We start from the raw sequence: 57,671 nt of genomic DNA on the forward strand, positions 1-57,671 counted from the left end.
GAGGTTGCTGCCCGCGAAGGTCTTGATCGTGACGGCGTCGCGATCGACCGTGCCGTCCGCCTGCACCGCCGCCCGGATGGCGTCGACGACCAGCGTCGTCAGATGGTCCTTCTCGGATTCGGCCCCCTTGCCGGTCATCGCTGTCGAGGCGATCGCTTCGAGCGTCTCCGTGTCCTCGGCGTCGAGATCAATCGCCAGGTCGTCGAGGACACTCGCGACGTGGTCGCCCGCTTGCTCGAACCCGGCGGTGATCGTCGTCGGGTGCACGTCGTTTTCAAGCAAGTCCTCGGCCGCGTCGAGCAACGCGCTCGTGAGAATCACCGCCGAGGTGGTGCCGTCGCCGACCTCCTGCTCCTGGCTCTGTGCCACCTCGACGACCATGTTGGCCGCTGGGTGCTCGACCTCCATCTCGTCGAGGATGGTGACGCCGTCGTTCGTGACGACAGTGTCGCCCGTCGAGTCGACGAGCATCTTGTCCATGCCTCGCGGACCGAGCGTCGTCCTGACGGCCTCGCCCATCGCCCGGGCGGCCGTGAGATTCATCGAACGCGCGTCCTTGCCGTCGATGCGCTGGGACTCCTCTGAGAGTACCGAAAGCGTCGGGTCGCCAGCCTGTTGTGCCATGTTATAGAGAGGCCACTCGACGGCTATAAATCTGTTTTTACATCCACAAACGGCGAGACAAAAAATACCGCCCGTCGACGTCAGTCGTCCGCCGGCTCTTCCTCGTCCAGGCTTGAGGTGAAGCCGAGTTCCTCGCGATCCGTGAGTTCCTCACTGTGCCAGTACTCGTGGTTGTCCAGCGCCCGGAAGCACTTCGCATCGGTGCCATCGGCGTCGTAGAGGTCCGGGTCCTCTTGTTTACACACCTCGCGAGCGTGCTCACACCGGGTGTGGAACTTACAGCCTTCCGGCGGATCTGCGGGGTCGGGGATGTCGATCCGGCGGACCGGCGGCTGCATGTGCATGGTCTCGCTGGCCACGTCCGGGTCGGCCGGCGGCGTCGACCACCGCAGCACCTTCGTGTAGGGGTGGGTCGGGTTCTCGATGAGCTCGTCGGGATCACCGATTTCGACGATGTCGCCGAGGTACATCACGGCGATGCGGCCGTCGGACTTCTTCGTGAGATAGCGGGCGTTCGCCAGGTCGTGGGAGACGAACACGAACGAGGTCCCGAACATGTCCTGGAGTTCGAGCAGCAGGTCCATCATCTCGACGCGCAGGGAGACGTCCAGCGCCGACACCGCCTCGTCCGCGAGCACGAGGTCGGGATTCGTCAACAGCGCCCGCCCGAGGACGACCCGCTGTTGTTCGCCGCCCGAGAGCTGGTGGGGGAACCGCTCGGCGTAGTCCTCGACCGGCGTCATCCCGACGTACTCGAGGAAGTGATAGATCGTCTCGAGGCGCTCGTCGGGGCCGAGTTCCTTGCGCCACCGCTTGAGTGGGTCAGCCAGGGTCGCCCGAACGCGCCGGGAAGAGTTGAGCGCACTCCCCGGGTCCTGGTGGATGATCTGCAACGCCTGCTGGATCTCGTCCTTCGAGATCTTGGCGTCGCTCGAGCGGTCCTTCGCCTTCCAGATGTTCTGGCCACGGTACTTGATCGAACCGCCGGTCGGTCGCTGGAGGCCGATCGCGGCCTTCCCGAGCGTGGTTTTGCCACACCCGCTCTCGCCGACCAGTGCGACGATGTCCTCCTCCTCGACTTCGAGGGAGATTCCGTCGACGGCCCGAACGATCTCCTCGGAGAGCGCTTTCTCGATAACGCCGCCGGGTTTGAAGTGTACCTCGACGTCCTCCATCGAGAGCAGTGGTTCGTCTGATTCAGTTTCGCTCATGTTACATGTCCTCCTCTACGACGCCTGAGTGAAGCGAATACGTGATCGTCTCTCGCGACTCTTCCGGATAGAAGCATGCGGCTACCTGTTCGTCCTCGACGTCCATCAGATCGGGGTCCTCGACGGTACATTGCTCGTCGGCGATCGGACACCGCGGATGATACCGACACCCCGATGGAATACTCACGGGGTCGGGAGCCGCCCCCTCGATCGGTTGCATCTCTTCGACGACCGAGTCGATGCTCGGCAGTGAACGCAGCAGTGCCCTGGTGTAGGGATGGGACGCGTTCTTGAGGACTTTGTAGGCAGAGCCGACCTCCACGAACTCGAAGGCGTACAGCACGGCGAGCCGGTCTGCCAGCCCGGCCACCAGCGGCAGGTCGTGGGTGATGAACAGGATCGTCAATTCGAACTCGTCCTGGAGCTCCCGCAACATTGCGATGATCGAGCGCTGCATCAGCATGTCCAGGGCCGCGGTCGGCTCGTCCATCACCAGCATCTCCGGCTCGAGGACGAGGCTGAGCGCGATCAGCGCGCGCTGTTTCATCCCGCCGGAGAGTTCGTGGGGGTAGGACCCGAACACCCGGTCCGCGTCGAGGTGCAACGCGTCGAAGAGGTCCCGTGCGTGGGTCATTCGCTCGTCTAAATCCGCGTTGTGCGCGCGGATGGTCTCCTTGAAGTGGGCCCCGATCTTCATGGTGGGGTTGAACGAACTCATCGCGCCCTGGAAGACCATCGCGGCCTCCTCCCATCGGTAGCGCCGCTTCTGTTCTTTGTTCAGGTCGAGGATCTTGACCGCGCCGTCGGCGTCGGTCGTGATCCCTTGCGGGAGGGTCTTCGGGTTCTCCGGGTAGTAGGTAATCTCGCCAGTCAGCAAGCCGGGATCCTCGACCACGTCGAGCAGCGACGCGGCGAACATCGACTTCCCGGACCCGGACTCGCCGACGATTCCGATGATCTCGTTGCGGCGGATGTCGAGGCTGGCGTGATCCAGTACCGTCGACTGTCCGCGATCCAAGTCGAAGCGCACGGTCGCGTCCTCGACCTCGAGGATGTGGTCCTCAGTCGATACCTGTCGGCCGTACTGCGTCGGTTCTTCGGTTGCCATACTTAGCACCTCCAACTCACGTTACTCGGCTCCGGTACGCCCCGATCGGATCCGTCCGTTGTCGTCTCCAACACTTACATCACCTCACCGCTCGACTGGGGCTCGCTTTCCTCGTCAGGTGTCGTCTGTGCGTGCCGGGCACGCAGCCGCGGGTTGAACACCTTGTCGAGCCCCTGGGCGAACAACACGAGCACGAACGTCATCCCCGAGAGGAACGCTGCGGGGAAGAACAGCCAGTGCCCGGCGTGGCCGATCTGTGAGACCGCGTTGCCAGTCTCGTATGCGTTGTTCATCATCACGCCCCAGTTGAGCGTCGAATACGGCAGGACGCCCAGGAAGTAAAGCGCAACAGAGGCTTTCAGCACCTGTGTGGCCGCGCCGGCCATGTTGACGAGGATGTACGGCGCGAGCTTCGGGATCAGATCCTGTCTGATCAGTGTCGCCGAAGACAGCCCCAGTGCTCGCCCTGCCTCGATGTAGTCCTCCTCCCGGAGCGTCAATACCTGTGACCGTAGTGCCCGTGCCAGCCCCGGCCACGTGTCGATCGCGAGGACGACACCCACGATGAACGGTTCCCTGGGCGAGAAGATCCCCGCGAGCACGATGATCAGCGGGAGGCCCGGCAGGACCGCCTGAATGTCCGTGATCGTCATCATGACCCGATCGACGAGACCGCCCTTGTATCCGCCGACGAAGCCGACGAGGACGCCCGCGCCGACCGTCATAAGTGCGCCCCCTGCGGCCATCTTGAGCATCGCCGGGGTGGCATGGACGATCAGTTCGAAGATCGACTCTCCGAGATTGTTGGTCCCGAAGGGCACACTCCAGTCGACGAACGCACCCTGGTATCGCGGCCCCTCGTTGAGTTCCGGCTGGTCGACCAGCACGACGCCCGCCGTCGCCAGGAAGATGTAAAACAGCAATCCGAGGCCACCGACCCGGGTCCGCCAGTCGCTCCATCCGATCCGGAGCGGCGCGAGGATGTACCGGTCGGCGAACCGCGTGAGCCGCTCACGCGTCGACATCCTTGCCGCCTCCATATCCTCGCCGGTTCCGAAGATCATCTCCTCGGCCGTGCCACCGTCCGTCCGCAGTTCAGAGTCGTTATCAGTCATGTTAGAAGCTCTCCCGTGTTGAACCGGTTCCGGCACGCGGGTCGATCAGCCCGTACGTCAGGTCGGCGAACAGGATCCCGAGGATGGTGATGAACGTGAAAAACAGGAACGATCCCATCAACAGCGGGTAGTCCCGTTGGATCAGGGCCTCGAACGTGTAGTACCCGAGCCCGATGTACTGGAAGATCTGTTCGGTGATGACGCTCGAACTGAACAGCCGTGCGATCCCGATCATCATGCCGGTGTAGATCGGCAGGATCGCGTTCCGCGTGAGATACCGCGTCAGTATTCGGTTGACGCCGATCCCCCGGATCTCCGCCGACCGGATGAAGTCTGACCCCATGATCCGGACCGCGTTCCCCCGCATGTTGAGCGATCCGGACGCGAACCCGACGACGAAGCTAGAGAGGATTGGCATCGCCCCGTGTCGCACCATTCCAATCATGAATTCGAGGTTGAAGCCCGGCGTCGCGTTCGATGGGTACCGGCCACCGGTCGGAAGCAGTTCCCACTCGTAGCCCAGGAACACGAGCATCACGACCGCGATGACATAGTACGGAATGGAGTTCATCGTCAGGACGTACGCGACCAGCCCCGAGTCGATCCTGGTCCCCTCGTACCACGCCATGATGGCGCCGATGACGATCGTCGCCGTGTACCCGAGCAGGAGACCGTAGACGCTGATGAAAATCGACCACGGCATCGCCCGGAAGAGGATGTCGAAGACCCCCCTGTTATAGAAGATGGACTGCCCGAAGTTCTGATAGAGGACGATGTCAGTGCTATACCCGATGAACCCCTCGATGATCCCCTCATCAGGATTGATCCCGGTCAACTGTTCTGCCTGCCGGGCGATCTCCTGTGGGTTGACTCCCCCCGATCCACCGCCCAACTCTTGTTGGATCAGGTCCGCGATGATGGCGTCCAGCGGACTTCCGGGCATGAACCGGTACAACGCGTACGTAACGAACATCCCGGCGATCATTGTAATAACCGCCTGTGCGATACGGTTGATGTAGTAACCCATACTCTGAACGTATATGGTGAATTCGTCCTATTATATTTTCCGTCATCGAATCCCTTTTACTGTGTCCAATTCCAATCTGAAGTATTATGTCATTCAGGGATAGGAATGGAATTCTCACCGCGAACCCTCGACACAGCGATTCGAGCGACACCGTTTTTCGGGTGGGCACCGCAACGTGGTACTGATGACTGACGACCCACGCGAGCGCGCGACCACGCTCCTTCGACAAAACCGATCGGATCCGGATCCCGAGGACGCTTCAGAGTTCGGTGCCATGCTCTCGGCCGACGATCCGACGCTCCGTCGGTACGGCCTCGACGGGCTTCAGATCCTTGCCGGTCGGGACCCGTCAGTGCTTGATGACCGTGTGGCGTCGATCGCCGACCTCCTTACGGACACTGACCGCGAGGTTCGGGCCGGCGCGAGTGCCATCTTCGCGGGATCACTCCCCGGCGACACTGTTCTCGACGAGAGCGACACTCTTGCCGACCTGCTGACGGACGAGTACCCCATCGTCCGATGGAACGCCCTCGAGGCACTGCTCGAGGCGGCCCGGACCGATCCTGCAGCCTGTGCAGACTACGTCGAAGACGTGCGTTCGTTCCTCGACGCCGACGCCGGCCACGCCCGTACCCACGCCGTGCGGTTTCTCGGCCTGGTCTCGATGGAGCGACCCGACGCCGTCGCACCCGTGACCGACCGGCTCCTCGCGGTGCTGGACTCGAGTGCGGACGTCGAGGTTCCGGTCGACGCGTCGGCCCGTCGACGTGCCCCGGACATGGGCTCGCGGGTCGACGACATGGCCGACGAAGGCCGCAAGCGTCTCCGTGACGCCCGACAGGCCGCCGGCCACGCGATCTACGAAGTCGCGGCCGCCGATCCCGATGCTGTCCGGCCGGCCGTCGGTACCCTCTGTGAGCTACTCGCGGACCCGGATCCCCAAATCCGGGCGGTCGTCCTCGACGCCCTGGTCGCACTCGCGAAGGCCGACCCCGAACCCGTGGCCGAGCACGTCGATCGGGTCGCCGAACGCCTCGACGACGACGCAACGATGGTCCGGGCCAGCGCCAGTCAGGCTCTCACGGGAATCAGTCCCGCGGCCCCGGACGCCGTCGCGTCGGCCGCCCTCGACGCCACCGATGCCCTCGGCGACCTCCTCGATCACGAGTCACCGGCCGTCCGGGCGAGCGCCGCGTCGCTGCTGGCGTTGGCTGCGGAGCGTAATCCCGACGCCGTCGCCGGCGTGAGCGACCGACTGGCCGAGCTTCGCGAGGACGACATCGGCTTCGTCCGTGAGGCTGCGGTCGACGCGCTCGCCAACCGGTGATCGAGGCCCCAGCTGTCCGGGCTGTGGTCGAGGACGTTGTGTCCTTGACGGAAGACTCTACAACACGGGTTCGGTAAGGGGCAGTCCTTGTCGCTTTTTGTCTCCGTTACGTCGGTCCACTGAGCGCCGAGACCGGGGTTCGAACGTGGGAAAAACGAACGCTTGCGATCGAAAATCAGTCGGTCGGTACCGAACCTGACCGGGTGTCAGGCGGGACTTAGCTTCGGTGATCCGCGGGCGGGTCGGGGTAGTCCGAGTCGTACTTCAGCTGTGGCATCCCGGTGAGGACGCTGTAGTTGCGCGATCCGTACTCCTTGGTCGAGCCCCAGACGTCGTGGTCCGCCGGCGGGAAGTTGTGATCCCGGACGTTGCCGAAGACGCCGTTGTAGTAGGAGTGGAACACGAAGTTCGGCAGGTAGTAGTTGTAGTACCTGGCCGGAACTTGCGCGCGCTCGCGAACCTGCTCGATGGTGATCCCGGGCTCACGCAGACCTTCGACGACTTCCTTCATGTCGTAGGTCTCCGAGCCGCCCGGAATACTGTCCGGGATCTTGTAAGCGCCATCCGGCGCTTCGATCGAGCCGGGCTCCGAGGGGATCGGGGCTTCCTGGACCGGCCGACCCAGCCCGTCGACTTCGTCGTCATCCGTGATGTCGTAGTACGGGGCGTCGTCAGGACTACCCTTGAGCAGCGGGTTCGACCACCATGCGCCCTGGTAGTCGTAGGCGCCGGTGATGGTCTGGAAGTTCGCCCACTGCAGCGCGATGTCGTAGTCGTAGCTCGGCGAGTCGAGCCGCGAGGTGTAGGTCGACCAGGCGTTGCCGTCGAGCGTAACGCCCAGGCCGAAGTCCTCCAGGTTGGCCATCACGGTCTGGACGCCGCCGATCCAGGAGGCTTCGCCGGAGTTGAACGACAGGTTCCAGTCGACTCGGTCGCCGTCCGGGCCGACCCACGAGCCGCCCTGTTTCTCGTAGCCCGCCCGGCGCATCCACTGGCCGGCCAGTTCCTGGTCGGCCTCGATCGGGTAGGAGTACATCTGATCGAGGAACTCGTCGGAGAAGTTCCCTTCGGCGACGGACTCGAGTGTGCCGACGTGGTGGGGGTTGGCTTCCGAGACTTCGGGACCCCATCCGTTGGCCCCGACCTGGTTCCAGTCGATCGCGGCGACAGCCGCACGCCGGACCCACAGGCGACCGAGGTGTTTGTTGTTGAAGTTGAAGATGAGCTGGTCCCCACCGATCTGGAGCCAGCGGGCGATCTCCTGGGTGTAGTCAGGCACGGAGTTCCGGTTGATGTTCCCCGTCGACATCGGCAGGACGCCGTTCTCGAGATCGATCTGACCACGCGCCCGCATGACCTGTGCACGGTCTTCGGTCGCAAAGCGGATGCGGAGTGTTGGGATGTTGATGTGCTCGTTGGGATGGTTGTCCCGCAGGGTCAGGGTTGCGTCGGTCCCGGAGATGGCGTCGGCGGACGGGATCTTGTAGACGCTGCCACCCCAGCCCTCGTCGGCGTAGCGCTGCATGGAGACGCGGTCGCCTTCGAGCTCGTCGGTGATCGTCGTCACGGCGTCCGAGTCCGCGGCGTCCGCGTACCGCTCGGCGTACGGCGTGGTGAACGCCGGGTGCATCGGCTGGGCCTCGGTCTGGGCGACCCCTTCGACCGTGTCGGTCTCCATGACGTACGCGTTGGTCCCGTCGTCGGGCAGGTCGGACTCGCCCGTCGGCGCGTTGGAGTTGCGCGGCTCAAGTCGACGCGTGCCGTCCTCGTACCAGAAGTGACGCCGGAACTGATCGACAGCCTCGCTGGCGAACGAGACGTCCGAGGCGAAGATGTTCCCATCGTACCCGTAGTACACGTAGTCGTGTGTCACCCGGGCCTCGGCGTCGATGTTCGTTTCCTCGTCCCAGTAGTACATGTCCTGGTTGTAGGTGTTGTACATGTCATACGGGGGCTCGACCGTATAGTCCGTGAGTAGCGTCGGGATCTCGACCTCCTCGACGCCATCGACGTGGGGCATCTCGTAGGTGTGCCCGTCGATGATGATGTTGAGCCCCTGGGTCCGCGCCGACGTGATCTCCGTCATCCAGTTGATGCCGGTGGAGCGGTCCCCCGTCTGCCAGGTGGACATGTTGGCCTGCTCGGGAATGTTGTTGTCGACGACGGTGAACACCTCGTCGACAGGCTGTTGGCCATCCCCGTTGCCATTGCCGTTGCCATTGCCGTTGCCGTTGCCATTACCATTGCCGTTGCCATTGCCATTGCCGTTTCCGTTGCCTCCGGGTCCGTCGGTATTTTCCCCCGAGTCGTCGGAACAACCAGCGGCACCGGCGACGCTGGCTGCGACAATTGCCTGAACGTATTTACGTCTGGACAGTTCATCCAGCGGATTATTGGGTCTCCGCATGGTACGATATTCTCAATCAGACATTAATAAAACTTTCCATTATAATTTCAGCCCGATTCTACGATAACGAAACCACGGGGCACCGTGATGCATCCCGTTCTCTCCCGGGAGTCGCTTCCGTTCGGCCAACCCCTAACTCGGAACCCATTCTCAGTAGTGCTGTTCGTTCAATATGTGTCGGCCCGTTCATAGAAATGGCGTACTATTTCTTCACAATACTATCACGAACGTATGCGCGCGCGTAAGAGCCAATCAATCCAGGAATCCAGTTTGGGAACTGACGAGGGCATGCAGCGTCGACTCGGCGATCGAAGATCCGTCTCAGCACACCGCAGATCGGGAGGGAAACGTTTTTTCAGCGGCGTCCAAGAGTGCTTAGTATGTCCGCTCGCCTGAACGCTGTTGGGAGGCCACACCAATGACGGACGAGCCATCGATGTTCATGGTGGAAATCTGTGATCGCCGGATGCAGTTTTTCTACATTTTCGCCTTTTCGCTGTTTTTCCTGTTATTGATGATTCCGTACCTGTTCGTGCTGGATCCGAACTCGGCGGTCTACGTCGTTTCGGCGATGAATGCGTTCGGCCTCGGGGTGTTTGCGCTCCTCAGTGGCGGTGCGATCTGGTATTGTAAGCGTTACTACTGAGTGTCCGTTTGTCGATCTTTGGGGGACGCGTTACTCTCCGCGGATACCTTCCTTCGACGGGTGTCGTCCGTTCGTCAAAAGAGCGAATCGAAGTCTGGTTTTGGCGAGTTGCAACCGGGCAGTTCCTACATCATGCCGCCCATGCCGCCCATGCCACCCATGCCGCCGCCCATACCGCCCATGCCGCCACCCTGGCCGTCGTCCTCGTCCTCGTAGTCTTCGCCCAGCGCGGTCGCCGAGATGATGTCGTCGATCTTGAGCACGAGGTTTGCGGCCTCGACCGCACTGCTCACTGCCTGGGATTTCGCGTGTGCGGGTTCGACGACGCCAGCCTCGAACGTATCGACGACATCGCCGTCGAAGACGTCAAGCCCCGCGTGACCGTCGCCGCTCTCGTGGGCCGAACGCAGTTCCACCAGCGTGTCGATGGAGTCGAGTCCGGCGTTCTCCGCGAGGACGCGCGGGATGAGATCGAAGGCGTCCGCGAACGCCTCGACGGCGAGTTGCTCGCGACCGCTGACGCCGTCAGCGTACTCCCGGAGTCGGTCGGCGAGTTCGACCTCGGTCGCGCCACCACCGGCCAGCACGCGGCCGTCGGTGATCGTCGCCGCGACGACGTCGAGTGCGTCGGTGATACCGCGTTCGAGCTCGTCGCTGACGTGCTCGGTCGAGCCCCGGATGACCAGTGTCACGCCGTGGTTGCCGTCGCTTTCGACAACGTACCACCCGTCTTCGGGGTCCCGCGAGATATCGCCCGTGGCGAGGTCCTCCGCCGACAGTGACTCGAAGTCCAGGTTCGAGTGGAGCTGGGTTCCGAGGACTTCGCTGAGGAACTCGAGGTCACTTCGCTTGATCTGGCTGATCGAGAGGATTCCTTCGCGCGCGAGCAGGTGCTGGGCCATCTCGTCGATGGACTTCTTCGAGAGCACGACGTCGACGCCGGCGTCGGCGACCGCCTGGACCTTCTCCCGGATCGCCTGTTCCTCCTGCTCGATGAACTCCTGGAGCTGGTCGGGGTCGTCGACGCTCAACTGCGCGTCGTTTTCCATCTCGTTGACGGTGAAGGGCGCATCCAGCAGCAGGATGTCGGCGTCCTCGGCCTCTTTCGGCATGTCCTCGTGGTCGGGATCCGTGTCGATGGTGCCACCACGGACGATCTGGGAGGCGTCGACGGGCCGTCCGGGCGCGGACTTGATGTCGACGAACTCCAGATCGACGACCGTCGAGCCGTCGTCGGCCTCGACGGCGACCGCCTGCGCCGTGTCGACGACCAGATCGGAGAGGAGGTCCAGATTGAGTTCCGCACCCTTGCCGGTCATGCTCGTCGCCGCGACGCTCTTGAGCATCTCCTCGTCGTCGGGCTCGACCGGGACCGCGATGTCGTCGATCTCTTCGCGGGCCCGCTTGGCTGCCATGTCGTACCCGCGGATGATCGAGGTCGGGTGAATATCCTGTTCGAGGAGGTCTTCGGCGTTTTTCAGGAGTTCGCCAGCAAGCGAGACGGCCGTGGTCGTGCCGTCGCCCGCCTCGTCCTCCTGGGTCTGGGCGACCTCGACGATCATCTTCGCCGTCGGGTTCTCGATGTCCATCTCGTCGAGGATCGTCACACCGTCGTTCGTGACGGTCACGTCCCCGATCGAGGAGACGAGCATCTTGTCCATCCCTTTCGGTCCGAGCGTCGAGCGGACCGACTCGGCGACCGCGCGGGCTGCCGAAATGTTGTGGCTCTGGGCGTCTTTGTCCTTGAGACGATCCGCATCGTCGCCGAGGACGATCATCGGCTGTCCCTGCATTCGCTGGCTCATAAGTCGATAGCATGTTTGTCTGTGGTTCTATATAAGCGTGCGGGTTTCGATCGACTCTCGGTTACCCGAGCACGAAATCTCTATCGTGGCGAAATCGGTGTCTCGCGCGGTAGAACCCATCTCTGCAGGAGTTAGCGCAATTGGTGGTCACCGTTCCCAGGATCCGATGGGGAGATACTTATATGCGATACGGGCGCAACGAGTGCCAGTTCGGCTACGACTCACGGTTCAGCCGCCGGACCGACACGCTTTACGCCTGCGCCAGTCGATCCAGGGACATGTTCCCTGACTTCGAGGTGATCCCGGCGGTTGACATGCAGGACGGGCAGGTCGTCCAGCTCGTCGGCGGCGAGCGTGGCACCGGAAAGACCTACGGCGACCCCGTCAATGCGGCCGAACGATGGGTCGAGGCGGGCGCGGAAACCCTGCACCTGATCGATCTCGACGGTGCCTTCGAGGGCGAACGTGCGAACGCCGACGCCATCGAGGCGATCCAAGCAACCGTCGATGTCGACCTCCAACTCGGCGGCGGGATTCGCACGGCCGAGGACGCCCGGGCCCTCCTCGATGCGGGCGTCGATCGCGTCATCCTCGGGACCGCCGCCGTCGAGGATCCCGAGATCGTCGCCGAGATCAGCGAGACCCATCCGGACAGCGTGCTCGTCAGCCTGGATGCCAGCGGCGGCGAGGTCGTCGTCTCGGGGTGGACCGAATCGACCGGTCTCGATCCGGCGAAAGCCGCCGGCAGGTACGCCGAGCTGGGCGCGGCGGGCATCCTCTTCACCGACGTCGACGTCGAGGGGCAACTGGGGGGCGTTCGGACAGCCCCCGTCGAACGCGTCGTCGAGGCCGTCGACATCCCCGTGATCGCCAGCGGCGGCGTGGCGACTGTCGATGACATCCGGGCCCTGGAAGCCACCGGCGCGGCGGCGGTCGTCGTCGGCAGCGCGCTCTACGAGGGGAAGTTCACACTCGAAGACGCGATCGCGGCCGTCGAATGAGTCGATAGCGGGCGTCGACTGGGCGACCGGTGGACTGAACACGGCCGCGAACCGACCTCTGAGGCGTGACAGACGACCCGCCAACCGCCCTCCGCCGTCAGTGGACCATCGTCATTCTGGGTGCGATTGTCCTCTCCGGGCTCGGCCTCCAGATGCGCGGGGCTGTCATCCCGGAACTCCACATCGATTTTGGGGTTAGCATGGGGCTGCTTGGACTGCTCAGTCCGGCCGGCACGCTTGGCTATGTCATCGCGATCTCGGCCGTCGGGGTGGTCGCGGGGCGACTCGACATCAAGCGATGGTACGTCCTCGGACTGGGGGTCATCGCGCTCACGATTGTCGGCCTTGGCTTCGCCTCGACGTTTTTGATCTTCCTGGGTGTGCTCGTGGTCCGCGGACTGGGTGACGGCGTCGTCCGCGGCCTCGATCGGCCGATCCTCAGCCACCTTTACCCCGACGGTCGGGGCCGGGCGTTCGGTATCTACGACCTGGCGTGGGCGGTCGGGTCGGCCGCGGGGCCGCTGGTGATGACCGCCGCGATCGCTATCGGCGACTGGCGGCTGGCCTATCTCGGACTCGGCATCGCGTTGCTCCCGCTGGTTGCGTTCGCCTGGCGACTCGACCTGCCCTTCGAACAGGGCCGTGAGGCCGTTCTGGATCGGGCGGCGCTGGCGAAACTCCTTCGGACACGGGAAATCTCGGCGATGGCACTGGCGATGTTTTTCCACACCGGGATCGAGGGCGCGCTGTTCATCTGGTTGCCGACCTTCGGGATCGAGGCCGCCGGGCTGAGCCAGCCGACATCGAACCTCCTGCTGTCGGCGTTCACCGTGGCGTACATCCCCGGTCGGTTGCTGTCTTCGGCCGTCGCGGATCGATTTGCGTACAGTCGGCTGTTGATCGCGATCCAGCTCGGCGTGTTGCCGCTGTTCTACGTCACCTTTTTCGTCGTTTCCGGGCTGGCAACGTTCCCGGCGGTGTTCGCCCTCGGCGTGTTCGTCTCGGGGGTGTATCCGCTTCTGGTCGCGTTCGGAACGGACGCCGCACCCGAGTACAGCGCGCCGGTCAACGCCATCGCGGCGACGGCCTCCTCGATCAGTTTCGCCCTCGTGCCGATGGTGATGGGCTTCGTCGCCGAGGCCGAAACCATCCGGCTCGCGATGTGGCTCCCGCTCGCGCTCGGGGTCGGCGTCCTGCCGACGATCTTGGCCGCCCAGCGATCGATCTCGATCCGGGACGGACTCACCGAATAGCACGACCGTCTCGATATCGCGGGAGTGAGGTAGACACTTAACCCATGCCGACGTGCAATCGGATATGACCGACCGGACCGCCGCAGTCACCCGCGAGACGGGCGAAACCGACATCGAGGTGACGCTCGATCTCGACGGCGACGGGGAGTCGACCATCGAGACGGGGATCGGCTTCTTCGACCACATGCTCGATGCGTTCGCCACGCACGGCCTGTTCGATCTGACCGTTCGATGTGACGGCGACCTCGCTGTCGACGACCACCACACCGTCGAGGACGTCGCGATCACGCTCGGCGAGGCCGTCACCGAGGCTTTGGGTGAGAAACGCGGGATCGACCGCTTCGCCGACCGGCGCGTCCCGCTGGACGAGGCCGTCGCGACCGTCGTCGTGGACGTGAGTGGCCGCCCTTACTTCGAGTTCGGGGGGGAATTCTCCCAGGCCACTGTCGGGGAGTTCACCAGTGTCATGGCGAAGCACTTCCTGCGCTCGCTCGCGATGAACGCCGGCCTCACCCTGCACGCGAGCGTCGAGGGCGAAAACGCCCACCACGAGGTCGAGGCGCTGTTCAAAGGGCTGGCCCGGGCACTCGACGACGCGACCCGGATCGACGACCGGCGCGCCGACGCTCCCTCGACGAAAGGGGAGTTATGACAGCCGACCAGTCCGCCTCCTTCGAAGCGATCATGGAAAAGTTCGAGGACAGCCCGAGCCAGCAGCGGGTCATCCGTCTGTTGCTCGAACGCGGCTTTTCCGTCAACGACGACGGTCGGGTCGTCTCCGGCGGGATCGAGATCCCGAACACGGGCATCGCCCGCGAGGTGGATGTCGACCGCCGGGTCGTCGACGCGACGACTGATGCCATCCTGGAGGACCCACAGTTGCGGCGGATCTTCCAGAACATCTCGGCGATCCCGAGCCTGATGGATCTCGCGCCGGTGCTGGATCTGGCGGTGATGACCGTCGCCGTCCGCGAGGCCGAGGAGTCCGGCATCGTCGCGACCGTGACCGAACTCCTCGCCGACCGGGACATCTCGATCCGGCAGGTCATCACCGAGGACCCGGAGTTCACCGACCAGCCACGGCTGTACGTCATCACTGACGACGCCGTGCCGGGCGACCTGCTCAACGAGATCCGCGAACTGGCGTTCGTCCACAAGATCGAATTGCAGTAGTCGAGCCGCTCCGCCAGCGCTGATCGACAAAGGTAGGTGGGAGCCACTGGATGGCCTTCATATGCAGGTAGACATCGGAAACGCACTCGCCGAGGTCGCCACGCCGGGGATTCCCCGTGAAGCGCTCGAACGACTCGACGATCGCGTCGCCGCGGCCCACGCCCGCATCGAGGAAGGCCGAGCGAACGACGAACACGGCTACGCGACGCTGAACCAGCCCGACAACGTCGACGTCGACGCGATCGAAGCGGCCGTCGAACCCTTCGCGGACTGTGAGACCCTCATCAACGTCGGGATCGGCGGCAGCGCGCTGGGCGCGGCGACGATCTCGGCCGCTCTCGACAGCGACGTTGAGGCCTACTATCTCGACAACGTCGACCCGAAGTGGGTCGCCGATCATCTCGACGACATTGACCTCTCGAAGACAGCACTCAACGTCGTCTCCAAATCCGGAATGACCGCCGAGACGCTGTCGAACTTCCTCGTCGTGCGCGAGGCGATGGAAGACGCAGGGGTCGACTGGACCGAACGAACCTGGGTCACGACCGGGCCGGAGGGCAACCTCCGGGATCTCGCCGAGAAACACGACCTGCCGTCGCTTCCCGTTCCTGACGGCGTTCCCGGTCGCTTTTCGGTACTCTCGACGGTCGGCCTCGCGGCAGCCGCACTGCAGGGTCACGACATCGAGGCGATCCTCGACGGTGCCCGTGACGCCGACGACGCGCTCGGCCCCTCGCTGTTCGACTCGCCCGCCTACGCTTACGGCGCGGTCAACTACGCGCTCGACCAGCGCGGTGCCGGCATCAACGTCCTGTTGCCCTACGCCGAATCCCTGGAAACCTACGCCGAATGGTACTCACAGCTGTGGGCCGAGAGCGTCGGCAAGGACGGCGTCGGCCAGACGCCCGTCCGGGCGCTTGGGGCGACCGACCAGCACTCCCAGCTCCAGCTCTACCGGGCCGGCCCCCACGACAAGATGGTCACGTTCATTCGACCCAAAGAGCGGGCGGACACGACGATTCCCGAGACAGACCTGGCGGGGCTCTCGTATCTCGGCGGGTCGACGCTGGGCGAGTTGATCGACGCCGAGTTCGAAGCGACGGAGGCCAGCCTCGCGAATGCGGGACTGCCGAACGTCCGCATCGAGATCGACCGCGTCGACGAGGCGGCGATCGGCGAGTTGCTGTACAGCATGGAGGCGGCGACGATCCTCGCGGGCGAACTCTACACCGTCGACGCGTTCGTCCAGCCGGCCGTCGAATGGAGCAAGAAAGCCACCCGCGGCCTGCTCGGCGGCGGCGACTTCGAGGAAGCCGACGAAGTGGCGGAAAAGACTGAACTCACGATCGAGTGAACGCGTTCAGGCCGCTGCAGACTCGATTATTCCGCTCGAAACGACTCGATCAGGTCGGATTTCGACTCGAACGCCCGATCGACCATCCGATCGAGGAGTTCATTTTTCGACACGCTGTGGCCCGTCTCGCGCTCGATTTCGGCCTGCAACTGTTCGAGCTTCTCGTTCGTCTCCGCGATGATTGGAACAGTCGGTGCCATACGAGTTGTCAGCGGACACGACAAAATATAGCTTTCTACAAACTCACGGCACCAACTGCTCGCCCTCGTCGTCGTAGACCGTGATCGCGTCGACCGGGCACGTCCGGGCGGCGAACTTCGCGTCGAGTTCCTCGTCCGCCGCCACGTCGAGTGTCACCATGCCGTCGTCCGTCTCCTCACCATCGACGAGCACGGCTTTCCCGGCGTCCTCGTCCCGTTCGAAGGCATCGTACTCGACGACACACTGGAACATCCCGATGCAAGTCTCCCGATCGAATTCAATGCGCATGGGCCTCTCTCGGGGCTGGCCATACATAAGACTCTCCGCCGACGAACGAACCCTTAAACCGGGGGCCGACCCAAAACATGCCCAATGGACGTTGCGGACATTCCGGGGGTACCCGCGTGGTTGCCCGAGCACCTGCAGGCGGAGGGCATCGAGGAGTTGTATCCACCACAGGCCGAGGCCGTCGAAGGTGGCGTCACCGACGGGGCGAACCTCGTCGCGAGCGTGCCCACGGCCAGCGGCAAGACACTCATCGCCGAACTCGCGATGTTCTCGGCGATCACCGACGGGGAAGGCGATGAGGCCGGCGACGACGAAGGTGTAGACCACGCGGCGGAAACTGACGGCACCGCGCTCTACATCGTGCCGCTCCGGGCGCTCGCCAGCGAGAAACGCACCGAGTTCGAACAGTTTGAGGCCTACGGCCTGGAGGTCGGCGTCTCGACAGGTAACTACGAGAGCGACGGCGGATGGCTCGGTGACAAGGATGTCGTGGTCGCCACCAGCGAGAAGGTCGATTCCCTCGTGCGAAACGATGCGCCATGGATCGACGACCTCGATTGCGTCGTGGCCGACGAGGTCCACCTCGTCGACGACGGCGAGCGCGGCCCGACCCTGGAGGTCACGCTCGCCAAACTTCGAAAGCGCAATCCGGATCTCCAGACGGTCGCGCTGTCGGCGACGATCGGCAACGCCGACGCGCTCGCCGAGTGGCTGGACGCCGAACTCGTCGACTCGACCTGGCGGCCCATCGACCTCAAAAAGGGCGTCCACTACGGGCAGGCGTTGCAATTTGAAGACGGCAGCCAGCAAGAACTCCGAGTCCACGATAATGAGAAGGCAACTGCTGCCATCCTCAGGGACACTTTATCTAGTGAAATTCAGGATCTAGCACAGGTACCCAAAAATAAGAGAAATCTGATAAAAGAAACTCTTGATGGAACTTTTGACCCCCAAGTGGAATATCAACAGTCAATAAAGGAAGAGATACAAAATCTGTGTATCGATCCTCTTCAATATGATATTGGTGAAGAGTTTGGAATATTTGGCATCGCGATAACGCACGATATTGGCTCTGCAGAAGATATTGCTGTTCGACTTTCGGAAGATACGACGGCTTTCGTCTCATCCTCTGAGAGAGACACACTCAACGAGGTTGCAAAAGAAGTCCAGGCCGCAGGCAATTCACGCTCTGTACAAAAGTTATCTGAACTAATTCCGACTGGGGTTGGATTCTATCACGGAAAATTACCGGAAAAGTGTCGTCGTCGAGTCAAAGAATTAGCTAACGACGGGTTGTTAAAATCTATAGTCTCGACCACTTCGCTTGATCTTGATAACGTTGATAACACCAACACATTCCATGAGGGTGGCTCTTTGCTTGTATTTGTCAACTCTCGGAAAAACGCCGAAGCCGCGGCTCGACGGCTCGCATCAACGACCGATCCCCTCCTTTCCGGCGACGAACGCGACCGTCTCGCCGAGATCGCGGCGGAGATCCGCGATGTCAGCGACACCGAGACCAGCGACGATCTGGCCGACGCTGTCGAGGGTGGCGCGGCCTTCCATCACGCCGGGCTCTCCCGGGAACACCGCTCGCTCGTCGAGGAGGCGTTCCAGGAGCGTCTCGTCAAAGTGATTTCGGCGACCCCGACCCTGGCGGCGGGCGTCAACACCCCCTCCCGGCGGGTCGTCGTCCGGGACTGGCGGCGCTACGACGGGACGGCGGGCGGGATGCAGCCCCTCTCGGTGCTGGAGGTCCATCAGATGATGGGGCGGGCGGGCCGACCCGGGCTGGACCCCTACGGCGAGGCGCTGCTGCTGGCGAGCAGCCACGACGAACTCGACGAACTGTTCGAGCGCTACGTCTGGGCCGACCCCGAACCGGTCCAGTCGAAACTCGCCGCCGAACCCGCGCTCCGGACGCACATCCTCTCGACGGTCGCCTCCGGGTTCGCCAACTCCCGGGCGGGCTTGCTCGACTTTTTGGAGGCCACGCTCTATGCCAGCCAGACGACCGAGGGCGGCCGCCTGGAGACGGTCGTCGACGAGGTGATCGCCTACCTCGAGGCCAACGACTTCCTCACGCGCGAAGACGATCCGGACGGCACCCTTCGGGCCACATCCATCGGCCAGACTGTCTCGCGACTCTACCTCGACCCGATGAGCGCGGCGGAGATGCTCGACGGCTTGCGCGAGTTCGAGCGGACGGCCGGGGAGCGATCGACTCGATCACCCCACGACGGGGAGCGGGACGACGAGCCGCCGGGCTTCGAGCCGGCCAGCGAACTGGTGTCGGACGCGGGCGACGACATCGGTGAGTCCGACGACACTGACGACACCCCCCAGCCGACCGCGATGGGGCTGTACCACCTCGTCTCCCGGACGCCGGACATGTACGAACTCTACCTCCGGTCGGGTGACGAGGAGGAGTACTCCATGGAAGCCTACGAGCGCGAAGCGGAGTTCCTCGGCGCGATGCCCAGCGAGTTCGAGGAGGGTCGCTTCGAGGACTGGCTGTCGGCGCTGAAGACCGCCCGACTCCTCGAAGACTGGGCCGACGAGGTCGAGGAGGGGACGATCACCGAGCGCTACGGCGTCGGGCCGGGCGACATCCGCGGGAAGGTCGAGACGGCGTCCTGGCTGCTCAACGCCGCCGAGCGACTCGCCGGTGAAGTTGGCCTGGACGTGACGCCGGCGATCAGGGAGGCTCGCGTGCGCGTCGAACACGGCGTCCGGGCGGAACTGGTCGACCTCGCGGGCGTCCGCGGCGTCGGTCGGAAACGTGCCCGCCGACTGTTCGCCGCCGGCATCGAGTCTCGCGAGGACCTCCGAGAGGCCGACAAGGCGGTCGTGTTAGGGGCGCTTCGTGGCCGGGAGAAGACCGCTGAAAACATCCTGACGAACGCCGGCCATCGCGACCCCTCGATGGATGGGGTAACGCCGGCGGCGGGGAGTGACGAACTCACAGCCGCGAACGGCGCTGGATCCGGAGACCGGGACGGTGCCGAAGACGAGCAACCGGCCGATCAGTCCAGCCTGGGTGATTTCTGATGGAGGTCCTCGAGGGCGAACTCCGGATCGACGACCTGGACGGCGTGCTGGAGCGACTCGACGCCATCGGGGACGAACACGGTGTGGCGGTTCAGGCGTTCGACGCGCGGTACGTCGCCGGTCGCGAACATCTCCGGCGGGCCTGTGCACTGGCTGATCGCGCACACGTGCGAGATGAGATGATCGCCCGTGATCCCGGCGTCGAGATCCTGCTGTATGCGGCGGGTCGCCGCCAGATTCAGGACGCCCTGGAGATGGGCGTTTCACCGGGCCAAACCCCCGCAGTCATCGTCTGTCATGCGGTGGGCGACCGACCGGGTGAGGCCGGGGCCGAGAGGGCGACCGAACGCGAACGCGCGGCCTGTGAGGTCATCGAGACGATGGCGTGTCTCGATCTGACGGCGACGCGCGAGGCCGCCGATCCCCAACTGATCGCCGAGTTCTTCGACATCACGGACGCTGAGCGGGCCGCGACCGACGCGACGCTTTCCGAGCTCGTGTGTGAACGCGTCGCGATGCTTGTCGTCGAGAAGTAGGGCAAGAGAGTCCGTTCGCCAGGGCTCGTCGTCGATCAGGGCGACCGCTTCGCCGACATCGACTGGACCGCTCCTCTCGACTATTGGCTCTCGTTCTTCCCCGAGCACGCCGTTCGTATCGGGCAGGTCAACGACGACAAGTCGGTGATTTTCACTGATCGTTCCGGGACTGTACTGCCTGGGCCGAAAGTTCCGTGTCGTTCAACGCACGCTCATAGAGCCGGATCTCGTCGATCGTCCCGTCGAACGTATGCGTCGGGTCACCACCTCCGCCGAACGTCAGTTGCCCACCCCAGGAGGGAGGCCCGACATCGACGGTGTCGGTCGCAACGGCCGCCCCGTCGACATACAGCGTTCGCTGGCTGCCGTCGTAGGTCGCGGCCACGTGCGTCCAGTTGCCGACCGGGACGGACCCACCACCCAGTGCCTTCGCGTCAGTTCCCGGCAGCCGGAAGGTAAGGCGTCCACTCTCCTCGACGTTGAGCACCAGTCCGCGTCCACTCCGCGCCAGGATGCGATAATCGTTCGCCTCGGTCGTGTCCAGCGCCTGGGGCTTGAGCCACATGCTTACCGTGAACTCCGGGGGCGACTCGACGGCCGCCCGGACCTGGCTGTCGTTCTCGCGGGTGAATTCGAGGGCAGTGCCGTTGACGCCGTTTTCGGCTACCGTCGCGTTCGATATGTCCCCCTGAATGCCGCCGACCCGGTCGTAGGCGACGGTTCCGTCGGTCGCATCGAAGGGCCAGTGGGCAAGCCCGTCTCTGGCGTGGCGTACCACTCTGGTCCCGTTCTCGACGGCGGAGGCAGCAACGTCGACCTGGTCGCCGGCGATCGAATACGATCCAGGGTACGGGACGGTCACCGCATACGTTCCGTAGGGGTTGGGTGCTGCGTTCCGCTCGTAGGTATGGGATTTCCCCGAAACGGTCGGACTCGTCTCGGCCGTGACGGTGTCACTGGTCCGGTCGATCCCGACGATCGTCGCTCCTTCGACCAGCTGAAACACCCGTTTCGGACCGCTCGTATGGACCAGACGATACTGGGCGAAACCCGGCGTGGAGTCCCCGGTTTCCAGCTGTCTTTCGACGGTCGGGCCGCTCGACCCATTCATCGGCCTGCTGTAGACGACGAACCCGTACCGGTCCCGCAGTCGCTCGTACCACGCGTCCGGAGTAGTCGACCCGAGGAACGACTCGAAATACTGTTGTTCGAACCAGTAGGAGTCCGCGTGGCCGTTCACGAAGTAATTGTAGATGCGCGTCGAACTCCACCCGGTGAAGACGCCGTTTTCGGGATACTCCAGGTTCCGTTCGTCGCTGTAGCCGTCGATCCACTGTGCCGTCTCGTAGGTATCCTCGGAAACGACGAGTTGACTTTGCTTGATGGGGAGCTGGACCATCCCGAGACTACCCACCAGCAGAAACAGCAGGAACAGCGACACCAGCTGCCCGCCCTCGGGTCGTTCGAAACGGGCGATCGGCGTTTTCTCGGTGAAGCTGGTGACTGGCCTGGCAAGGTCGACCCATGCGGCAGCTTTGACGAACCCGATGCCGCCAAAGATTGCCGTGAATATGGTCAGCGGCCCCCCGAACCGAACTTTCACGCCAGCCCAGAACAGGAAGTACACCGCATAGACCACGGGTGCCGTCCAGCGTGGGTCGTTGTTCTCGAAGACGTGCCACGCGCCGAGGACGATGAACGGCAACGCGAGAAACAGCACGAATCCGAAGAACAGGATCGGCTGGACGACCAGTCCGGATTCGGCACTGAACAGACCGGCTGACTCCGCGATCTGTTTCCCCCTGAACAACCCAACTGCTCGTTCGACGACGGCGTCCATTCCGGGTCCAACGAGGGCGAACCCGACCGTCCCAACTACCGAGAAGACGACACTACTTGCCACCGTCACTGTCGCTGACAACGATAGTGACCGACAGGCCTCGAAGTACCCGACTGCTCCCGCCCCGAGGACGAACACGGCTAGCGGCACGATCACCCGCGAGACCGGCAACCACCCGAACGCGAGATGCATTGTGCCGACGATCGTGCTGGCGACGCCGATTCCGCCGAGGTACGGCAGTGCCGCAACTGCCGGAGAACGCGACTGCCGGAACGCAACTGCCCCCCGAACGAACATCAGCAGACCGAAGGGGACCAACACCATCGGGGAACCGACCCAGCTCATCGTCTGGACCGCAAGCGTGCCCCCGAGTGCTGCTATGGCTACCCACAAGCGTCGCGACCGGAGTCGGTTCCGGATCGGGCCAGTGGCCATCCCGTCGGCCGAGCGTTCCCACCAGACGACGAGCAGCACTGTCAGCGCGATCCAGACGTAATCGAAGGCGTGATGATCGCCGAACCCGAGTGCCATCCGGTATCCGTTGATGGGCGTCACCGCGAGCATGAGCACACTCGCAAGCGCGATCCGAATGTCGTCCGTCAGGAGCTTCGTCGTCGCGTAGACGAACAGCCCAGTCACGACGGCAGCGACGACCGGATAGATCGCGAGCGTAACGCGAGCCGCCGCCGGGGTCCCACCGAACAGCTCTGACACCCACCAGAGCGTCACGAGCATCATCGTATCACCCGTGAGGCGGACGCCCTCCGGAATCGAGCCGAGCGCACCTGGATCGAATGCCGGGAACGCCTGGAGCTGTTCGACCCAGTACAGTCGCTTGTACGGGTCGTTCCCCAGCAGCGTGATCACCTCCCGGAAAACTCCCTGGTAGACGAAGACCACACGGAATGCGACGAGTAGCGAGAGGGCGCCGAGCAAGGCCAGCACCGTTTCCCGCGGGACATCGAGTGTAACATTGACGTCCGGGATCCTGGACGACTGTTCGGACTCGGCCGCGGAATCGACGTCGTGGTCGAGTGCGGCCCGCACCGCGTCAGGGTTGGCGAGGCGATAGCCCCCGTCGTCGTGTTCGACCGCGATCCCCCGGGACACGCATTCACCGAACGCGCCTGAATCGAGCGGGATGTCGTCGAACTCCCACGGGCCGCGGGCGTCGATTGTGAGGAGTGCCTCGAGTTCGGCTTCCAGCTCTGGATTGGCTTCGAGGAACGACTCGACCTCGTCGCGGCCCGTTTCCATGTGGGCTCCCAGCATTGGGACTCTCATTAACGTTCTGTCCCACCGCCGAGAGTGTCCAGTTACTGTTCGTTGACAGTCCACCGCTAGACATGTAGTTTAATCACCGCCATCGCCAAGAAACGCGTTACTGCGACCACACAGTTTTGCTCAAACGAATTTTCGTTATCGTTATGTGAACCGAATATATTTAGTAGGTGCCGTGATGTCTGGTTACCAGATAGCTTACCCATGGGTGGGAAATTATCAAACGGTGACGTTTCGGACGCACAGCAACCAGCCGACTCGGGCGCGTACGTTGTCGAAGACGAAGACGGAAATCGGCGCGTCGTTCAGGATCCAACGGCCGAATCGACCGGGAGTGACCGCGAGGCGACAACTGCCGACTTCCAGACTGCGGCCACCGGGAGCGTTGCGGTGCTCGTCTCTGGACCGAGACAGCACAGCGCTGGACCACTTCCCTCGAGTGTGAACGCGACGATATGGGCCGGCGCGTACGACGATAGTAGCGAAGTTCCGGTCGGAATTGCCGACGAGCAACTGGACATTACCGTCACGCGTCCCGACGGGACGACGGAGTCTTTCATCGCGCAGACCGACAAACACGGGAGTGCATCGGTCGACTACGATCTTTCGGCGTCTAATCGCGGAGACGGAAGCTACGACGTGACAGTTACCGACAGCAACGAGACAAGTACGTCGATAACGGTCGAGGTAGGAACGATTGAGGTTATGGCCACGACAGATGGGGTGAGTAATGGCGTTTTCGTCGGTAAAGAGACGACCTTCGCGTTTCTGGTACATGAGGCTGCTACGGGCGTTCAGGACGTCGAACTCACGCTCCGCGTGACACGCAACGGTAATGCGGTGAAAGAATCGACAGTCCTGACCGACGCGGATGGATTCGCACAGATCTCATTTACGCCCGATGAAAAGGGGATGTATCAGATTAAAGCGATTCGAAACGGGTTCACAGTCGAATCTACAACCGTTAATGTGGTTGAGTATATTGGGGGAGGGTATTTCGATCTCAGACAAGCGCTCGTCGGCTCTACCTCCACATATGGTGGATACGTGTATACTTCGAATGGACACGTGTCAAATTTTGACATTGTAATGTCAATATATGCTGGCGACGTGGCCGAAGAGAATCTCCTCACCGAGCAGACAGTCACGACGAACAACGGCGGGTTTTTTACAGTAGATTACGATGTGCCTTCCGATATCGGTGCCCACAATCTCGAAGCGAGAGCGGAAACAGACGATGGCGAACCAATTTCGCTTGAGTTCGATTATATCAGATTGAACGAATCGTCTGAGGGCGGCGGTGGTGACCCGGATCCGGTTCAACTATCTGGCAGTAAGGCGGACTGGGGAGACAAAGTTCCGGGCGAAACAGTTACAATTGATATTGAAGCTATAGACGATGGAACAGCAATCTCGGAAGAACCAATCGACGTATTTCTCAGATACGACTATCAGGGACCTCCTGCCTTTTCGACGACTGTCACGACGGGCAATGACGGGACTACCTCTGTGAATATTCCTCTTCCTGAGAACGCCCCTGATGCGTCCCAATTGCAAGGCAGCGTCGGCATGACATATAATGGGACGACATATACCGACTCTATTTGGGCGAATATTCAACGATACGACATTAGTTTCAATTACCCAGATGTAGTCCCGGGAACGACAGAACCCTATAGGATTAATGTCACTAACAACGCGACCGGAGATGCGGTCGAAGGAATCGAGTACTACTTCGATGCGGTTTATCAAAGTGGACAATGCGGATCCTTCGAGACGGGGAAATTAGTATCTGGGAGCGATGGAACTGACGAAATGTCCGTGCAAGTGCCCGAAGACGTGGAATTTTGGTCTGGCGTCACTGATATAACTCAGTATGATAGCGGGACTGGGGGGCCAATTACATTTTCGGAAGGGCCAGGGACAGTATCCACAGATGACACTATCGTGGCCGGGCGAACGGCTGAATTCACCTTCAGTGTTCCCGAGGATGTGTCACTGTCGGGGATCGCCTTCTCGGAGGGGCCATACCAGACAACAAAGACATTCGGAACGCTGATCGATGGTTCGGGCACCTTCTCTTTGACAATCCCGTCGGAGTTCCCTGAAGGCGAGACTTTCGAACTTCGGGTTTGGGCTGTCGATGAACAAGGAAATATCTACGAAGATGAAAATTGGTTCGAGATCGACGATGGGGGCTCTCTCCCGATCGCTCTCGAAGCCAGCGCCGAGAAGAACGTTCCCGTCGGCGGGCAGGCCCAACTCTCCCTCTCGGCACAGAAAGTCGATCTTCTCTCGATTGAGAAGCTCTGGTCCGATTGGAATCTCGTAAACTCCGCCACCGGTGGGACCGTCGCTGATGATATCACCAACGCTGGGAGGGTAGATATCGACTACAGTTCCGTCCAGAACTCGGCGTCGCCCTCGTTGACGCTCTCGCTTCCCGAGCGATACGTGGGTGGGAAATACAGCCTGCTCGTCTCGGGAACGGACCCGGACGGGAAAACTGTCGACACGACGGCCACGCTCACGATCGAGTGACGGTCCGCTCGACGCGATCGAGGTCGTGACGATCCGCCACACTCATTCGTGCACACGGAATAACCACTCTCGAAGCCGCTTCGCGTCGTTCTCGGTGTTTTCGTGCGCTCCGCCACTCGGAACGCCACAGCAGGTTCTCGTTCGATATCCACCACCAATACAACTGATCGATCATTTCTCCGCTCAGTATTGTCAATAAAGATTACTGATTGGCCATACGTCCTGTCCTATATATACTATCAATACAACTGGTCAATCATGTTGGATCAAAAGAATTATACGGTTGCCTTACCCACCCCTACATGACTTGCCATCCCCGACTATTGAATCGATCACGACGGAGGACAAACACCTATGATCTCCCCAACACAAGTGTTGTTCCTCGGTGCGGCACTGTCGGTACTGTTGTGGGGGTTGGAGCGCTATCGGACGCGGTTCGTCAAGACTGACCTGTTCATCGCTGTCGTCGTCTCGTCCGGTCTGGCAGCCTTCGTGGTCGCGCCGGGCATCTTCTACACTGTCGGGGGGCTGTTGAACATCCAGAAGCGATTCGTCGTCGCCTCGTTGATTGCCAACGTCGTCTTCATCGTCCTGTTCATGTACGTCATCAATCGGATCCGGGATCTGCGAGGGGATCTGACCAGGCTCAATCGACAACTCTCGGTCGCACAGGCCCCTCAGGCCGACGGCGGTGTCGAACAGATCTCCGTCGTCATCCCCGCGTACAACGAGGCCGACACCATCGGCTCCGTCGTTCGGTCACTTCCCGAGCAGACTCACGGGTACGACGTCGAGCCAATCGTGGTCTGTGATGGCTCCGCGGACGACACCGCCCACCAGGCCCGGACCAACGGGGCGATGGTGGTCAAACACCACGTCAACCAGGGCCAGGGCGGCGCGCTCAAGACCGGGTTCGAAGTCGCGATCGAGAACGACGCCGCCATCGTCGTCACGATGGACGCCGACGGCCAGCATCCCGCCGAGGAACTCGAAACCCTGATCGAACCCATCGTCCAGGATCGCGCGGATTACGTCATGGGATCGCGATACCTCGGCGTCGACCAGTCCGGCAACGGCACCGTTCGTGAGGCCGGCATTCAGTTCTTCACCCGCGCTATCAACGTCCTGACGAAGTCCTCGATCACCGACTGTACCAACGGCTACCGCGCCATCCGCGGGACGATGCTCGAGGATCTGACGCTGACTGAAGAACGCTTCAGCGCCCCCGAACTCATCATCGAAGCCCGCAAACAGGGCCTCCGGATCGAGGAAATCCCCGTTACGATCGAGGAACGTGACGCCGGCGAGAGCAAGAAACCACAGCTCGGGTACGCGTTTGGCCTCTCGCGAACGATTTTCATGACGTGGATACGGTGAGTGGATTCTGGAATGATTTCTAAGGCGTTGGCTGTCTTGTCTCTCTTATCCACACCGGTTCGTCAGCCCCAAGTGAAGGGCCCGAGGAGAGGGTGCTGGTGACACAACACTTGAACCGCGGGTCACTGAACGAACGATGAACGTACTGATCGTCAACAAACGAGCGCCGTTCGAGGGTCGCGGTGCCGAGCAGGTTATCTGGGAGATCGGCAAGCGGTTTGCCCAAGCAGGCCATCAGGTCCGTTTTTTCTGTCCCGATCCGACTTCGGACGCCGAACCGCCTGACTTCGACGGCATCGACTTCTCGTTCGTCGCGACCGCAGACGATCCGACACGTTCGATGATCGAATTGTTCGCCCGTGGCCCACGTCACTACCCTGGCGTGTATCGATCTTTCGAACCTGACGTCGTCTATGACAACCCGTCGCCGTTTCCCTTTCACCTTGCTCACTTCTATGGCTCAGTGCCTGTGATCAGCAAAGTCCATGCAGTGTATCGTCGTCTCGCGTTCGACTGCAAGGATCATCCGCTTGTCCAGGTTGGAACCGTCATCGGTGAGGAAACGTATCGGCTGTTCAGTGGCGAGACGTTCGTCACGAACTCAGCGTCGACCGCTGAGCGATTGGAACCGCTGCTTGATACGGACAGTAACCGCTTGATCGAGAATCCGATCGGGATTGACGCGGACGAGTTTGAGTATCACGTGCCCGACGAACCCACGGAAGTTGTAACGGTCTCGAAGCTCTCACCACGCAAGCGGGTGGGTGATCTTCTCCGCGCATGGCGTCACGTCGAGCGGCAGACCGAGACGGTGTCGCTCACAGTAGCGGGTAGCGGGCCTCTGGAGGATGAACTTCACGAACTGGCAGGGGATCTGGGTCTGGATCGTGTTAACTTTCCGGGGTACGTGAGTGAATCTCACAAGAAGGGCCTCTTGCGAGATGCCAGTATATACGTCACGCCGACGATTTACGAAGGATTCGGTATCTCGCCGCTGGAAGCGATGGCGAGCGGGTGCGCTGTCGTCTCCAGTGATACTTGGGGGGTGAAGGACTATATCGAGGATGGAGTGAACGGTCGTCTTGTTCCGACCAGATCACCGCACCAGGTGGCCACTGCAGTGACCGATCTACTGGAAAACGACGAACGACGGTGTTCCGTCGCTGAACATGGAAGGGCGACTGCCAAGGTATATTCCATGGATAAGAGTCTGGATCGTGAGGTAACCGTCTTGGAGAATTCCGTTTGAGAGACATTCATCAGTTTCATACGTCTCGTTGACTGTACTTCTATTCGATTAGAGATGAAAAATGTTGTATTACTCACAATAGATGCCCTTCGCGCGGATCATCTCTCCTGTTATGGGTATGATCGGACCACCACCCCATTTTTAGACAGCTTTGCTGAACAGTCTATATTGTTCGAAAACACCTATTCTACGAGCTCTCACACCAGGGAGGCGATGGCATCGTTGCTTTCAGGCACCTATCCTGACGAGGCAATCGAAGACGATTATTCGATCTCCGCAGAGACCGTGGCCAGCCATCTTGCTGACACACATTTGTGTGGTGGATTTCACTCGAACCCGTATCTCTCACGAGCCTTCGGATACGACCGAGATTTTGAGGCTTTCGACGATGATCTTCGACTGGGACAAAATCGAATTCTTGGACTCATTCAACGTGCTCTCGATAAGTTTGTTTTCAACAGGGGGTCGTATCATGCACGGGCTTCAGAAATCAACGAACGATCACTGAACTGGTTGGATTCGATTCAGGACGAAGAGCCGTATTTTCTCTGGAATCATTATATGGACGTACACGGCCCCTATAATCCACCGACAGACTATAACACGTGGTCGGATCCCATCTCTGACAGCGACGCTCAACAGTTATATGACGCTCTCTCCGGCGGTGAAGCCGTTTCTGAGGATGACGTAGGCAGAGCCCTGAATCTCTACGATGGTGAAATATTGTATACAGATGCCCTCATTGAAGAGTTCATTACCGAACTAGACCGGAGAGATCATCTCGAGGATACGTTGGTACTGATCACTGCAGACCACGGGGATCTGTTCGGCGAATACGATTCGTTCGCCCATCCTCGGTACGTATATCCCGAGCTAACACGGGTGCCGCTGTTGGTGCGGACGCCGGAGACACAGACTGGGCGCGTCCAGGGGGCCTGTTCGACGGTTGACATTCTTCCGACGATACTCGACTGGATTGGTCAGTCAAACGAACAGCTCGCGGGTCGATCTCTCTTCGACGATGTCGAATCGGATCGGGTTGTCTACAGTACTGCGAGAGGGGAAGATGACAACCAGCACTGTCGCCGGATCGCTGCAAACCAGCGTGGCCATTCGCATCTGCTGGAATATGACACGCAGAGGGAGACCATCCAGCACGAACGACGCATCGTGAGTAACCCGGAACAATCGTCTGCAAACAACTGCGACATTGATTGGGGCATGTTGCGGGATAACGCACGTTCGTTCGGTCAGGTCCATGCAGAGTCGAAATCCGCTCCGGGGAGTGGGGCGGAAGTTGAGGAAGAAATAGAACGACGTCTCGACGCCCTCGGTTACAAGTAATATCGCAAAATTCAATCCGATTGCAACACTGCAGTGACCTGCTCGCCCAACAACTCACAGTCACCTTCTGGGACCAACCTTCCGGGGGGTACTTCTACTGTTTCTGGATGAGCCCCGGCGTCAAACGCCACGACGGGTAACTCCATTTGTTGGGCTTCGAGGACCGTGAGATTACACCCTTCCCAGAGGCTTGCTGTGACGTAGACGTCTGCCTGCGCATAGTAGGACGTCAGATACTTCTCTTCTACATATCCGGCAAATCGAACGTTTTCACCGGCTTGTGCTTTGATTTGCTCGTAGTACCTGTTCTGCGTTGGCTTTCCAACTAGGACGAGATATGGTTTTGTTCCTTCCGTGTCGATCGCGCTCTTCTGTGCCTCTAACAAGCAGCTGACGTTCTTGTGCTTTGTAATGCGGCCGACAAACAGAATCACCGGTGCAGTCGCCGGGATATTATGATAGGAACGGATGTCACGGAGATCGAGTTCGTACTCGTGGATGAAACTAGATGGTGAATTGTAGATGATCGCAGTCGGTCGTGGCCCCCACTCTTCACGTAACTCGTCGGCAACGAACTCACTGATCGCTATTACCGCCGAGGCTGGCCGTGCCGTCACAGCCTGTAACCGCCGCATGAGCTTACTGTACACCTTGGCGACCAGATTATCGTACAACTCCGGCGGGGCGACACCGTGATCGTAATACACGTAGGTCGGTCCCAGCCATGCTCCGAGCGTACAGGCAACGTTAAACGGATACTTGTGAGAAATGATCGTGTCGTAGTTTCGCAGACGCACAGCCAGCGTCAATACTGGGAGTACGAGGAGCGGCCAGAGAACCCGATACAGCCGATTCAGGTGGTCGTTCTCGGGAGCGTAGAGTTCGATCACATCGTATGTTTCCGGTGCAAGGTCCGATTCGAAACTATACACCGTCACTTCGGATCCGTTTTCGGAGAGGACCTCCGCCTGCCGGCGCATGACTTTTGCGACTCCATTGTGTCCCGAAAAGGTAATTGAGAGTAACGCGATATGATCTCCTTCAACGTATTCCAAAATCTCACTCTCGGCCATCATGTTCCTTTTAGCCCAGACGTACATATGCGCGGTGATTGTGACAGGCTGACACAATGATGGATGTTCGCAATCCGAAGAATACTAATACATTTGTGTCGGTCATCCATAGAGGGCGACAGTCTTGACGATAACGTCGGTTTCCACGGGCCCGGGCGAGGAAGCATGAACATCGGCAAATCCAGTCTCAAACTATTCGCTGCCAACGCAACGGGTGCTCTGTCGAATTTCACCGGCGTCGTCGTTTTCAACCGGATCCTTGGCGGCTCGCTCGTCGGTTCGTTTTTCCTGTTCGAAGCCGTTCTCGGGTTACTCTCGATCCCGTCGAATTTCGGCATTCGCGATGGTGTCGAAAAGCGGATCAGTGAAGGAACGGATCAGGGTTCGTATTTATCGGCTGCATTACTGCTCAAATTCATTCCACTGGTCGGCATTGCCAGTCTCGTCGTGGTGTTCCGAGGGTATCTGAACGACTATATTGGGCAAGATTTCGCCCTCATGCTCGTCGGAGTGCTGTTTCTTCGGGAGTATGCACAACTGTCTTTGAGTGTGCTTCGCGCCGAACTCCGGGTCGGTGAAACAGCCGCGCTCAAAATGGTCCGACAGGTCTCCTGGCTCCTCATCGGGGTTGGGTTCCTGTACTTGGATTTCGGAGTCGAAAGTCTGGTTGGGGGGCTGGCGGTCGGCTACGGGCTCATGTTTGTCGGTGGTTGGTACCGAGTATCGACGAGGCCCGCCCGCCCATCACTCTCTCACGCTCGCTCGCTGTTCGATTACAGCAAGTTTAGCTTCGTCTCCTCCGTCGGCGGGTATTTCTACAGCTGGATGGATATCGTCATCATTGGCTTGTTCCTGACACAAGCGCACGTCAACGCATACGAAGTGTCCTGGCGTGTCACGATGGTCGTTATGTTGTTCAGTCGTGCTCTGGCGACGACGATATTCCCACAGGTGAGTCGGTGGGACACCGAGGAGGCTATCGAACGGATCGAGAATTTACTGCCGACCGTGCTCCTGTATTCGCTACTGTTCGTCGTGCCCGCTTTCTTCGGGGTTCTCGTGCTATCGGATGAGATCTTACAATTGGTGTTTCAGATCGAACTTCCGGGCGTCGGGATCGTCCTCGTGGTTCTCATGGGTGAGAAGATACTGCAGGCGATTCACGTCGTCATCGGTCGGTCGTTACAGGCGATCGACCGGCCGGACCTTGCCGCCCTGGCAACGCTCGCGACGATCAGCGTAAATCTGGTGTTGAATGTCGTCCTCGTCTGGCAGTTCGGTCTCGTTGGCGCAGCCGTTGCGACCACTGTTTCGTTCCTTGTGAACACTGCCTTGCACTGGCATTACCTTCGGCAATTTCTCAGAATCAAAATACCCTTCTGGCAACTTGGGTGGATTATTGCCTCATCAGCAGGAATGGGCATAGTGCTTATGATCCTCAAATCATCACTAAATATATCTTCAATTTCTTGGTTATTTGCGGTCATCGCAGCAGGTGTTTTGGTATATTTGGGAATCGTTTTAGTATCCCCATCGATACGAAATGACCTTTTTCAGAAATTCCTATCCCTTTCTTAACCGTTTACCAATCCAATTATATGAATTAATGCTATTGTGAGTAATAGATATATCATTCACCCTCTACTGGTTACTTAAATACGGAAGCTTTTTTGCGCCCCATCCAATGATATTTGATAAATGACAACGAATAATGGATCCTCCACTTCTCCTTTGACTGCTGTCGTCTTAATCAACTGGAATAATTTTGAAGATACTTCAGAGTGCTTAGACTCATTACAAAAATCAACGTACGAAAACATTCAAATCATTGTAGTAGACAACGGATCAACTGATAACTCTCTTAGTCGTTTACAGTCTAAATTTGAAAATGTGAAATATGTATCTCTTGATGAGAATGAGGGCTTCCCAGCAGCAAATAATGCTGGTATTGAATTTGCTTTGGAAAATGGAGCAGAATATGTATTTCTGCTGAATAACGACACCATCGTACCAGAAGAAGACGATGTTCTAAAGAATTTAGTGACATATATGGAAACTAATGAGCAGGTTGGAATAGTTTCACCACTTGTAACGTACTATCCAGAAACACATTTGGTGTGGTTCTCTGAAGGATCTATTGATTGGATTACTGGAAAAATCCAGCATACTAATATGGGAAAATCAAAACAATCATGTAACTTACAGATGTATATTTGTAATGATTGTATTCCCGGCTGTGCCATGATGATACGGAGCGAACTATTCGATAGAGTCGGCCTTTTAGATCCTTCATATTTCTTAAGGTTTAGCGATACCGAGTTTTCACTTAGGGCACTCAATAGTGGATACGATTTAGTCACAGATACATCGGTAGAAATATTCCACAAAGCGTCCAGCAGTAGCGGTTCGAAGTTTGATCTTTCGTATTACCAGAGCCGAAATAGGTGGCATCTTATCCGTGACTATTTCCCAAAAATATCTTTGTTATTTTATTTTTGGTGGCTGATTAAAGCAACAGCGAATAGGGGACTCCACCGGGATTTTAGTGCAATTACCGATCTATTTTGGGGGGCAAAAGATGGAATACTTGGAAGGAAGGGGAAAGTTGTCCCTCCAAGCAATCGGATTGAGTAATATGAAAGTTGGGTTTCTTACAGACGGTCAGACTGGTGGCGGGATTCCTAATTTCGCTAAAGAGCTTTCGGAGAGTATTTCACAATTTGAAGCAGTTGATCTAAAACCGATCTCTCCGTCAGGGCCGAATATTGAAATTCCGATATTCACCTCATACGTGCTCACTCCCCGCAAAATAAGAAAAACACTTCGAAATGTAGACGAAGATGTTGATATTCTTCATCTGCCTTCTCAGTTTGATGCTGCAGCATTAATCGGATATGACTTGCCTGTACCAGTCATCGTGACGGTTCATGATCTCATCCCAGTTGTGACAAATTACGGGAATATGTTTTTGTCCCACTATACCGAACGTGTATTGCGAGGACTAGAATCTGCCGACTCAATCGTATCCATCTCCAATCACACAAAAATGGACATATTAGATTCTACAAATATATCTGAAGAGACGGTACATACAATCTATCCATCAATTGATAAAGATAAGTATACCAAAGCTGCACCACTTGATGCACTCGCTGAATTCGAAATAGAACGTCCATACTTATTATATGTTGGAACTCAGGCTCCTCGGAAAAATCTTGAAGTCATTTTCAGAGCTCTAGATCGTCTACCCGATGAATTTTCGGTAGTACTAGCTGGTTCTCCTGGTAATCCAATCCAGAAATTCAGAATCAAGAGGCAAATCAAGCGGTATGGGGTAGTAGAGAAGGTAAAATTGACTGGACATGTATCAATCGAAATGCTTTCGCGACTTTATCAATCTGCATTTGCCTTTACGTTTCCTTCGAAGTACGAAGGATTTGGACGTCCTCCATTGGAAGCCATGAGTGTTGGGACACCGGTCATTTGCGCAAACACAACGTCTATTCCGGAAGTTGTTGGTGACGCCGCTATTCTTTGTGATCCTGATGATGAACATGAGTGGATCGAAGCTGTTCGGTCATTGTTCGCGAACAAGGCCGAATACGACAATCTATCTGAGGCTGGCCGCCGTCAAGCTAAGAGTTTTTCCTGGGAGCAAACAGCTCAAAAAACTATTGAACTCTACGATGAGATCGTTGAAGGTTACTAATTCAAATAATCTCAACACTCTCTTCAACGTTTCACGTGAAGATCGCAGATTCTCCGCTGTGATATACCAAATTTCTCTCCGTGGTTAGTACTGATTCCCCATCTGTGAACTGATGGAACGAACCCGTATCTTGATTCACCCATTTCTCTTGAAATTCATCGTCCCAAAATATATATTTGTTATCACATATGTCTTTATAACACTTCTCATTTGGGTATGTCTGATGTCTATATTTCTCTTCAAACATGAAAAACCAAGTACCAGTTACTGCCGTGGCTGTTTGTTCCGTATGAGCATCAAGCCATCCGGTAGAATAATGCACTTCCTCATCCGGATAAAGATCTCTCCCAGTGATTGATTCTGGAGAAACTTCTTCTGAAAAGGTATTCGAGGGTATTAGTACAACTGAGGTGATTATGGCAACTAGTACTGCATATCTAATCACCCGGGTGATGCTAGGCAGCCCCACTTTTTTATCACTAGTTAGATAACCTACTAATGGGGCTGACAATAAAGAGGCGAATATCCATCCTCGCTTTATTGAGGCAGGTCCGAAAGTAACTGACAAAGCACCCATAGCCCCGGCGAAAAACAAAAATATAGTGAGAACACCGATATCTCGAACTTTATTAACGACATATCTTTTGAATATGACTGTTGCGCTGGCTGCTAGCATCATAAATAATGGCAATCGGCCAAAAATGGCAAACCACTCAACTGGATATCTGGTTATTGGCAGGGGATATATTGATATCTGGCCGGGTTTAGGTCCTACGCTCACTGCGGCCCCACTTTCAGATCCGAATAGCTGTATTAGAGCTGCTATGATTCCTACGAGGATTATTTGAATTTCATTGTAGACCCAAACTGTTGCTATTATTGTAGTATATATTAATGAAAAAATAAACAATCCTCTACTCTCGCTAATATATGACAATATTAATAATGGTATGATCAAAATGCCTGTGATAAATGGCGTAAGAGAGTGAGAAAGTACCATAGCGATTCCAATAATAGTTATCATCACTCCCTCTCGGAAGGGAAATACTTCGCCATTATTTATATATACTCTGACTATTAGGGAGATAAGCACCCCAAATAACACCAACGAAAATTGTTGGGGTACGTACCCACCACTGGTGGATAAATATAAAGTAGGGACAATCCATAGAGAGGCGCCAGCCACTTTCCCATGCCGACTTGATGGTGTCACGGCATAACCAAATAGTGGAAGTGTTGAGAGAATAATAGCTGGTGAGTATTTTACGATTATCAGAGATGACAACCCTGTCGTCGTTTTCATTGAGTGTGACAATATATACATGATTGGATAGCTCTGCAATTTATCGGATCCCCTCAGCGAATGTGAAATCGGCTCCATTAGCCTTGAATTTTCAGATAATCTTTTTAAAATTGATAATGTAATATTGGAATCATATCCGTAAACGCCCATAAGGGGCGCACGAGCTATGTAACTCGCTACGATAACAAGGACCCCAAAGATCCCAATCACCAATGCTGTCCGGGGCCTTTTTCTCCAGAGAATTGAGAGGATTAAGATTGCCATTCCCAGTATAACGAAAGGCACTGTCCAAAGCACTGCAGAGAGTCCATATCTTGCAAACAATGGCAGGGGTGCTAGCAATAGGAATGACGCGGAGGAGAGAATCCGCCAATCAACCATGTTCTTATCTCAACTATCAATGGATATATGCATATCGATAACCCATAACTGATCTTTCTGTAAATAATCCATTTCCTCAAATGGCAATGTCGTGATATTTTAATTACTTACAATATATTTAACTTCAGGTTTTTGACTCCCTTTTCCATTTATTATCTGATAATAATATTCTCAATAATGTTATTTCATATTCAAAAACCATCTTAACTTTAAGATTACCTTGTCCAAAACACTTATTAAATGTCCGGGGGACGTATTTCGTGCCTAGGTTGAAACAAGCAGTTTGGATTAAACCAGGGGTGATTACCATGGGAAATGATGGTATTGAAGAACGGCTTGGAAAATTAGAGGAAGAGAATCAGAGACTACGCACCCGCTTGAATTCGATGGGGGTGGAAGAGGATGAGAGTGCTGAAGATCGAAAAGCTATAGGCCGACCGTCGTTGGAGAATAGTGACCGTTCGTTTATCAAAACATCTCGACGGGGAATTCTGGCTTCATTAGCAACCCTTGGTTTGTTGGGAAGTGCAACTGGCGCTGCTAGTGCTGATACTGGAGGGCATTTAGGTGACGCTTGGTCAGGTTCACCAGGTAATGGAGTTACCGGATTGAAAGTTGCGAAGGGGGACGACGGCAGAACGATTGAAGGGAGGGCCAAATCTACCAATGGAACGGGTATTTTCGGCTATGCGGATGCTGGGTCGGGAAACACGCGAGGATTAGTCGGTCGTGTAAACTCCCCAGACGGAACCGGGTTGGAAGGACAGGTCCGGTCTAGCGATCCTGGCAGCGGTGAAGCTCTTTTCGGCTATAGCGAATCGCAAGACGGAACTGCTGTGCGTGGAGAGGCATCCGGAGAAGGTAACACCTTTGCTGTCAGGGGTGAATCACACTCGACGGATGGAACGGGTATTTTCGGCTATGCGGATGCTGGATCGGGCAATACTAGGGGTTTAGTCGGCCGGGTAAATTCCCCAGATGGGACCGGATTGGAAGGACAGGTCCGGTCTAGCGATCCTGGCAGCGGTGAAGCTCTTTTCGGCTATAGCGAATCGCAAGACGGAACTGCTGTGCGTGGGCAATCTACAGGGTCCGGCACTACCTATGCTGTTAAAGGCGAAGTCAGCTCTGCCGACGGCTACGGACTCTACACTCCTGACGACGCCAAAGTCGACCAGACACTCGAAGTCGGTGGGGACCTGCAGGTAAGCGGCACGAAGAACTTCGTCCAGACGGTCGACACGACGGGTGGCCCCAAGCAGGTCGCCTATACGGCCGTCGAGGCGGGCGAGCCGCGGACCGAGACGACCGACGTTGCCGAGATGGATGCGGGTCGCGCCGAGATCGAGCTGCCGGAGCACTTCGAAATGGTCACCAGCGAGGAGGAACCGCTCTCCGTGCAGGTGACGCCTTACGCGAAGGATCAGGTCCACCCGCAGGTCGTCGAGACGTCGACCGAGCAGATCGTCGTCGAGGACTTCGGCGACGGGCCACAGGATTACACGTTCTCCTACACGGTCAAGGGTGTCCGCGAGGGCTTCGAGGACCAGGAGATCGTCCGCGATCCCTGACGATAGCGATATTTTCTCGCGGTTCCCGGTGTCGGTCGATCCCCGGAAACCGGGGAATCTTCCGCAAAACGACAAAGGTGATGTGGGAGACCCCACAATCACTCAGCGAACATGATACACGACGTGGAACTGCGAGCCCTCCAGATCAACGCCGACGAGCGTGGCACGCTCACGGAGATCTGGCGGTCGGACTGGGACTTTTTCGCGGGCGAGGACGAACCGACGATGAGCTACCTTTCGGAGTCGTATCCGGGTGTCGTCCGGGCGTGGCACCGCCACGAGCGCGGCCAGATCGACCACTTTGTCGTCCCCCATGGCAACGTGAAGGTCGGGATCTACGACGACCGCGAGGACTCACCAACACAGGGTGAACTGGACACGTACGTCATCGGCGAGGACAACCCGACGGCGATCAGAGTGCCGGGGGAGTGCTGGCACGGATTCAAGGTGATCGGCGACGAGCGCGCGACGTTGATCAACTTCCCGACGAACCTCTACGATTACGAGGATCCCGACGAGCAGCGCCTGCCGCCGGACACCGACGAGATCCCGCTCGACTGGGACGAACAGCCACACTGACCATGAAGGGAGTGCTACTCGCCGGGGGGACCGGCTCCCGGCTGCGACCGATCACCCACACGGGCCCGAAACAGCTGTTGCCGGTGGCGAACAAACCCGTCCTCGAATACGCGGTCGAGGACCTCAAGGACGCCGGCATCACCGATATCGGGGTCGTCCTGGGTCACAAGGGCCGCGAGGCGATCCAGGAACTCCTCGGGGACGGCTCCGAGTACGGCGTCGATATCACCTACATCGTCCAGGGGAATCCACTCGGCCTAGCTCACGCGGCGGGATGTGCCCGTGACTTCGTCGGCGACGACGACTTCGTGATGTACCTGGGTGACAACATCCTCAAACAGGGCATCGAGGACCTCGTCGAGAGCTTCCAGGCGGGCGAGTACGGCGCGGGCATCGCCCTCCAGGAGGTCCAGAACCCTTCGGAGTTCGGCATCGCCGAGACCGACGCCGACGGGGCGGTCACGCGCCTCGTCGAGAAGCCGGCGGATCCGCCGAGCAACCGCGCGCTGATCGGCATCTACGTCTTCTCGAACGATGTCTTCGACGTCATCGAGGAGTTAGAACCGTCCTGGCGGGGCGAACTCGAGATCACCGACGCGATCCAGGACCTCCTGGAGGAGGGCAACCCAATCGACTCTCATGTCGTCGAGGGCTGGTGGAAGGATACCGGCCGGCCACAGGACATTCTCGACGCGAACCGTCTCGTCCTGGAGGACGTCGCCGACGACCGGGCGGGTGAGATCTCGACCGACGCCGAGGTGACGGGCAGAGTCGATCTGGCACCGTCGGCGAGGGTCGAGGCGGGGGCGGTGATCCGCGGTCCGGTGTCGATCGAGGCGGGGACGACGATCGGCCCCGGGACTTACGTCGGCCCGTATACGTCCATTGGACCGGACTGTGAGCTGGCCGACGTCCACGTCGAGAACACGGTCCTCGTCGGGGAGTCTGAAGTAACCTCCGCCGAAACGATCGTGGACAGTCTCATCGGTCGGAACACCCGAATCGGGAGTGCGGCCGACGAACGCCCGGCGGGACGACGACTCGTCGTCGGCGAGAACTCGAATCTCAAGCTCTAAGCATGCACATCATCACACACACCTGTTCCGATTGTGGAACCGTCGTCGCCGCGAACGAGCTCGAAGCCAACCGGGTGATGAAGTGCCCTGGTCTCGGGTGTCAGTCCGTGCTCCGGTTCGATGATCTCCCGGCCGACGATCGGGACTTCTTCCTCGACAACCGGGAGCAGTACCAGCTCTAGCCCGACAACCAGGGCTCGATCGCCGTGAGGTCCGCCTCGAGTGTCGGCTGTGGCCGATCGAGCACTGACTCGACCCGATCGACCGCCAGACAGGTATCGGTCGGTCGAGCGGCAGCCCGGTCGACCTCAGTCTGTGATCCCTCTTCAAGTAACACCGCCGGCGCATCCATCTGTCGACAGATCGCTTGTCCGAACGTATACGGCATAACGCACGATCGACTCGCGACGTGGACAGTCCCGTGGAACTCGGTCTCAAGGAGTGCGAGGATCGTCGAGGCAGTCGCCCCGGCCCGGCTCGGTGTCACCCACTGGTCCGTGAACAGCGGCGTCGACTCGCCGGCTGCGAGGCGGTCCCGGACCCAGGCAGGGAATCCCGTCAGCTCTCCACTGGCGCGGTGGACACCGTAGATGAACGACGGCCGGACGATGATCGTCTCGGCCTCGGATTCTCTGACACGCACCTCGCCGTCGCGTTTCGATTCTCCGTACACCTGAATCGGATTCGGCGTTGCCGATTCAGTGTACGGCGTGTCAGTGTCGCCATCGAAGACGTAATCCGTCGAAACGTGGACCAGTGGAATGGCGCGCTCCGCGCACGCTGAGGCGATCTGTCCCGGTGCTTCGGCGTTGATCTCGTGGGCCACCCCGGATGCCGTCTCGCAGGCGTCGACGTCGGTCATCGCCGCACAGTTGATGACTGCGTCCGGTCGTCGTTCCTCGAGTTGCTCTCGGATTGCCTCTCGATCGCGGATATCTACTTTCGCGAGCGGTGCATCCACCGATGGCTCCGCTTCGTAGTACGTCCCGGAGACCGCGAAGTCGTCCTCGAGGGCGTGGTGGACGACGTTGCTACCGAGCAGCCCACCGGCACCGAGAACCAGTATGTCCATATCCCGACAAAGTGTAAACGAAAACATAAAGCCTCGCGTCTCGCAGTGGCAGGTATGCGCGTTCTCGTCACTGGCGGTGCCGGTTTCATCGGCTCGAACTTCGTCCACTATCTGCTCGACGCGACCGACCACGAGATCGTTGTCCTGGACGCCCTCACCTACGCGGGTGATAAATCCAACCTCGACGGCGCACTCGACTCGCCACGCTGTGAGTTCGTCGAGGGCGACATTCGTGATCAGGAACTGGTCGAAGAACGCACTGCCGACGTGGAGGCGATCGTCAATTTCGCCGCAGAGTCACACGTCGACCGATCGATCCACGAGGACGCCCCCTTTGTTTCGACCAACGTCGGGGGTACCCAGACGCTCCTGGACGCCGCACGAACCCACGACATCGAGCGGTTCGTCCAGATTTCGACCGACGAGGTGTACGGCCAGATCGCCGAAGGGACCTTTAGCGAGGATGACAAGCTCGACCCCCGAAACCCGTATGCGGCGACGAAAGCCGGCGCCGATCACCTGGCCATGAGCTATCACGTCACCTACGACGTTCCTGTCCTCATCACCCGATCGTCGAACAACTACGGTCCCCGACAGCACCGGGAAAAGCTGATTCCGAAGTTCCTCACCCGGGCCGCCGAGGGGGAGTCCCTCCCGCTGTACGGCGACGGGACGAACGTCCGGGAGTGGACGTACGTCCGGGACAACTGCCGGGCGATCGAGAGGGTGCTGGCGGACGGGGAACCGGGCGAGATCTACAACGTCGGTAGCGGCGAGGAGTTGCCGAACGTCGAGGTCGCCGAACGTATCCTCGAAGCCGTCGACGCGCCCGAATCGCTGATCGAGTTCGTCGAGGACCGACCGGGACACGATCAGCGATACGCGCTGGATACGGCGAAGATCGAGGAGTTGTGGTGGGAGGCCGAATGGTCGTTTGAAGAGGGGCTCGAAGAAACGGTACGGTACTATTTGGATGAGTAGTGTGACTGCGGTAGGTGGGTAACATTCCGGTGATGCCACATTTAGTGCAGTTTTCGAGCTCCCCTCATTCAGAACTGTAGTTTTGCTGCCGTAGTCGTGTGTCTCAAGCATTGGCTGTGTCTCAATTGGATTCGAAAGAAAGAATAAAATACTAAACAAATGTTATATTCTTATTACATTTAAATAATAGAGTTGAAGCATTGGATTATATATTGGTGTAGTTCGAACCCCGCTGCATATGGCAAAAGATGATACATTTCTCTCTGATGACTTTGAGGAGTATGCTATTGGTTCGTTCCCTGGCCGATGGCAACAGAGTGGAAACAGCGATCAAAAAATCGTTGATGAACCCGTCACAAGCGGCGACAAAGCGCTTCAGCTTGTAGGTAGTTACGGCAGTTGTTGGCAGGCATTAGCGCACCGGGAACTTGGTAGCTCTTTGCCTAAGGACGAGTCAGTCATCGTCCGCGGAGAGATCGATCCGACTGGTGAGGGAGGAGGCGGCTGTCATGGCACAAAGAATGGAAGCATTGACATACGAGAGAATCCATCGGCTTGGCCAAATGTCGGATTCAAAAGAAAGCTGATTCAATTCGATGCAGAGGGGTCCGTTCGAGGCGGCGGTATTGATCTCGGATCATGTGAGATTGGTGTGTATAATAGTTTCAAAATTGAATACTACTGGGATTCAAACGGAGAAGAAGTGAATCTTCAGTACCAAATCAATGGCGAATTCAGAGGGGAGACGACTGTTGATGTCCAGACCAATGATAGTGGGGATGTTGTTGAATCCAAGCTTCAATACCTCACTGTAGTTAGTGGTGACTATAAAATACATGTGGACCGCCTTTCAATCGTTTCTGGCTCAGATATTATAACACGTCCAGATCTCAATTCAGAAATTTCCGTTTCGACCGCTACTACGTCTCCTGGCAACCAGATTACCTTTGATGCGAGTAAGTCGACGGGCCAAATTGATACGTATAAATGGGAGTTCAGCGATGATACTTCAGCCACAGGATTAACCGTCACCCGTAGCTTCGATACTACGGGAATATATTCTATCACTTTGACTACCGTAGATGGTGATGAGACGGATACGACGACATCAGAGGTTGCCGTTGTCAGGGAAACGGAACTCAATTTCTCGGCCCAACCAGCACAGCCGGTAACCGGACAATCCGTCACATTCGAAGGAACCGGAGGCAATTCATACACTTGGGATTTCGGTGACGGGAGAGGGGCAACTGGTCAGCAAGTCACCCACACCTATGACGAGTCTGGCGACTATCGCGTGACACTTGCGACAGAGCAGGATACAGTCACTCGTACTATCTCGGTGAATTCAGCGAACATAGAGATAGCCAATCTCGATCGAGATATCGGCGGAACATTGCTTCCGAAACTTGGTATCGATGAGGGTGTCGAAGCGACCATTAACACGGCTGATGGACAGGATATCGATCGTGTGGAATTCTATTTTGCTGGTCAAAAAGCCATCTCCAAGAGTCCGCCATACGATGCGTCCCTCACGATCGACGACATCGAACCACCTGCCACTCCGCTCACGGTCCGTGCGGTCACGACTGATGGAATGCAACAAGACTTTCAACAGGACATTCCTATTCAGCGACTCCCTGACTGGCTTGAATTCTTGCTGAAGTCTACGGACACACTCGGCGTTGCACTGACCGACGAAGAAATTGAGATCACATATACTCCCCTATCGAATCTCGCCCCGGGGATTGACATTCCAAATGATCTTCTTGGAGGAGATGAATCTCCCCGCGAGAACGGTGACGGCGATTATGATTTCGGCGTCGCGATGGGCGGTATCTACGATCCCCGGACCAACGAGGCCGAACTGACTGCCGCGGGGAACATCACTGCCGAAGTGATGGCACTCGCATTCGAAATCAAGGTCGCATTGATTGGGGAAATCGAAGCAACGACGCTTGAACTGCAGAGTGCGCAAGCAGATATTGACAGCCTCCTATCATTTGATGTCGCACCACCCACAATACCCGTTCCAGTCAGCATTCCGATTCCCGGGACTGACAGTGCTATCGGTATCGTGCCAACAATCCTCATTTCCGCCGACGGAACGTTCGATTTCAATGCAGACCTTTCGTTCGATACTGGCACAGTGGAACCAGGTGTCGAACTTCAAGTGTCGATCGGTATCGCGCTTGAGCTCCCTGCCCTTCCTGACGGGGAACTCAAAGGCGTTCCGAGTGGTGGAATTGATGGTCAATTCGACGTTGGCACTGACGACTGGAACATTCAGGCCACATTTTTCCTCGCGGGAAAAGTCGTCCTTGATCCACCGTTCCTTCCCGGAATCACACTGGAGCAAGATCCGATCTGGGATCAGCCACTCACAGGGAGTACTACAGAACAAGTAACAGCGACCACAGTGTCTCGACCACGTGTCTGTCACAAGTCTGCGGGAGGCCCGCAACCGCTCCCAGAGATCGATAGTGTGGACACTGTTTCCGTTGATACTGACACAATTTCACCGCGGGAGTCGTTCCGTCTCACTGACCGGCCTTACGAGGACATCGAACCGGTACTCGCAAGCCCGGCAGAGAATACACAAGTCGTGATCTGGGGGCAACAGGCCGAGAACAAACCAGCTGATGCAGGTCACGATCTTGTCGGCCGGTGGTACGAGAACGGTTCCTGGAGCAAGACGTTTGCAATTACCGACGACACATATGCAAATGCCAGTCCAGTTTGTGCAGCGATGTCGACTGGTGAGATTCTTCTCGCCTGGAAACGCCTACCCGAAGACCTCACGGCAAGTGGAGAGCAACTGGACACGCTTGCTGCGGTCAACAACACACGAGACAAAGCGGAAATTGCCTACAGCATTTACGACGGGAATTCGTGGTCGGATCCGACGCTGCTCACAAGCACGAGCGTTACCCAACGACGTCCAACGGTAGCCAAAGCGGACGGTGAATGGCATCTAGCCTGGGAGTCGTTCGACCGCGAGACGGGTTCGACGACTGTTCGCTCGACAGTTGTCTCCCCAGACGGAACGACAGCGCCCATCTCAGAGTGGTCCGGGGCTGCAAGCCCGGATCTGGGACGGCGCAACGATGGCACTGTCGATCTCGCATATCTTGTCTGGGATGGAGCGCAGGTCACGGGTGTAACTCACACAATCCGTGATGGAACGGCGACTATGTCCGACCAAACCTATAGTGCGACGGCTGCTGATACGGTCGTCGTTTCGAATGGACGGGTCCTTTGGGCGACGAATACAAACCGAGACCCGACCTTGGTCGAAGGAACAGACGGGACGACAACCGAACTGTCTCTTCGTGAGGATGTTGCGGAGGTCCGGGAACTGTCTTTTTCGTCGCGGTCAGACGAGGCGATACTCTCCTATATCTCGACGCTGGAAGGAAAAGACACTCGCGATCAAGTGTATCGACTCGATCGTGGCAATGGCTGGATTTTTGATCGGAGAATCACCGAGAATATCAAAGATGGGCTTCGGGTTCGGTACAGTGATCTAGTTTTTGCCGGGAGCGCTTCGTTCCTCTCGGCCTACGCTGTCCGTGATACAGGGACTGATGCGGTGAGTGACGTGTTTGCGACCCTTCAGGAGTTCGGTCCTGCATACGCCATTGATGGATCGATCGATAGTGGTACAGCGGGCGGAGAAACGACATTGTCCTACACGCTGGAGAACCGCGGCGACGTTGACGGGGCAGAACAGGTCACTGTTAGAATACTCCGTGATGGAACAGAAATCAAGGCGATCACGCACAAGCCCTTGGAGTCCGGCGGAACGCTGGCTCGCAATTGGACAGTCACGGTCGGTGATGGGGGCGAGTTCGAACTCCAGTTGGATGTGCCGGAACCGTCGCTTGAGACAGAACCACACAGTGTCGAGTTGATTGCTGCGACTGTCCAGCTACGTGTTGATACAGTGGCTGCGACGCGGATCGGACCGAGCGAAGCGACAATCGCCGTGACAGTCACGAACCATGGCGGTGCGGTCGCTGAGAACGTACCTGTGGAACTGAGCGATGCCGCTGGTCCGGTAGGCACACCAATGCTCGATCGAATCGAGCCAGAAACGACCACCACTGTCGAGACTGTCATTGACCCAGTGTCGCTGGACAACTCCGACACCCATACTGTTCGACTTGATCCAAATGAGAGACTCCCGCCACAGGCAGAAACAACTTCGCTACGCCGAACGTACTTGGTTCGTCCAGACCTTCGTGTTGAGGATATCCGCTACCGAGAGGACAATGATCGATTCGTTCGAGTGCTCGTGTCGAACCATGGTCCAGGCGAGGGAACAGCGAGCCTTACGATTAGAGACGGCACCGACACGGAACTGGCGACGACAGATATCTCATTGCCGCCGGCGAAGACAGAAAACGGGAGTACTGTTGCAGTGCATCGCGCCATTGATTTACAGGTTCCAACCCTGGAACCGGCGCAAACGGTTGCCATCGAGGCGGAGCCAGACGTAAGTAATCTGCACCAGGAGACACTTTCCCGCGTCGAGACAGCCGAGCCGATTTTGCCGGGAGAGTACAGAGGCGATGTTGGTGATCTCACTGTGAATGCCTCTAATGAGACCATTCCAGTCGGCGGAGAAGCATCAATCGATGTTTCTGCGGACAATGTCGGGCAACTTATAATCGAAAATATCTGGACGGACTGGACAGTGTCTGTCGATGTACCAAGCGACATCGTCGAGAAATCTGTCGAAGCCAACGGCAGAGTGACACTCACTTGGCCAAGTACGAAGAGTGCTGTTTCGCCAACGCTGGCAATATCAGTACCTGACCGTTACATCGGTGGGACATACGAAGTGAACCTCACTGCAACAAACGCAAGCGATGTCGCCGAAACCACTTCGATGCTCGTCATAAAATAACGCGCACTTATATATTTGAACCCTGTCACATATTGGCCAGCAAAAAGCATAACTACCGTTCGATTACATTCACTACTATGTGCATCACATATTCCAAAACATCAGTACTAGAGAGAGTGGAAATATGATACAATACGGTGATACGGTAACTGGGACAACCGAAGATCGACTGTTCTTTACAGCTGAAGAAGAGGACGTGGTAAGTATCGATTTGAGAGTGAACAACCCAATCGACAATGAAGGTCGGATAGACTTACGCCGTCCGAATGAAGATCATTTGACTTATGCACGCGGGAATGCTGAAGATGGAAATGCGGCCATTTCGCTGCATAGTCTACCGCGAATTTCTGGCGATTATATTATCGATGTGACGAGTTCAGTCAATTCTGATAATGACACGTTGGACTATGAATTATCTTTGTATAAAGGGGTCCCTTCAGAAAAGGTGATAACGTATGGTGAGAGTCTAACCGGGGAAATCACCCGCGATGATCGGTATTATGATAACTATACTATTGCGGGCTATCATGACACGTATGGCTTTGAAGCGGACGTAGGCGATGAGGTCACGGTCGAAATGCGGCCGGACAACGAGATAGATAACGATGCGCAGATTGCATTATTCGATCCGGATGGAGACCTCGCAAAAACTGCCGAATACAATGGTGAAGACGGGAACGCGGTTATTACGCAATACGGTGTTGACCAGTATTCGGCAGGTGAATATACGATTGTTGCGACAGGAGACCAAGATACGGATCTTTTCAGCTACGAAATCTCTGTGTACGAAGGGATTCCGATCGATCGAATGATCTCGTATGGTGAGAGTCTAACAGGGGAGATCACCCGAGGGGACCGATATTATGATAATTTCTCTGTTAAGGGCTATCACGATACGTATGGCCTACAAGCCGACGTAGGCGATGAAATTACAATCGAGATACGGCCGCACAACGAGATAGATAATGATGCATGGATAGCACTGTACGATCCGGATGGGAACCGAGTAGAATATGACGAACACGGCGGCGAAGATGGGAACGCTGTTATTACGCAATATGGTGTTGACCAGTATTCGGCAGGCGAATATACGATTGTTGCGACAGGAGACCAAGATACGGATCTTTTCAGCTACGAAATCTCTGTGTACGAAGGGATTCCAATTGATCAAACAATCTCATATGGTGAGAGTCTAACAGGGGAGATCACCCGAGAAGATCGATATTTTGATAATTTTTCTGTTAAGGGCTATCACGATACGTATGGATTCGAAACCCGAGAAGATAATGTAGTAACTATTGAAATGAAGCCTCATAATGAATTAGATAATGATGCATGGATAGCACTGTATGATCCGGATGAGAACCGAGTAGAATATGATGAACACGGCGGCAAAGATGGGAACGCAATAATCCCAAACCTATCGGTAGACCAAGCAGGAACCTATACTATCGTTTCATCGGGCGATGGTAACACAGATACTTTCAGATATACAATCTCTCTTTCGTTAGAGAATGGGACACCTCCTCAAGAAGTTCATCCATCCGGTGTATCCCAAGAAGTATGGAGTGCTGTTACTTCGCAAAACAGCCCGGCTGGCGAACTCACTGCAGGTGATCTGGACGGTGCAGTTCAATCGTATCAGAACAACTCTCCCATCAACGGGGTGTCAATCATATTTCAGGACCTGATTGACCTTGTTCAGTGGTACAATCAACAATGACGAAAAGTGAAATTGAAGGCGGAAAAATATCCGAGCTCAGTCACCCTGAGATCATCGCACCAGATAGCGAGTTTACCGTGATTGTCGACACTGTTGACTCTGCAGGGACGGTTGTCGAAGTTGAGTCTGGCGGATTTGATCTCGATATCACAACATCTCACGATGACGTTGTAGCCAATAACAACGGTCGTGTCGAATTCATTGACCGGACGGAAGGAGAATCTACATACGTAGTTGATGTTGATGTACTCGATGGTGCCGATGGAGAGACAGGCACTGTTCGGTCATGGGTCAATGCAGAAAAGCCAGCTGACGCTGATTATGAGCAGTCATCTCAATTTAGGATTGATGACGAGGCAACGGAGAATGCAAACGGCGAGATCACCTTGCTTGATCACCCCAATGCTGTCCCTCCCACTGGTGAGCTCACACTAACGATTGAGAGCAAAGCCTCCACAGGAACGATTGTCGACTTCGACCCGGATGGGTTTGAAGTTAATATGACAACTAGCGATACAGATTTGGTCAAAGAAACTGGAAACAAACTGGAATTCATTGACCTGGGGAGTGGTAATTCGGTCTACGATATCGGAGTAGACATTTTGAATGGGTCCCAGGGAGATACTATAGGAATTTCTAGCTGGGTGAATTCTGAATCTCAAATGAGAGCCGATGATGAACGGACCTCAGATATTCTCTTAGGAGATGTTGAACCATCGCTCAGTGCTTCCGGTGACGTCATTTCGCCAGGTGGGAAAGCAAAGGTAACGATTGAAGCCTCGGGCATCAACGCTGTAGAACTTGATGGACTGTGGGTGGGTATGGATATCCTTGAATCAGCGTCTGACTTTTCCAGAGGTACATTCAATCGTAACGGGCGAAAATCGATCATAAGCTACGACAATACACGGGTCGGGTTAGAACTCACCGTCATCATTCAACCATCACAAAAATACGGAACAGGGGACTATCTTTTCACCATCAGAGGTAGCGGGTCAGGAGACAATCCCGCCACAGATGAAGTTATCATTCGGATTGAATAGTAACCCCCCAATCACACACATCTAGTAGAACTAACGATATTTCACTCCAGATACCCGATATCTTCCAATCGCTCCTCAACATCCGAATCCAGATCACCGCGAGCGGATCCGGATCCACGCCCGGGAAGCGGCGACCGCGTCCGCACCGCCCGCGTCGCCGTCGGACTCCCGTCCGCAAACGCCGACAACACGACCTCACCGTCGACGTCTTCGGGCACTGCCTCTCCCATCCAGTGAAGCACGGTCGGTGTAATGTCCGAGATCTTGATCGACCCGAGGTCCGTGGCGGCGACGTCCTCGCCGTGGAACAACACGAGCCCGTCGGGGATGTTCTCGCCGCGCCAGTCGGCCGGTTCCGAGGTGACCGGCCCGTCACCCATTGCCCCACTCGTGTGGACGCCGGGTCGCTGATCGAAGATTAGATCGGGCGCAAGATCGACATAGGGGCCCTCGTAGATCTCCTCGGGCCGATAGATCGCGCCGGTGATCGGCTCACCGGTCGTCCCGGTCGCCTCGGCAAGGTCGGCTTCCAGATCAGTCAGGATCGATTCCCGTTCCGCGTCGTCCGCGGCGTTGACGTACAACAGGCCTTGCCCGCTGGCGATGACGTCGGTGTTCGCCCAGTCGACGAGTTTGAGCTTCTCCTGGCGGACGACGCCGTCGTCGCTGGGGAACCGTTCGATGATTCGCCGCGGAACCAGCGGTCGGATGTACTGTTCCAGTCCGAGCGATCGGACGATGCCGGCAACGCGCTCCTGAGTGAACCCCATGCCGTGGAGTCGCGAGGCGAGACTCGACTCCGTCGAGAGGTATCCGTTCTCCTCGAGCCAGCGATTGGCGTAAAACACCGTGTCGATCTCGGTACAGCCGTGGTCGGACATGAGCACGAGGTTGTACTCGCCCTCGACGAACGGTTCGAGTGCGGCGTCGATGCGCTCCCAGGCCTCGCGGGTCTCGGGGCCGTCCCAGAAGTAGTGCTGGAGGACGTTCAGGTGAAAGAGCGTCACGTGGAGGAAGTCGAGGTCGCGCTCTTCGAGCAGTGCGTGTGCCGTTTCCAGGCGCGTCTCGAGGAGATCCTGGACCATCTCGACCGCCCGGTCGCTGTCCTCGTTGGAGGTGAGGACGTTCGCCGGGTGGACTCGATAGTCGAAGCGATCCTCTATTTCCGCCTGCAGTGCTGGCGGCTCCGTGTACTCGTCTTCCCGGGAACGGGGCCCGCCAGCGACCATAACCCCGTCAACCTTTCGCGGGGGGTAGGACATCGGGAGGTTGACCACGCCCGTTCGGTGGCCGGCGTCGTTGAGGTAATCCCACAGTTCCGGGCTCGTAAAGTCCGTCGAGTCGGGCAGTGCCATCGTTCGCTCGTCCGTGTCGATGCGTTCCCACCAGTAGACGCCGAGCTTTCCGGGGTTCTTCCCCGAGGCGTAACACTTCCAGTTCGGGCAGGTGACTGGCGGCAGGTGACTTCGGGAGATGCCCGAAGCGCCCGACTCGCGCAACCGTGCGATGTTTGGGAGTCGCCCCTCCTCGATCCAGGGTTCGATGAGGGGCCAGTTGGCCCCGTCGAGACCGATGACCACAGTCGGGTTCATGTACTGTGCCTAACACACAACGCCCTCTAAGGCGTTCCGTTCTCCCGTCCTGATCGGGGTTGTCACAGCGGCCGTCAGGAGATATCGATCTGGACCGTCTTCTCGACGGGCGATCCGGATTTCTGACCGATCACGTCCACCACATACGTACCGCCGACGTAGCGACTCGGCACGTCGACAGTCAGCGACACGGAGACCGACGACTGCGTCGAATCCCACGAGAATGACCCCGTCCCGGCGGACGCAACGTCGTCACTGAAGGTCCCGCCGTCGGGTTGCGTCGAGTCGACCGACCAGTCCGTCCAGAGGTCCGCTACGGTAATGTTCTCGATGTCGCTTCCCGCGGCTGTTATCGTCGCGCGTTCCCCGGGCGAGATCACGTCGCCGGTCGCATGAATCGACGTCGACCACTCCTGAGCGGCCGCGACGTCGGTGTATCCGTGACCGATCTTGGTGTTGTTCTCGCCGGGCTCGGCGACATCGGAATCGACGATCGACCGTCCCGTATCGAACAGTGCGTCACGCGCTTGGACTGGACTGGCGCTGATCGCCGAGCCGAACAGCAACCCGAACGCCCCGCCGACATGTGGTGAGGCTGCCGATGTCCCGTTGAAGCCGCCACCGTCTTCGAGTGCGCCATACGCGCCGTATTCACCCTCGTCGGTCGTCGAAACCATCGACGGTGCGGCGATGTCGATCCCCCGTCGCCCGTCCTGTGTCGGCCCCTGCGAGGAGTAGGGCTTGAGATGTTCCTCGCTGGTCCGACCGTACTCCGTTGCCTGTACGGCCGCCACGGAAAGCAGATTTTCGTCGGGACTCGTCGCCGGGATCCCGATGCTTCGACGCGCGGTTGTGCGACCGAGCGACGAGTACCAGGTGAACATGTCGAAGTGCTCGTCGCCGGTGGCGTCGACCTTCTCGATTTCGAGATGGTACGGGTTACTTCCCGACGACGGTGCCGAGATGATCTCGACGGGATCGGTCGTCTGTTCAGTGAGGAGTGCCGAGCTATCACCGACTGGATCGTCTTCGTTGTCGTACACCCGGACTTTGTAGCGCTGGTCGTCCTGGCTCCAGTCGGCATCCCAGTGGACGTGGATCTCGCTGCCCGAATAGGGCATTTCCACGGGGAACCGTGTGGGCGTCGACAGCGAACTGTCGAAGACCATCAGATCGTTGCCGTCGTTCTCGAACTGTCCGTCCCAGTGTGCGTTCGCCTCGTTGCCGGCGGAGTTCGCAAACAGCCGCCCGCCGTCAGTGAACTGATCGATTCGCGAACTGATCGGGTCCTCGCCGTCGATGCGGAGTCCGGTATAATACCCCAGCGACATCGTCGCCCCGTCCGGATCGTAACTTTCGATCTCGTTCATGATTTGGCCGAACGATTGCGGGCCGATGGTCGTCGCGAGAACCAGTTCCGCGTCGGGGGCGACGTCGGCGACCAGTTCGGCACAGGCCGTTCCGTGTTGTTCCGTTGGCCCTTCGTAACTTGTATCGTTGTATTCACTATCAGACGTGAAATACGTACTATCGCCGACAGTCGCAACGATTCTATCTGAATATTTCGGGTTGTCGGTGTGGAACCTGTGGTCGATGACGGCGATGCGGGCGCCGTCACCCGTGACGCCTTCATCGTGGAGGGTGTCGGCGTGCATCACGCCGACGCCCTCTGAAATGTTCCGCTCCGGTACCTGATGTGCACGCGGCGTGTGGCGTTCCTGGATGTGACGCACCGCGTCCGATTCCGCGATCGTAAGCGTACTTTTCGGCGGCAGGTCGACCGCGATGTATCCGGCGTCCACCGATCGGATCTCCCTGCCGGTCTTCTCTATTGCTCGCTTGGCAGCCGAAACCTTCCCCGGTTCCGCTCTGACGTACAGCGGCAGTACTTTGTCAGAATCGGCCGTCTGTTTTCGCTCCCCTTCCCCCACCTTCCGTCGCACTGGGCCCGCCAGTTTTGACGGAGAAGAACTCATGCGGCATCACCCACTGCGCTCCCCGAATGTCGTCGTATCATACCCGTTCCAGCCAGGTAGATGCGTCCCATTGGACGGTAATTCTCGGCTCCCTATTATATTGTTTTTGTGACGATACGATCACGTTTTTGTGACTCTTCACCACAACGTTTGCTCGCTTTCATGGGTGGCCACCCAGGGGTGTCAGTGGTCACTCTCCGCTCGCTGAACAGGACGGCACACGAGCGAAGTATAGCCCAGTCCCCGTCCACGATCTCGATCAGGGGCTGCCCGTTTGCCCGCCATGGGGTTTTGACTCTGCGGGTCGCTGGATCTTCCGCACTGCGGGTTCCATCGCCAGTGGAACCAGATCGTCGACGTGAACGTAGGCTTCGATATAGCCATCGAACGCATCTTCCACGTCTACGCGATACCCGTCCGGAAGTTCACCGTCAGCTTCCAACCGGATCGAGACCCGGACCGAGTGATCCTCCTCCCGGAACTCGTAGCCGGCATCCTCGGCGACTGAACGCCTGTCGTCCGCCGCGACGACGTCTTCGAGTGACCGGACCAGTGGGCTCGTCTCGGGAAGTTGTTCGATCAACTCCTTGCGGTCCTCCGGTTCGGTCGGCGTGCTCGTTCCCGTCTTCGAGTCGCTGTCTGTCGGCGTCATGTTTGGTTCGTCCGTCGTTTGCGTGGTCGTGTTCGTCGGAGTCTTGCCCGCCCGCTCGGCACAGCCGCCCAACACGGCGACGAGGAGACTGCCGAGGAAGTGCCGTCTCGAGAAGCGATCAGGCATGTTCTATCTCCGGGTTCGGTCGGCCCATAATTAAAAGCTCGTGAGACGTTCGACGGCGTGAACGGATATCGACTCGTTCTCAGCCGTGATCGTCGACGGGTCGTTCTCTGCCGTATCAGTTGTGATCTTCGTCGTCAACATGTGTGTCGGCGAGTTCTTCGGCGAGCGTGATCGCCCTGGCCCCGCGATCGGCGGAAACTGTGTCGTCTGCGAACGCCGCCCGCTCGTATAGCTCCGTCAGCTCCAGCAGTGTATCGAGATCGTCCTCCTCGATACCCGCCGTTCGACACGTCGTATAAAACTCCCAGTGCGTTCCGGGTTGGTCCACCGACAGCGCGGCCTCGAGCGTCTGGCGGCACGCAGCGTAACTCGCCATGACCGCACTGTCGGGCTGTCCGTCTTCGAGTTCGGTTCCGGCGTGTTCGAGCAGCCACTCCGGGTCTCTCCCCGTCGCGACGGTCTCCGATGACCGGTCGCTCTGTTCACTCCCGCCGGTCGGTGGAGTGGTGTCCTCACGCCGGACCCACACCACTGCCACGCCCGCGACGGCGACCAGAGCCAGGCCGACGCCGGCGAGCCCAAGCAACGCGGGCCCACGGGCGACAGTCACCGTGGCCGTCGCCCTGGACGGTCGCAGATTTCCGCCACCGGGTTCGAATACAGCTTCCAGCGACACCTGCGTCTCGCCACCAAGGACACCCGCCGAAGCGGCGTCGTCCGGCAGGCTGATCGTCGTCTCGAAGGTCCCGTTCGCGGTGGTCCGGACGGTCGAGACTGGCTCGCCATCGGCCAGCAGCGCGACCCGTTCGGCGACCACCGGCGTCCCGTCCGGCAACCGAAGCGTCCCGGCCACCCGGGCCGTCTGGTCAGCCGTGGCGGGCGCAGATACCGAGAGTTCGGTATCGCTCTCGCCGACCTGCAGGGGTGTCGTCGCGTTCGCCGCTCGGAGTGTCGTGTTTTCCGCGCGCACGCGGACCCGGACGGTGTGCTCACCGGCCGGGACGTCGCCAGACAGCGACGCGTTGATGAGGAAGCGTCCCGAGCCATCGGTCTCGGTCCGGTTGAGGAGTCGCCCGTCGATGGTTGCGACGACGGGGACGGCCGGAATCCCTTCCTCACCACCGCGAACCTGACCCGTGACCGGCACGGGATCACCATAGTGGACCGTCCCTTCGAGTGGTTCTATTGCGACGGTTGGCTTCGACCGCTCGACCGTCACGTTGATGCTCGTTTCGGCAGCGGCGTACGGCGCAGTCGCGTTCGGGACGTACTGGACCCGCACCGTCGAGGTGTTCGACGGGTGGAACACTGGCCAGTACGTGAGTGAGAACGCCCCGTCATCGTCGGTGGTCGTCGACGTGGTCTCGTTGGTGCCGATTGCGATACGACGCCCCTCCAGCGCGGTTCCGTTCGCGGTCCTGAGACGGCCGGTCACTGTCAGTGGGTCGGCTGCCGAAATTCGACCGGCGTTCGACTCGATTCGCAGTGCTGTTTCCCTGAACGTTGCTTCTCGGACTTCCCGGGTCGTTTCCGAGATGTTAGCGAGGCTCGTCCGGATCGCACGCGCAGACGTCTCGTTTCCCCCCAGTGCGGACCCGTTCCGGTACAGACTGATGAGTTCCGCTCCCGTTTCGTTGATCCGCTCGTCGAGTTTCAGGAGGTCCCTGGCGGTTGTTCGCCGGAACTCGGTGAGTGTCGTGTTCCGGTCGAGTGCCTGCCTGAACAGTGCTCGTCGTCTTTCGTCGGCCGTCGCCACCGCGCCCGGATGGACGACTACCCCGCGATCGACCGGCCGATAGATGTCGAAGACGGTCGTCGCGTTACGCAGAATCGAGTAGTTCCGGTGGGTATCCCAGTAGCCCGATACCATCGTGGAGTAATTCCCCAGCAAGCGACTGCTTCGGAGGAGGGCTCGCACGTCACTTTCGTTTTGCCCGCCGGTAGAGACGTTCGAGTACGCCGAGAGGACCGATTCGTACTCGGTATCGTCGAGGAGCGATCGGGCACGGTCTACGTCCCCGGAGCTGAGGTTTGCCGACGCCTGCCGCGCTCGGGACGCCAGGCGCTCGGCGAGTTGGCGTTGGTAGGCCGATAACCCCCCTGACGTCGTTAGCTCGTTGGGGTCTTCCTGGGATAGACCCTCAATACTGTCGCTGGATGCGCCAGGGCCGAATTCCGCGTCCGAGACGGCAACGCCCACGACCGCAGCTGCGAGCAAAGACACCACGCTCACCACTAACAAGGCAAGGGAGAGCCGACGCCAGCGGTCGAAACCGGGGCGGGACACAGGTGAGGGTAGTCGCCGACAGCCAAAACGTCTTCTCTCTGTTCCAGTGGTTACCAACACGTTCAATTACGTGTCTGCCGTTCGTCCGGAGCATGGAGGTGACGCGACGGTTCTGGGCCGCGGTCGGGGCCGGTGGAGTCCTCTCCGTTCTCGGACTGGTCTTTGCCCGGCCGATCCTGGTTGTTGGTGCGGGGGGGATCTGGGGGCTCGTTGTCGGCGCGCAACTCGTCTTTGTGCTTCGGCTCCTCGCACTCGATCGATCGATGACGATCACCCAGACGCTCGACAGCCCGTTCGTCACCACCCGCGGGACCGTCCGGTGGTCACTCGAAGCGACCCTCGCTCAACCAACTCCACTCGAGGTGTCCATCGTGCCGACGTTTCCGGTGACTCTTGACGTCTCGAAACAGCCACGTGTGACGATCCCACCGGGAGAGACGGGGGGGTGGGCGGACGCCACGGTGACCGCGACGGTTGCCGGGACGACGACGATCCCACGGCCGACCGTTGCAGTCTCGGGCACCTGGGGGCTGTTCGGCGAACAGTTTCGCCGCGGACCGACGACGGACCTCACCGTCGAACCTCGACAGGTCGGTGACGTTCACGTCGGGCAGGGTGGCGAGTCGGTGATCGCGACGCCGGGTGGCAGGCATCGGACTGGCGAAATCGGATCCGGTATCAGCCCGGCGGAAGTCCGCGAGTACGTTCCAGGGGACACTGTCAGTGACATCGACTGGAAGGCAACGGCACGCCTGGCGTCCCCGCATGTCCGGGAGTTCGAAGTCGAGACCGACCGGCAGACAGTCCTGCTTTTCGACCGCCGGAGTCGGCTGGAAAGCGGCCCTGGCGGCGAATCGATGCTCGCATATCTCCGGGAGGTGGCACTCAGGTTTGTCTCGGCCGCGGCGAACCTCGACGATCCGCTCGGGCTCTATGCGATCGGTGACGGCGGTGTGACGGACGAAGTCATGCCGCGGGCGGACGAACGGACCTACGAACACATCCGGTCACGACTCCAGACCGCGACGCCGACCGGTGGGGCCGAGACGGCGGATGCTTCGACAGCGATGGAGGCCGATCTGATCGGTCCCGGAACCGCCCGGCGGAACGCGACACGGCTTCGCGAGGCGGCGTCCCCGTACGCCCGGTCTCTCCACCCGTTCTTCGCGGACGGCACCCGGTACGTCCGGCAGATCGCCGATCGACCGCTGTTTGGGGCTGGGAAAGCCTACCTGCCCCGGATCGACGGCGAGATGTGGGTCGTTATATTCACTGACGACCGTGACCGAACCGAGGTGCGAGAGACAGTCAAACTGGCCAGAGAGCACGGGAGACGGGTCGTGGTATTTCTTGCGCCGGGGGCGCTGTTCGAGACGGAGCTGGTCGGTGATCTCGATGCTGCGTATACCTCCTACCGTGGGTTCGAGGAATTCAGGCAGACACTCGCTGGACTCGATCGGGTCGAGGCGTACGAAGTTGGGCCAGGTGATCGCGTGGAAGCACTGCTTTCAACACGCCGCGAGCAAGGGGGACGACAATGACTGATCAGGACGCCGTTGTCCCAGGAGATCAGTTGGTTGATAGGGGTCACTCTCGGAGGACCTATCCATGAGTGTCGTGGGAACTGACTGGCGCGGTGCGGATCGACGTCACACGCGTGCCGGTGTGGCGATCGTTGCGGTGGCGCTCCTGCATCTCCTGGTCCTGTCTGTCGGGTCCATTCGTCCGGTCCCGGACGGTGTCGTTCTGGAAGCGACGGTGGTGATCGCACTCGCGGCCGGCGGGCTCAGCAGTGATGGCTCGTCGCGGGTAGCCGTCGCGATGGCGCTCTCGTATGGGTTCGCGGCCGGCGTGGCGCT

At 58.4% G+C, this 57,671-nt stretch carries 43 protein-coding genes (2 of these 43 cut by a window edge); 26 read left to right on the top strand and 17 right to left on the bottom strand.

Features of this window, described 5'->3' with window-relative positions; translation table 11 throughout:
- The 5 genes from thsA to HUTA_RS10365 all read right to left on the bottom strand — a co-directional run.
- On the bottom strand, positions 1-624 hold the start of the coding sequence (gene thsA, locus HUTA_RS10345; protein WP_015789851.1) for a thermosome subunit alpha. The gene continues 1,017 nt to the left of window position 1, outside the view; the window shows 624 of its 1,641 coding nt (coding positions 1-624); the start codon lies at positions 622-624; its stop codon lies off the left edge, out of view.
- Between the two features lie 80 nt (positions 625-704).
- Positions 705-1,835 carry an ABC transporter ATP-binding protein gene (locus HUTA_RS10350; protein ID WP_015789852.1) on the bottom strand — a complete coding sequence of 377 codons (1,131 nt, stop codon included), beginning with the start codon at positions 1,833-1,835 and terminating at the stop codon, positions 705-707.
- Position 1,836: 1 nt separating this feature from the next.
- Positions 1,837-2,943: an ABC transporter ATP-binding protein gene (locus HUTA_RS10355; RefSeq protein ID WP_015789853.1), complete on the bottom strand. Its 1,107-nt coding sequence runs from the start codon at positions 2,941-2,943 to the stop codon at positions 1,837-1,839.
- A 74-nt stretch (positions 2,944-3,017) separates the two neighbouring features.
- Positions 3,018-4,058, bottom strand: a complete 1,041-nt coding sequence (locus tag HUTA_RS10360; RefSeq protein WP_015789854.1) for an ABC transporter permease — start codon at positions 4,056-4,058, stop codon at positions 3,018-3,020.
- A gap of 1 nt (position 4,059) precedes the next feature.
- On the bottom strand, positions 4,060-5,085 hold the full coding sequence (locus HUTA_RS10365) for an ABC transporter permease (RefSeq protein ID WP_015789855.1): 1,026 nt from the start codon (positions 5,083-5,085) through the stop codon (positions 4,060-4,062).
- A 184-nt stretch (positions 5,086-5,269) separates the two neighbouring features.
- On the opposite strand from HUTA_RS10365, the gene HUTA_RS10370 reads away from it, so the two are divergent.
- Positions 5,270-6,412 carry a hypothetical protein gene (locus tag HUTA_RS10370; RefSeq protein ID WP_015789856.1) on the top strand — a complete coding sequence of 381 codons (1,143 nt, stop codon included), beginning with the start codon at positions 5,270-5,272 and terminating at the stop codon, positions 6,410-6,412.
- Positions 6,413-6,629: 217 nt separating this feature from the next.
- On the opposite strand, the gene HUTA_RS10375 is transcribed toward HUTA_RS10370, so the two are convergent.
- A complete protein-coding gene (locus tag HUTA_RS10375; RefSeq protein WP_015789857.1) occupies positions 6,630-8,819 on the bottom strand; it encodes a periplasmic substrate-binding domain-containing protein in 2,190 nt (729 codons plus the stop codon).
- Positions 8,820-9,237: 418 nt separating this feature from the next.
- On the opposite strand from HUTA_RS10375, the gene HUTA_RS10380 reads away from it, so the two are divergent.
- Positions 9,238-9,465: a hypothetical protein gene (locus tag HUTA_RS10380; protein WP_015789858.1), complete on the top strand. Its 228-nt coding sequence runs from the start codon at positions 9,238-9,240 to the stop codon at positions 9,463-9,465.
- A 125-nt stretch (positions 9,466-9,590) separates the two neighbouring features.
- On the opposite strand, the gene thsB is transcribed toward HUTA_RS10380, so the two are convergent.
- On the bottom strand, positions 9,591-11,258 hold the full coding sequence (gene thsB / locus HUTA_RS10385; RefSeq protein WP_015789859.1) for a thermosome subunit beta: 1,668 nt from the start codon (positions 11,256-11,258) through the stop codon (positions 9,591-9,593).
- A gap of 290 nt (positions 11,259-11,548) precedes the next feature.
- On the opposite strand from thsB, the gene hisA reads away from it, so the two are divergent.
- The 5 genes from hisA to HUTA_RS10410 all read left to right on the top strand — a co-directional run bounded on the left by hisA (position 11,549) and on the right by HUTA_RS10410 (position 16,051).
- On the top strand, positions 11,549-12,271 hold the full coding sequence (hisA, locus tag HUTA_RS10390) for a 1-(5-phosphoribosyl)-5-[(5-phosphoribosylamino)methylideneamino]imidazole-4-carboxamide isomerase (protein WP_015789860.1): 723 nt from the start codon (positions 11,549-11,551) through the stop codon (positions 12,269-12,271).
- Positions 12,272-12,336: 65 nt separating this feature from the next.
- Positions 12,337-13,524, top strand: coding sequence for an MFS transporter (locus tag HUTA_RS10395; RefSeq protein ID WP_015789861.1), 1,188 nt, complete (start codon positions 12,337-12,339; stop codon positions 13,522-13,524).
- Positions 13,525-13,588: 64 nt separating this feature from the next.
- A complete protein-coding gene (hisB, locus tag HUTA_RS10400; RefSeq protein WP_015789862.1) occupies positions 13,589-14,176 on the top strand; it encodes an imidazoleglycerol-phosphate dehydratase HisB in 588 nt (195 codons plus the stop codon).
- Positions 14,173-14,697 (top strand): amino acid-binding protein, encoded by a 525-nt coding sequence (locus tag HUTA_RS10405; protein ID WP_015789863.1) that lies wholly within the window; start codon positions 14,173-14,175, stop codon positions 14,695-14,697. Before hisB ends, HUTA_RS10405 begins: the two co-directional genes overlap by 4 nt.
- 61 nt (positions 14,698-14,758) lie before the next feature.
- Positions 14,759-16,051, top strand: a complete 1,293-nt coding sequence (locus HUTA_RS10410) for a hypothetical protein (protein ID WP_015789864.1) — start codon at positions 14,759-14,761, stop codon at positions 16,049-16,051.
- Positions 16,052-16,077: 26 nt separating this feature from the next.
- Here the strand turns inward: HUTA_RS10410 and HUTA_RS15630 are convergent, their stop codons facing one another.
- Together HUTA_RS15630 and HUTA_RS10415 are read right to left on the bottom strand one after the other, a co-directional pair.
- Positions 16,078-16,251: a hypothetical protein gene (locus HUTA_RS15630; RefSeq protein ID WP_015789865.1), complete on the bottom strand. Its 174-nt coding sequence runs from the start codon at positions 16,249-16,251 to the stop codon at positions 16,078-16,080.
- Between the two features lie 43 nt (positions 16,252-16,294).
- Positions 16,295-16,540, bottom strand: coding sequence for a ferredoxin (locus HUTA_RS10415; protein ID WP_015789866.1), 246 nt, complete (start codon positions 16,538-16,540; stop codon positions 16,295-16,297).
- An 84-nt stretch (positions 16,541-16,624) separates the two neighbouring features.
- On the opposite strand from HUTA_RS10415, the gene HUTA_RS15925 reads away from it, so the two are divergent.
- Together HUTA_RS15925 and cgi121 are read left to right on the top strand one after the other, a co-directional pair.
- A complete protein-coding gene (locus HUTA_RS15925; protein ID WP_015789867.1) occupies positions 16,625-19,591 on the top strand; it encodes a DEAD/DEAH box helicase in 2,967 nt (988 codons plus the stop codon).
- A complete protein-coding gene (gene cgi121 / locus HUTA_RS10425) occupies positions 19,591-20,127 on the top strand; it encodes a KEOPS complex subunit Cgi121 (protein WP_015789868.1) in 537 nt (178 codons plus the stop codon). Before HUTA_RS15925 ends, cgi121 begins: the two co-directional genes overlap by 1 nt.
- 151 nt (positions 20,128-20,278) lie before the next feature.
- Here cgi121 and HUTA_RS10430 read toward each other — a convergent pair whose 3' ends face one another.
- The gene (locus HUTA_RS10430) at positions 20,279-23,224 is read right to left on the bottom strand and encodes a LamG-like jellyroll fold domain-containing protein (RefSeq protein WP_015789869.1); all 2,946 of its coding nucleotides are present in this window, start codon (positions 23,222-23,224) and stop codon (positions 20,279-20,281) included.
- A gap of 228 nt (positions 23,225-23,452) precedes the next feature.
- Between HUTA_RS10430 and HUTA_RS10435 the strand changes: the two genes are divergently transcribed.
- From HUTA_RS10435 to HUTA_RS10455, 4 genes are all read left to right on the top strand, one after another.
- Positions 23,453-25,789 (top strand): hypothetical protein, encoded by a 2,337-nt coding sequence (locus HUTA_RS10435; protein ID WP_015789870.1) that lies wholly within the window; start codon positions 23,453-23,455, stop codon positions 25,787-25,789.
- A 354-nt stretch (positions 25,790-26,143) separates the two neighbouring features.
- A complete protein-coding gene (locus HUTA_RS10445; RefSeq protein ID WP_015789871.1) occupies positions 26,144-27,166 on the top strand; it encodes a DUF2304 family protein in 1,023 nt (340 codons plus the stop codon).
- Positions 27,167-27,302: 136 nt separating this feature from the next.
- Positions 27,303-28,415, top strand: a complete 1,113-nt coding sequence (locus HUTA_RS10450) for a glycosyltransferase family 4 protein (RefSeq protein ID WP_015789872.1) — start codon at positions 27,303-27,305, stop codon at positions 28,413-28,415.
- A gap of 54 nt (positions 28,416-28,469) precedes the next feature.
- Positions 28,470-29,759: a sulfatase gene (locus tag HUTA_RS10455; protein ID WP_015789873.1), complete on the top strand. Its 1,290-nt coding sequence runs from the start codon at positions 28,470-28,472 to the stop codon at positions 29,757-29,759.
- Positions 29,760-29,770: 11 nt separating this feature from the next.
- Here the strand turns inward: HUTA_RS10455 and HUTA_RS10460 are convergent, their stop codons facing one another.
- The gene (locus HUTA_RS10460) at positions 29,771-30,832 is read right to left on the bottom strand and encodes a glycosyltransferase family 4 protein (RefSeq protein WP_169304896.1); all 1,062 of its coding nucleotides are present in this window, start codon (positions 30,830-30,832) and stop codon (positions 29,771-29,773) included.
- A gap of 165 nt (positions 30,833-30,997) precedes the next feature.
- Here HUTA_RS10460 and HUTA_RS10465 point away from each other — a divergent pair, with 165 nt between their 5' ends.
- From HUTA_RS10465 to HUTA_RS15155, 3 genes are all read left to right on the top strand, one after another.
- The gene (locus HUTA_RS10465; protein ID WP_015789875.1) at positions 30,998-32,410 is read left to right on the top strand and encodes an oligosaccharide flippase family protein; all 1,413 of its coding nucleotides are present in this window, start codon (positions 30,998-31,000) and stop codon (positions 32,408-32,410) included.
- Between the two features lie 120 nt (positions 32,411-32,530).
- Entirely contained in the window at positions 32,531-33,466 is a 936-nt protein-coding gene (locus tag HUTA_RS15150; protein ID WP_015789876.1) for a glycosyltransferase family 2 protein, read from the top strand.
- Positions 33,411-34,541: a glycosyltransferase family 4 protein gene (locus HUTA_RS15155; protein WP_079891707.1), complete on the top strand. Its 1,131-nt coding sequence runs from the start codon at positions 33,411-33,413 to the stop codon at positions 34,539-34,541. The genes HUTA_RS15150 and HUTA_RS15155 overlap by 56 nt, the downstream gene beginning before the upstream one ends.
- Positions 34,542-34,572: 31 nt before the next feature.
- On the opposite strand, the gene HUTA_RS15330 is transcribed toward HUTA_RS15155, so the two are convergent.
- Entirely contained in the window at positions 34,573-36,225 is a 1,653-nt protein-coding gene (locus tag HUTA_RS15330) for a hypothetical protein (protein ID WP_015789878.1), read from the bottom strand.
- Between the two features lie 1,070 nt (positions 36,226-37,295).
- On the opposite strand from HUTA_RS15330, the gene HUTA_RS10470 reads away from it, so the two are divergent.
- The 4 genes from HUTA_RS10470 to HUTA_RS10485 all read left to right on the top strand — a co-directional run bounded on the left by HUTA_RS10470 (position 37,296) and on the right by HUTA_RS10485 (position 39,633).
- On the top strand, positions 37,296-37,796 hold the full coding sequence (locus HUTA_RS10470) for a hypothetical protein (protein WP_015789879.1): 501 nt from the start codon (positions 37,296-37,298) through the stop codon (positions 37,794-37,796).
- A gap of 111 nt (positions 37,797-37,907) precedes the next feature.
- Positions 37,908-38,375 (top strand): dTDP-4-dehydrorhamnose 3,5-epimerase family protein, encoded by a 468-nt coding sequence (locus HUTA_RS10475; RefSeq protein ID WP_015789880.1) that lies wholly within the window; start codon positions 37,908-37,910, stop codon positions 38,373-38,375.
- A 2-nt stretch (positions 38,376-38,377) separates the two neighbouring features.
- Entirely contained in the window at positions 38,378-39,451 is a 1,074-nt protein-coding gene (locus HUTA_RS10480; RefSeq protein ID WP_015789881.1) for a glucose-1-phosphate thymidylyltransferase, read from the top strand.
- Positions 39,452-39,453: 2 nt separating this feature from the next.
- Positions 39,454-39,633, top strand: a complete 180-nt coding sequence (locus HUTA_RS10485; RefSeq protein WP_015789882.1) for a hypothetical protein — start codon at positions 39,454-39,456, stop codon at positions 39,631-39,633.
- Here HUTA_RS10485 and HUTA_RS10490 read toward each other — a convergent pair.
- Positions 39,630-40,523, bottom strand: coding sequence for an SDR family oxidoreductase (locus HUTA_RS10490; RefSeq protein ID WP_015789883.1), 894 nt, complete (start codon positions 40,521-40,523; stop codon positions 39,630-39,632). The genes HUTA_RS10485 and HUTA_RS10490 overlap by 4 nt on opposite strands.
- A 54-nt stretch (positions 40,524-40,577) precedes the next feature.
- Between HUTA_RS10490 and rfbB the strand changes: the two genes are divergently transcribed.
- The 4 genes from rfbB (at position 40,578) to HUTA_RS10510 (ending at position 49,179) form a co-directional block, all read left to right on the top strand.
- Positions 40,578-41,504, top strand: a complete 927-nt coding sequence (gene rfbB, locus HUTA_RS10495; protein WP_015789884.1) for a dTDP-glucose 4,6-dehydratase — start codon at positions 40,578-40,580, stop codon at positions 41,502-41,504.
- A gap of 238 nt (positions 41,505-41,742) precedes the next feature.
- Positions 41,743-46,413 carry a PKD domain-containing protein gene (locus HUTA_RS10500; protein WP_015789885.1) on the top strand — a complete coding sequence of 1,557 codons (4,671 nt, stop codon included), beginning with the start codon at positions 41,743-41,745 and terminating at the stop codon, positions 46,411-46,413.
- Positions 46,414-46,537: 124 nt separating this feature from the next.
- On the top strand, positions 46,538-48,136 hold the full coding sequence (locus tag HUTA_RS10505; RefSeq protein WP_015789886.1) for a hypothetical protein: 1,599 nt from the start codon (positions 46,538-46,540) through the stop codon (positions 48,134-48,136).
- A complete protein-coding gene (locus tag HUTA_RS10510) occupies positions 48,133-49,179 on the top strand; it encodes a hypothetical protein (protein ID WP_015789887.1) in 1,047 nt (348 codons plus the stop codon). The genes HUTA_RS10505 and HUTA_RS10510 overlap by 4 nt, the downstream gene beginning before the upstream one ends.
- Before the next feature lie 41 nt (positions 49,180-49,220).
- Here the strand turns inward: HUTA_RS10510 and HUTA_RS10515 are convergent, their stop codons facing one another.
- From HUTA_RS10515 to HUTA_RS10530, 4 genes are all read right to left on the bottom strand, one after another.
- Positions 49,221-50,771, bottom strand: coding sequence for an alkaline phosphatase family protein (locus HUTA_RS10515; RefSeq protein WP_015789888.1), 1,551 nt, complete (start codon positions 50,769-50,771; stop codon positions 49,221-49,223).
- 74 nt (positions 50,772-50,845) lie between these two features.
- Positions 50,846-52,714, bottom strand: coding sequence for a S8 family serine peptidase (locus tag HUTA_RS10520; protein ID WP_049941318.1), 1,869 nt, complete (start codon positions 52,712-52,714; stop codon positions 50,846-50,848).
- Positions 52,715-53,006: 292 nt separating this feature from the next.
- Positions 53,007-53,525, bottom strand: coding sequence for a hypothetical protein (locus tag HUTA_RS10525; protein WP_015789890.1), 519 nt, complete (start codon positions 53,523-53,525; stop codon positions 53,007-53,009).
- A gap of 115 nt (positions 53,526-53,640) precedes the next feature.
- A complete protein-coding gene (locus tag HUTA_RS10530; protein ID WP_169304897.1) occupies positions 53,641-55,812 on the bottom strand; it encodes a hypothetical protein in 2,172 nt (723 codons plus the stop codon).
- 92 nt (positions 55,813-55,904) lie between these two features.
- Between HUTA_RS10530 and HUTA_RS10535 the strand changes: the two genes are divergently transcribed.
- Positions 55,905-57,353: a DUF58 domain-containing protein gene (locus HUTA_RS10535; RefSeq protein WP_015789892.1), complete on the top strand. Its 1,449-nt coding sequence runs from the start codon at positions 55,905-55,907 to the stop codon at positions 57,351-57,353.
- 67 nt (positions 57,354-57,420) lie between these two features.
- A protein-coding gene (locus HUTA_RS10540) for a hypothetical protein (RefSeq protein ID WP_015789893.1) crosses the window boundary here: on the top strand, positions 57,421-57,671 show its 5' portion. The gene runs 127 nt beyond the window's last position; the window shows 251 of its 378 coding nt (coding positions 1-251); its start codon is at positions 57,421-57,423; the stop codon falls past the right edge of the window.

Source organism: Halorhabdus utahensis DSM 12940 (assembly GCF_000023945.1).
GTDB classification, from domain to species: Archaea; Halobacteriota; Halobacteria; order Halobacteriales; family Haloarculaceae; genus Halorhabdus; species Halorhabdus utahensis.

What these genes read in the sequence shown, in the direction of transcription:
- HUTA_RS10350 (WP_015789852.1), bottom strand. Translation starts at nt 1,835, where the DNA reads ATGAGCGAAACTGAATCAGACGAACCACTGCTCTCGATGGAGGACGTC.
- HUTA_RS10355 (WP_015789853.1), bottom strand. Translation starts at nt 2,943, where the DNA reads ATGGCAACCGAAGAACCGACGCAGTACGGCCGACAGGTATCGACTGAG.
- HUTA_RS10360 (WP_015789854.1), bottom strand. Translation starts at nt 4,058, where the DNA reads ATGACTGATAACGACTCTGAACTGCGGACGGACGGTGGCACGGCCGAG.
- HUTA_RS10365 (WP_015789855.1), bottom strand. Translation starts at nt 5,085, where the DNA reads ATGGGTTACTACATCAACCGTATCGCACAGGCGGTTATTACAATGATC.
- HUTA_RS10370 (WP_015789856.1), top strand. Translation starts at nt 5,270, where the DNA reads ATGACTGACGACCCACGCGAGCGCGCGACCACGCTCCTTCGACAAAAC.
- HUTA_RS10375 (WP_015789857.1), bottom strand. Translation starts at nt 8,819, where the DNA reads ATGCGGAGACCCAATAATCCGCTGGATGAACTGTCCAGACGTAAATAC.
- HUTA_RS10380 (WP_015789858.1), top strand. Translation starts at nt 9,238, where the DNA reads ATGACGGACGAGCCATCGATGTTCATGGTGGAAATCTGTGATCGCCGG.
- thsB (WP_015789859.1), bottom strand. Translation starts at nt 11,258, where the DNA reads ATGCAGGGACAGCCGATGATCGTCCTCGGCGACGATGCGGATCGTCTC.
- hisA (WP_015789860.1), top strand. Translation starts at nt 11,549, where the DNA reads ATGTTCCCTGACTTCGAGGTGATCCCGGCGGTTGACATGCAGGACGGG.
- hisB (WP_015789862.1), top strand. Translation starts at nt 13,589, where the DNA reads ATGACCGACCGGACCGCCGCAGTCACCCGCGAGACGGGCGAAACCGAC.
- HUTA_RS10405 (WP_015789863.1), top strand. Translation starts at nt 14,173, where the DNA reads ATGACAGCCGACCAGTCCGCCTCCTTCGAAGCGATCATGGAAAAGTTC.
- HUTA_RS10410 (WP_015789864.1), top strand. Translation starts at nt 14,759, where the DNA reads ATGCAGGTAGACATCGGAAACGCACTCGCCGAGGTCGCCACGCCGGGG.
- HUTA_RS15630 (WP_015789865.1), bottom strand. Translation starts at nt 16,251, where the DNA reads ATGGCACCGACTGTTCCAATCATCGCGGAGACGAACGAGAAGCTCGAA.
- HUTA_RS10415 (WP_015789866.1), bottom strand. Translation starts at nt 16,540, where the DNA reads ATGCGCATTGAATTCGATCGGGAGACTTGCATCGGGATGTTCCAGTGT.
- HUTA_RS15925 (WP_015789867.1), top strand. Translation starts at nt 16,625, where the DNA reads ATGGACGTTGCGGACATTCCGGGGGTACCCGCGTGGTTGCCCGAGCAC.
- cgi121 (WP_015789868.1), top strand. Translation starts at nt 19,591, where the DNA reads ATGGAGGTCCTCGAGGGCGAACTCCGGATCGACGACCTGGACGGCGTG.
- HUTA_RS10430 (WP_015789869.1), bottom strand. Translation starts at nt 23,224, where the DNA reads ATGGAAACGGGCCGCGACGAGGTCGAGTCGTTCCTCGAAGCCAATCCA.
- HUTA_RS10435 (WP_015789870.1), top strand. Translation starts at nt 23,453, where the DNA reads ATGGGTGGGAAATTATCAAACGGTGACGTTTCGGACGCACAGCAACCA.
- HUTA_RS10445 (WP_015789871.1), top strand. Translation starts at nt 26,144, where the DNA reads ATGATCTCCCCAACACAAGTGTTGTTCCTCGGTGCGGCACTGTCGGTA.
- HUTA_RS10450 (WP_015789872.1), top strand. Translation starts at nt 27,303, where the DNA reads ATGAACGTACTGATCGTCAACAAACGAGCGCCGTTCGAGGGTCGCGGT.
- HUTA_RS10455 (WP_015789873.1), top strand. Translation starts at nt 28,470, where the DNA reads ATGAAAAATGTTGTATTACTCACAATAGATGCCCTTCGCGCGGATCAT.
- HUTA_RS10460 (WP_169304896.1), bottom strand. Translation starts at nt 30,832, where the DNA reads ATGGCCGAGAGTGAGATTTTGGAATACGTTGAAGGAGATCATATCGCG.
- HUTA_RS10465 (WP_015789875.1), top strand. Translation starts at nt 30,998, where the DNA reads ATGAACATCGGCAAATCCAGTCTCAAACTATTCGCTGCCAACGCAACG.
- HUTA_RS15150 (WP_015789876.1), top strand. Translation starts at nt 32,531, where the DNA reads ATGACAACGAATAATGGATCCTCCACTTCTCCTTTGACTGCTGTCGTC.
- HUTA_RS15155 (WP_079891707.1), top strand. Translation starts at nt 33,411, where the DNA reads ATGGAATACTTGGAAGGAAGGGGAAAGTTGTCCCTCCAAGCAATCGGA.
- HUTA_RS15330 (WP_015789878.1), bottom strand. Translation starts at nt 36,225, where the DNA reads ATGGTTGATTGGCGGATTCTCTCCTCCGCGTCATTCCTATTGCTAGCA.
- HUTA_RS10475 (WP_015789880.1), top strand. Translation starts at nt 37,908, where the DNA reads ATGATACACGACGTGGAACTGCGAGCCCTCCAGATCAACGCCGACGAG.
- HUTA_RS10480 (WP_015789881.1), top strand. Translation starts at nt 38,378, where the DNA reads ATGAAGGGAGTGCTACTCGCCGGGGGGACCGGCTCCCGGCTGCGACCG.
- HUTA_RS10485 (WP_015789882.1), top strand. Translation starts at nt 39,454, where the DNA reads ATGCACATCATCACACACACCTGTTCCGATTGTGGAACCGTCGTCGCC.
- HUTA_RS10490 (WP_015789883.1), bottom strand. Translation starts at nt 40,523, where the DNA reads ATGGACATACTGGTTCTCGGTGCCGGTGGGCTGCTCGGTAGCAACGTC.
- rfbB (WP_015789884.1), top strand. Translation starts at nt 40,578, where the DNA reads ATGCGCGTTCTCGTCACTGGCGGTGCCGGTTTCATCGGCTCGAACTTC.
- HUTA_RS10500 (WP_015789885.1), top strand. Translation starts at nt 41,743, where the DNA reads ATGGCAAAAGATGATACATTTCTCTCTGATGACTTTGAGGAGTATGCT.
- HUTA_RS10505 (WP_015789886.1), top strand. Translation starts at nt 46,538, where the DNA reads ATGATACAATACGGTGATACGGTAACTGGGACAACCGAAGATCGACTG.
- HUTA_RS10510 (WP_015789887.1), top strand. Translation starts at nt 48,133, where the DNA reads ATGACGAAAAGTGAAATTGAAGGCGGAAAAATATCCGAGCTCAGTCAC.
- HUTA_RS10515 (WP_015789888.1), bottom strand. Translation starts at nt 50,771, where the DNA reads ATGAACCCGACTGTGGTCATCGGTCTCGACGGGGCCAACTGGCCCCTC.
- HUTA_RS10525 (WP_015789890.1), bottom strand. Translation starts at nt 53,525, where the DNA reads ATGCCTGATCGCTTCTCGAGACGGCACTTCCTCGGCAGTCTCCTCGTC.
- HUTA_RS10535 (WP_015789892.1), top strand. Translation starts at nt 55,905, where the DNA reads ATGGAGGTGACGCGACGGTTCTGGGCCGCGGTCGGGGCCGGTGGAGTC.